The organism is Micromonospora sp. NPDC047670 (assembly GCF_043204915.1).
In the GTDB taxonomy this organism is placed as follows: domain Bacteria; phylum Actinomycetota; class Actinomycetes; order Mycobacteriales; family Micromonosporaceae; genus Micromonospora.
On sequence record NZ_JBIDDA010000026.1, the window covers coordinates 1 to 44,629 of the forward strand.

Annotated in this window: 4 protein-coding genes; all 4 read right to left on the reverse strand. The window is 75.6% G+C overall.

Features of this window, described 5'->3' with window-relative positions:
- On the reverse strand, positions 1–19,898 hold a 19,898-nt coding region (locus tag ACGF7U_RS31220), incomplete at its 3' end, for a type I polyketide synthase (protein WP_393112868.1).
- 26 nt (positions 19,899–19,924) lie between these two features.
- A complete protein-coding gene (locus ACGF7U_RS31225; protein ID WP_393112870.1) occupies positions 19,925–42,523 on the reverse strand; it encodes a type I polyketide synthase in 22,599 nt (7,532 codons plus the stop codon).
- Between the two features lie 322 nt (positions 42,524–42,845).
- Positions 42,846–43,706, reverse strand: coding sequence for a metallophosphoesterase family protein (locus ACGF7U_RS31230; RefSeq protein ID WP_393112872.1), 861 nt, complete (start codon positions 43,704–43,706; stop codon positions 42,846–42,848).
- Positions 43,707–43,969: 263 nt separating this feature from the next.
- On the reverse strand, positions 43,970–44,590 hold the full coding sequence (locus tag ACGF7U_RS31235) for a phosphopantetheine-binding protein (protein WP_393112874.1): 621 nt from the start codon (positions 44,588–44,590) through the stop codon (positions 43,970–43,972).
- Between the last annotated feature and the right edge of the window lie 39 nt (positions 44,591–44,629).

Sequence of the window (44,629 nt, forward strand, 5' to 3'; positions counted from 1 at the left end):
CGCCACACCGCCAACCCGTCCAGGAACGCGTTACCCGCCGCATACGCCGACTGACCCGGCGAACCCAACACCCCCGCCACCGACGAGAACACCACAAACAGGTCCAGATCCAACGACGCCGTCGCCTCGTGCAACCACCAGCCCGCCGACACCTTCGGCGCCAACACAGCCGCCAGACGCTCATCGGTGACCCGCTCGATCACACCGTCGTCCAACACACCCGCCGTGTGCACCACACCCGCCAACCGGCCCTCGGTAGCGACCTCGTCCAGGAGACCGAACACCTGATCCCGGTCCGTCACGTCACACGCCACCACCCGCACGGCGGCACCCAACGCGCTCAACCGCTGCGACAACTCTTCCGCGCCCGCAGCATCCGGGCCCCGCCGCGACACCAACACCAGCGACCGCACCCCGTACGACGACACCAGATGCTCCGCCACCAACGCACCCAGCGCACCGGTACCACCGGTCACCAGCACCGTGCCGTCACCGAGGGTCGGCGTCTCAGCCGCCGACGTGTCACCCGCCCGGACCAGGCGCGGCGAATACACCCCGCCCTCGCGGATGGCCAGCTGGCCGCCGGTCGCGGCCGGTTCCCGCAGGACGCCGCCCAGCAGGGCCACCAGCGCGGAATCCACATCACCGTCGATGTCCGCCAGGACGATGCGGCCCGGATGCTCCGACTGCGCCGACCGCAGCAGACCCCACACCGCCGCACCCGCCAGATCGGTCACCCGATCCTCGACCCCGACCGACACCGCACCCCGGGTCACCACCACCAACCGCGACTCCGCCAGCGCGTCCGCCGCGAGCCAAGCCTGTACCGTCGCCAGCAGGTCCGAGGTCACTGCCCGGACCGACTCCGGCGTCTCGGCCGCCGGCCCGGCCATCGCGAACGCCGGAAGCAGCAGCGCCCAGGGGACGGACTCCTCCCCCGCGACCGCCGCCACGTCGGGGTACGTGACCAGCCCAGCCCCTGCCACGAGTTCGGCCGGCACCTCCCGGCCGCCCGCCAGCAGCGCCCATCCGGACGCCTCGCCTGCGGAACCAACCTCCACGGCCTGCCACCGCACCTCGAACAACGACCGCGACGCCGCGCTCGGCGCGGCCACGCCGGTCAGCTCGCGCAGGACGAGGGACTCGACCGACACCACGGCGGCGCCCGCCTCGTCGCACGCGGCCAGCCGCACGCTGGAACCGCTGCGGGTCAACCGCACGCGCAGCACCCGCGCGCCCGAGGCGTGCACCTGCACACCCTCGAACGCGAACGGCACCCGCGGCCCACCCGACCCCTCCGACCCGGGCAGCAGCCCGATCGGATGCAGGGCCGCATCCAGCAACGCCGGATGCACACCGAACCGGGCCGCCTCCGCCGCCGCGTCGTCCGGCAGGACCACCTCGGCGAACACCTCGCCACCACGGGTCCAGGCCCGCCGCAGCCCCTGGAACACCGGCCCGTACGACAGACCGTGCTCCGCCAGCGTCGGGTACCACCTCGACAGGTCCACCTCGGACGCGCCGGTCGGGGGCCAGGTGCCGACGTCCGACTCGTCGGTGGCGGCGGGCTCCAGCGCACCCTCCGCGTGCCGGGTCCAGCGCGCCTCCGGATCGTCGTCCGGGCGTGAGTAGATGGCGACGACGCGGTGCGTGGAGTCGCCGGCCGCGTCCACCCGTACCTGGATCCGCACGGCTCCCGTGCCGGGGACGACCAGCGGAGCGGCCACGGTCAGCTCCCGCAGCCGGGAGAGGCCGACCTCGTCGCCGGCCCGCACGGCCAGTTCGACCAGCGCGGTACCGGGGACCAGCGTCACGCCGGAGACCACGTGATCCGCCAGCCACGGGTGCGTGGCCAGGGAGAGCCGGCCGGTCAGCACCATCTCGTCGTCGCCGGCCAGGTCGACCGCCGCGCCGAGCAGCGGGTGCTCCGTCCGGCCGAGTCCCGCTCCGGACACGTCACCCAGCCGGGCACTGCTGGCGGCGGGCCAGTAGCGCTGATGCTGGAAGGCGTACGTGGGCAGGTCGACCCGGCGCGCGCCGGTGTCGGCGAACCACTGCCGCCAGGTCACCGGCACGCCGTGCACATGCAGCTCGGCCAGGGCGTGCAGCAGCGCGTGCGCCTCCGGCCGGTCCCTGCGCTGGGCCGCTACGGCCAGCACGGCGTCGTCGTCGGGCAGGATGTCCGCCGCCATCGCGGTCAGCACGCTCTGCGGGCCGACCTCCAGGAACGTGTCCACCCCGGCCGCCCGCAGCGCGGTGATGCCGTCGGCGTACCGCACCGCCTCACGGACGTGCCGCACCCAATACTCCGAGCTGCGGACCTCCTCCGGGTCGGCGAGCGTCCCGGTCACGTTGGACACGATCGGCAACACCGGCGCCGCGAAGGTCAACCCCTCCAGGACCGTACGGAACTCCGCCAGCATCGGCTCCATCAACGGACTGTGGAACGCGTGGCTGACGGTGAGGCGGCGGGTCCGCGCACCCCGCTCCCGCCAGGCCCGCTCGATGTCGTCGAGCACAGCGATGTCGCCGGACACCACGACCGACGTCGGGCCGTTCACCGCAGCGATGCCCACCCGGTCGGACAGGCCGGCGATCGACTCGACCACCGCCGCCTCGCCCACCGCCACCGCGAGCATCCCGCCACCGGCCGGCAGCGCCTGCATCAGCCGACCCCGCGCCGCCACCAACGCGCACGCGTCGGCCAGCGACAGCACCCCCGCCACGTGCGCGGCAGCGATCTCACCGACCGAGTGCCCGCCCACGAAGTCCGGCACCACTCCGAACGACTCGACCAGGCGGAACAGGGCCACCTCGACGGCGAACAGCCCGGCCTGGGTGAACACGGTCTGGTCCAGCAGTTCCGCCTCGGGGGTGCCCGCCTCGGCGAACAGCACCTCCCGCAGCGGCCGCGGCAGCACCCGGTCCAGGTGCCCGCACGCCTCGTCGAGCGCGGCGGTGAAGACCGGGAACGCGCCGTACAGCTCCCGGCCCATGCCCGCACGCTGCGCGCCCTGACCCGAGAACAGCAACGCGAGCTGGCCGCGCTGCTCGGCAACGCCGGCGACGACCGTACCGACGGGGTCGCCGCTGGCGAGCGCGGTCAACGCCGTGACCAGGTCGTCCCGGTCGACGGCGGTCACGACGGCGCGCTGCTCCAGCGCCGGCCGGGTGGTCACCGACGAGAAGGCCACGTCCAGCGGACGCAGGTGCTCGTCCCGGCCCAGCCAGGCCGCCCAGCGCCCGGCCTGCGCCGACAGCGCGGCCGTATCGCGGGCGGACAGCAGCACCGGCACCACCGGCGGCACGCCCCGACCAACGATCTCGCCCTCGACGACGTCCGCCGGCGGCTGCTCGATGATCACGTGCGCGTTCGTGCCGGAAATGCCGAACGACGACACCGCCGCCCGACGTGGCCGGTCCACCTGCGGCCACGGCGTCGGCTCCGTCGCCAACACCACCGCACCCGCCGTCCAGTCGATGTGCGGCGACGGCTCGTCCACGTGCAACGTCGGCGGGACGAGGCCGTGCCGCATCGCCATGACCATCTTGATCACACCGGCCACGCCGGCGGCGGCCTGGGTGTGCCCGATGTTCGACTTGATCGATCCGAGCCACAACGGTCGGTCCTGCGGACGGTCCTGCCCGTAGGTGGCCAGCAGGGCCTGCGCCTCGATCGGGTCACCCAACGTGGTGCCGGTGCCGTGCGCCTCGACGGCGTCCACGTCAGCGGGGCTCAGGCGGGCGTTGGCCAGGGCCTGACGGATCACCCGCTGCTGCGACGGACCGTTCGGCGCCGTCAGGCCGTTCGACGCCCCGTCCTGGTTCACCGCCGTGCCCCGCACGACCGCGTAGATGCGCCGGCCCTCCCGCTGCGCGTCGGAGAGCCGCTGCACCAGCAGCACGCCGACGCCCTCGGACCAACCCGTGCCGTCGGCCGACGCCGCGAACGACTTGCACCGGCCGTCCTGCGACAGACCCCGCTGCCGTGAGAACTCGATGAACGTGCCCGGCGTCGCCATCACCGTCACCCCACCGGCCAACGCCAGATCGCACTCCCCGCTGCGCAGCGCCTGCGCGGCAAGGTGCAGCGCCACCAACGACGACGAGCACGCGGTGTCGACGGTCACCGCCGGGCCTTCGAGGCCGAACGTGTACGCGACCCGACCCGACAACACGCTGCCTGACGTACCGGTGCCGACGAAGCCCTCGGCGTCCGGTGGCAGGTTCATCAGGTGGGAGGCGTAGTCGTGGTACATGACCCCGGCGAACACACCGGTCCGGCTGCCCCGCAGCCGCTGCGGGTCCAGCCCGGCGGACTCGAACGTCTCCCACGAGGCTTCCAGCAGCAGCCGCTGCTGCGGGTCCATCGCCAGGGCCTCCCGGGGCGAGATGCCGAAGAAGGCCGGGTCGAACTCGGCGGCCCCGTAGAGGAAGCCACCGTGCCGGGTGTACGAGGTGCCGGCGTGCTCCGGGTCCGGGTCGAACAGCGACTCCAGGTCCCAACCTCGGTCGGCGGGGAACTCCGAGATGCCGTCGCCACCGCCGGCCAGCAACTCCCACAACTGGTCCGGGCTCTCGACACCCCCCGGGTAGCGGCAGGCCATGCCCACGATCGCGATCGGTTCGTCGGTGCCGACGGTGAGCACCGCCGAACGGCGGGCGGTGATCTGTCCGGAGACCTGCTCGTACAGGTGGTCGGCGAGGGCGGCCGGGGTCGGGAAGTCGAACACCAGCGTCGAGGCCAGCCGCAGCCCCGTGGCCGTGTTCAGCCGATTGCGCAGCTCCACGGCAGTCAGCGAGTCGAAGCCCAACTCCCGGAACGCCCGATCCGCCGGCACCGCCCCCGCGCCCCCGTGCCCCAGCACCTGCGCCACCAGACCCCGAACCAGCACGTCGATCTGGGTCCGCGCCTCGTCGGGCGCCAGGCCCGCCAGTTGGTTGGCCCAGTCACCACCCTGCGCGGCCCGTCGGCGAGCCACCGTCGAACCGATGAGGGTGCGCAGCATGGCCGGCACCGGGCCACTGGACGCGGCCGCCCGCAACGCCGGCACGTCGATCACCATCGGCACCAACGCGGGCCGGCCCGTCTTCAGAGCCGCGTCGAACAGCTCCAACCCGACCCCGGCGCTCATCGGCAACAAACCCGCCCGAGCCGACCGCGCCCGATCCGCCTCCTCAACCGACGCCGCCATACCCGCGGTGTCCCACATCCCCCACGCCAAGCTGACCGCCGGCAACCCGAGCTGCCGCCGCCACACCGCCAACCCGTCCAGGAACGCGTTACCCGCCGCATACGCCGACTGACCCGGCGAACCCAACACCCCCGCCACCGACGAGAACACCACGAACAGATCCAGATCCAACGACGCCGTCGCCTCGTGCAACCACCAACCCGCCGACGCCTTCGGCGCCAACACCCCGGCAAGCCGCTCTTCGGTCAACCCCTCGACCACACCGTCGTCCAACACGCCGGCGGTGTGCACCACACCCGCCAACCGACCCGCCGCAGTCACCTCACCGACCAGACCGAACACCTGATCCCGGTCCGCCACGTCACACGCCACCACCCGCACCGCGGCACCCAACCCGGTCAACCGCCGCGCCAACCCCTCGGCACCCGCAGCCTCCGGCCCCCGCCGCGACACCAACACCAGCGACCGCACCCCGTACGACGACACCAGATGCTCCGCCACCAACGCACCCAACGCACCGGTACCACCGGTCACCAGCACCGTGCCCTCGCCCACCACGGCACCGTCCACCGACGCGGGCGCGACGGACCGCACCAGACGCGGCACGAACACCGCACCCGCCCGGACCGCGACCTGACCACTCGTCGCCGCCGGATCGTCCGCTCCCGCCAACACACCCAGCAGGCCGGCGTCCAGGTCACCGTCCACGTCCGCCAGGACGATGCGGCCCGGATGCTCCGACTGCGCCGACCGCAGCAGACCCCACACCGCCGCACCCGCCAGATCGGTCACCCGATCCTCGACCCCGACCGACACCGCACCCCGGGTCACCACCACCAACCGCGACTCCGCCAGCGCGTCCGCCGCGAGCCAAGCCTGCACCGTCGCCAACACGGCCGAGGCCGTCGCGCGCACCGCGTCCGGGACGGCGGCGTCCGATGCGGCGACCGGCAGCACCAGCCTCCGCGGCGCGGCCAGATGACCGGCGTCGACCGCCGCGGCCAGCCCGTCGATGTCGGGGAACGCCGGCAGCTCGACGGCGGCCGGCGAGCCGAGCAGTGCCCATCCGGAGACGTCCCCGGCCGCCGCGACCTCTCCGGTCTGCCAAGCCACCTCGAACATCGAGCGGGACGCGGCGTTCGCGGCGGTGATCCCGGTCGGCTCCCGCAGCGCCAGGGAGTCCACCGACACCACGGCGGCGCCCGCCTCGTCGCACGCGGCCAGCCGCACGCTGGAACCGCTGCGGGTCAACCGCACGCGCAGCACCCGCGCGCCCGAGGCGTGCACCTGCACACCCTCGAACGCGAACGGCACCCGCGGCCCACCCGACCCCTCCGACCCGGGCAGCAGCCCGATCGGATGCAGGGCCGCATCCAGCAACGCCGGATGCACACCGAACCGGGCCGCCTCCGCCGCCGCGTCGTCCGGCAGGACCACCTCGGCGAACACCTCGCCACCACGGGTCCAGGCCCGCCGCAGCCCCTGGAACACCGGCCCGTACGACAGACCGTGCTCCGCCAGCGTCGGGTACCACCCCGACAGGTCCACCTCGGACGCACCGGCCGGGGGCCACTCCCCCACGCCCGGCTCGTCGGCCGATCCCGGCTCCAGCACGCCCTCCGCGTGCTGGAGCCACTCGGCCTCCGGCTCGCCCTCGGACTGGGAGTGCACGGCGACGACCCGGGTGCCCGCCTCGTCGGCCGCTCCGACGCGCACCTGCACCCGCACCGCGCCGGTCTCCGCAAGCGCCAGCGGCGCGTGGATCGTCAGCTCCCGCACCCGCGACGCGCCCACCTCGTCGCCGGCCCGCACCGCCAGCTCCACGAGGGCCGTGCCGGGCACGACCGTCACGCCGGAGACGGTGTGGTCGGCCAGCCAGGCGTGGGTGGCGAGCGACAGCCGGCCGGTCAGCACCACCATGTCCACGCCGGCGACGGTGACGGCCGCGCCGAGCAGCGGGTGCCCGGCCACGCCCAGTCCGGCGCCGGACACGTCGGCGGTACGGGTCCGGCCCGCGCCGAGCCAGTACCGCTCGTGCTGGAAGGCGTACGTCGGCAGGTCGACCCGGGCGGCGCCGGCGTCGGTGAACCACTGCGGCCAGGTGACCGGGACGCCGTGGACGTGCAGCTCGGCCAGCGCGGTCAGCAGCGCGTGCGGGGCGGGCCGGTCCCGGCGCTGGACGGCGACCGCGAGCGCGTCGTCGGCGAGGAGGTCGGCGTTCATGGCGGTCAGGACGCTCTGCGGGCCGATCTCCAGGAAGGTGTCGACCCCGGCGGCGCGCAGGGCGGTGACACCGTCGGCGTACCGGACGGCCTCGCGGACGTGCCGGACCCAGTAGTCGGCGCGGGTGATCTCCTGCGGGTCGGCGAGCGCCCCGGTCAGGTTCGACACCACCGGCACCAGCGGCGCCCGGAACGTCAGCCCGGCGAGGACCGTGCGGAACTCGTCGAGCATCGGCTCCATCAGCGGGCTGTGGAACGCGTGGCTGACGGTGAGGCGGCGGGTCCGCGCGCCCCGGCCCTGCCAGGTCCGGTCCAGCTCGTCGAGGGCGTGGAGGTCCCCGGAGACCACGACGGCGGCGGGGCCGTTGACGGCCGCGATGCCGACGCGGTCGGTCAGCCCGGCGATCGAATCGGCCACCGCCGCCTCGTCGGCGGCCACGGCGAGCATGCCGCCGCCGGCCGGCAGCTCCTGCATCAACCGGCCCCGCGCCGCCACCAACGCACACGCGTCGGCCAGCGACAGCACACCCGCGACGTACGCGGCGGTCACCTCACCGATCGAGTGCCCCGCGACCGTGTCCGGCACCACACCGAACGACTCCACCAGGCGGAACAGCGCCACCTCGACCGCGAACAGACCAGCCTGCGTGAACACCGTCTGATCCAGCAGCGCCGCCTCGGCGGAACCCTCGGTAGCGAAGAGCACCTCCCGCAGCGGACGGGGCAGCAGCGGGTCGAGCTGTGCGCACACCTCGTCGAGCGCGGCCGCGAAGACCGGGAAGCGGGCGGACAGTTCCCGGCCCATGCCGGCGCGCTGCGCGCCCTGACCGGAGAAGAGCACGGCCAGTTGGGTACGCCCGGTGCCGGTGACGACGGCGCCGGACGGTTCACCGGCGGCGAGGGCGCGCAGCCCGGCCAGCAGCTCGTCGCGGTCCGTCGCGGTGACCACCGCGCGGTGCTCCAGCACCGCCCGGCTGACCGCCGACGACCAGCCGACGTCCACCGGGCGCAGGTCCTCGTCGTCGGCGATCCAGCGGGCCCAGCGGTCCGCCTGCGCCGCCACGGCGGCCTCGGACCGGGCCGACAGCAGCACCGGTACCGGAGCCGGCACCAGCTCGATGACGGGCTCGTCGCCGCGCGGGGGCGCGCCGGCCTCCCGGATCGGCTCCGCCTCGGCGGGCGGCTGTTCGATGATCACGTGCGCGTTGGTGCCGCTGACTCCGAACGACGAGACCGCCGCGCGCCGGGGCCGGTTCGCCGCCGGCCAGTCGCGCGCCTCGGTGAGCAGGGAGACCGCTCCGGCGCTCCAGTCGATGTGCGGGGACGGCTCGTCCACGTGCAGGGTCGACGGCAGCACCCCGTACCGCATCGCCATGATCATCTTGATGATGCCGGCCGCCCCGGCCGCGGCCTGGGTGTGGCCGATGTTCGACTTGATCGACCCGAGCCACAACGGTCGGTCCTGCGGCCGGTCCTGCCCGTAGGTGGCCAGCAGGGCCTGCGCCTCGATCGGGTCACCCAACGTGGTGCCCGTACCGTGCGCCTCCACCGCGTCCACGTCGGCGGGCGACAGGCGGGCGTTGGCCAGGGCCTGACGGATCACCCGCTGCTGCGACGGACCGTTCGGCGCCGTCAACCCGTTCGACGCCCCGTCCTGATTGACGGCGCTGCCGCGGACCACCGCGAGGACCCGGTGACCGTTACGCCGCGCGTCCGACAGCCGCTCCACCAGCAGCACACCGACGCCCTCGGACCAACCCGTGCCGTCCGCCGACGCCGCGAACGACTTGCACCGCCCGTCCTGCGACAGACCCCGCTGCCGTGAGAACTCGATGAACGTGCCCGGCGTCGCCATCACCGTCACCCCACCGGCCAACGCCAGATCGCACTCCCCGCTGCGCAGCGCCTGCACCGCCAGGTGCAACGCGACAAGGCTGGAGGAACAGGCGGTGTCCACGGTCACCGCCGGCCCCTCCAGGCCGAACGTGTACGCCACCCGACCCGACAACACGCTGCCTGACGTACCGGTGCCGAGGTAGCCGCCCACCCCCTCGGGCAGCTCCTGCACGCCGGAGGCGTAGTCGTGGTACATCAGCCCGGCGAACACACCGGTCCGGCTGCCCCGCAGCCGCTGCGGGTCCAGCCCGGCGGACTCGAACGTCTCCCACGACGTCTCCAGCAGCAGCCGCTGCTGCGGGTCCATGGCGAGGGCCTCCCGCGGCGAGATCCCGAAGAAGGCCGGGTCGAACTCGGCGGCCCCGTAGAGGAAGCCACCGTGCCGGGTGTACGACGTCCCGGGGTTGTCCGGGTCGGGGTGGAAGAGCCGGTCGAGGTCCCAGCCCCGGTCGGTGGGGAACTCCCCGATGCCGTCGGCCCCGGCGGCGACGAGGTCCCACAGCTGCTGCGGGTTCGTCACGCCGCCCGGGTAGCGGCAGGCCATGCCCACGATGGCGATCGGCTCGTCGGCGCTCGCGGCCGCCACGACGGACTGCTGGTCGGCGACCTGGCCGGACAGCTGCTCGTACAGGTGGTCGGAGAGGGCGCCGGGGGTCGGGTAGTCGAAGACGAGCGTCGAGGTGAGCCGCAGCCCGGTCGCGCTGTTGATCCGGTTCCGCAGTTCCACCGCGGTCAGCGAGTCGAAGCCCAGCTCCCGGAACGCCCGGTCCGCCGGCACCTGCTCGGTGCCGCTGTGGCCGAGGACCTGCGCGACCAGCCCGCGGACCAGCAGGTCGATCTGGGTCCGCGCCTCCTGCGGGTCGAGGCCGGCCAGCCGGTCGGCCCAGCCTCCGGTGCCGGAGCGGCGGCGCTTCGCGGCCGGTCCCACCAGGGCCCGCAGCATCGGGGGCACCCGGCCCGCGGCGGTCTGCGCCCGCATGGCGGGCAGGTCGACCACCGCCGGGACCAGCGCCGCGCCGCCGTGGGCCAGGGCGGCGTCCCAGAGCCCGAGGCCGATCTGGGCGGTCATCGGAACCAGACCGGCCCGGCTGACCCGGGCGCGGTCGGTGTCGTTGATCGACGCGGCCATCCCGTCGGTGTCCCACATGCCCCAGGCGAGGCTGACCGCTGGCAGCCCTCGCTGCGCCCGCACCTGGGCGAGGGCGTCCAGGAAGGCGTTGCCGGCGGCGTAGGCGGCCTGGCCGGGCGAGCCGAGCACTCCGGCGACGGAGGAGAACAGCGCGAACAGGTCGAGGTCGAGTTCCGCGGTCGCCTCGTGCAGCCACCAGCCGGCCGTGACCTTCGGCGCCAGCACGTCCGCCAGCCGGTCGGCGGTGATCCCGCTGACCACGCCGTCGTCCAGGACGCCGGCGGTGTGGACCACGCCGGCCAGCCGGTCCTCGGCGGTGACCGCACGGACCAGCTCGCCGACCCGCGCGCGGTCGGTCACGTCCGCCGCGACGACGCGGACGGTCGCGCCCAGCCCGGTCAACCGCGCCACCAGTTCGTCGGCGCCGGCGGCCGCCGGGCCCTGACGGGAGACCAGCACCAGCGAGCGGACGCCGTACGAGGTGACGAGGTGTTCGGACACCAGGGCGCCGAGCGATCCGGTGCCACCGGTCACCAGGACGGTTCCCCGGTCGAGGGCCGCCGGGGCCGGCGCGCCGCCGGCGGCGCGGACCAGCCGGGGCAGGTACGCCGTGCCCGCCCGCACCGCGAGCTGCCCGCCCAGACCCGGGTCGTCGGCGGCGCCGGCGAGCAGAGCCAGGAGGTCGGGATCCAGGTCGAGGCCCGGTTCCAGGTCGGCCAGGACGATCCGGCCGGGGTGTTCCGACTGCGCCGAGCGCAGCAGGCCCCACACCGCCGCCCCCGTCACGTCGGTGACCCGGTCGTCCGCGCGGGCGGCTATCGCGCCGCGGGTCACCACGACCAGCCGCGAGTCCGCCAGGAGGTCGGCGGCGAGCCACGCCTGCACCGTGCCGAGGACGTCCGCCGTCACCGACCGTACGGCGTCGGGCACGTCCGTCCCGGGCCGCGCCACGGGCACGGGCAGCAGCAGCGCCGCGGGGGCGGGGGCGGTCCCGCCCGTCACCGCCGTGGTCACCGCCGCCACCTCGGCGTACGCGCGGAGCTGCGGTGCGCCGTCGAGCGGGTGGTCACCGAGCACGATCCAGCCGTCCACGCCGTCGGGCGCGGTGAGCTGCTCGGGCTGCCAGGAGACCTCGAAGAGGGAGCGGTGCGCCTCGTTCGGGGCCGCCGCCACCCCGGTCATCTCGCGGAGCGTCAGCGAGTCCACCGACACCACCGGCGCACCGGTCTCGTCGACGGCGACCAGCCGCACCGAGTTGCCGGACGCGGTCAGGCGCACCCGCAGCGTCCGCGCCCCGACCGCGTGGACCTGCACGCCCTCGAACGCGAACGGCACCCGGGCACCATCGGCCGTCCCGTCGGTCGGCAGCAGCCCGACCGGGTGCAGCGCGGCGTCCAGCAGCGCCGGGTGTACGCCGAAGCCCGCCGGCTCCCCGGTCACCTCGTCGGGCAGGGCGACCTCGGCGAACACCGCGCCCTCGCCGGCCCACGCCCGGCGCAGGCCCTGGAAGACCGGCCCGTAGGAGAGGCCGTGCTCGGCCACCATCCGGTACCACCCGGTCACGTCCACCTCGGACGCTCCCGGCGGCGGCCACGTGCCCACGGTGGGCTCATCGACGGTCGGGGCACCGACGAGGCCGTCGGCGTGCCGGGTCCACCCCGACTCCGGGTCGTCCTCAGGCTGGGAGTGCACGGTCACCGAGCGGGCACCGGTCCCGTCGACGGGACCGACCCGGACCTGGACCCGCACCCCGCCGCCGGTGGCGGGCAGCGCTAGCGGGGCGAGCACGGTCAGCTCCCGGACGCGGGACGCGCCGACCTCGTCGCCCGCCCGGACGACGAGGTCCACCAGGGCGGTGCCCGGCACGACCACGGCGCCGGACACGACGTGGTCGGCGAGCCACGGATGGGTCGCCACCGACAGCCGGCCGGTCAGCAGCACCATGTCCTCGCCGGCGACCGAGACGGTCGCGCCGAGCAGTGGGTGCCGTGCCGCGCCGAGGCCCGCCCCGGAGAGGTCGGCCGACTGGCCGGCCGGCGGCAGCCAGTAGCGCTCGCGGTGGAAGGCGTACGTGGGCAGGTCGACCCGGCGCGCGCCGGTGTCGGCGAACCACTCCCGCCAGGCCACCGGCACGCCATGCACATGCAGCTCGGCCAGGGCGTGCAGCAGCGCGTGCGCCTCCGGCCGGTCCCTGCGCTGGGCCGCTACGGCCAGCACGGCGTCGTCGTCGGGCAGGATGTCCGCCGCCATCGCGGTCAGCACGCTCTGCGGGCCGACCTCCAGGAACGTGTCCACCCCGGCCGCCCGCAGCGCGGTGATGCCGTCGGCGTACCGCACCGCCTCACGGACGTGCCGCACCCAATACTCCGAGCTGCGGACCTCCTCCGGGTCGGCGAGCGTCCCGGTCACGTTGGACACGATCGGCAACACCGGCGCCGCGAAGGTCAACCCCTCCAGGACCGTACGGAACTCCGCCAGCATCGGCTCCATCAACGGACTGTGGAACGCGTGACTCACCGCCAGCCGACGGGTCCGCGCCCCGCGCTCCCGCCAGGCCCGCTCCACCTCATCGAGGACGTCGAGCGCACCGGACACCACAACCGACGTCGGCCCGTTCACCGCAGCGATGCCCACCCGGTCGGACAGACCGGCGATCGACTCGACCACCGCCGCCTCGCCCGCCGCCACCGCCAGCATCCCGCCACCGGCCGGCAACGCCTGCATCAACCGACCCCGCGCCGCCACCAACGCGCACGCGTCGGCCAGCGACAGCACACCCGCCACATGCGCGGCAGCGATCTCACCGACCGAGTGCCCGCCCACGAAGTCCGGCACCACACCGAACGACTCCACCAGACGGAACAACGCCACCTCGACCGCGAACAACCCCGCCTGCGTGAAAACCGTCTGATCCAGCAGACCCGCCTCCGGGGTGCCCGCCTCGGCGAACAGCACCTCCCGCAACGGACGCGGCAACAACGGATCGAGCTGCCCACACACCTCGTCCAACGCGGCCGCAAACACCGGGAACTCGGCCGACAACTCCCGACCCATGCCCGCACGCTGCGCCCCCTGACCCGAGAACAGCAACGCCAGCGAACCCCGACCACCGGCCCGGCCCACGACCACACCGCCCGCCGGCTCACCCGCCGCCAGCGCCGCGAGACCCGCCAACACCTCGTCCCGGCTCGCACCGGACACGACCGCGCGCTGCTCCAGCACCGACCGCGACGCCACCGACGACCACGCCACGTCCAGCGGACGCAGACTCTCGTCCCGGCCCAGCCACGCCGCCCAGCGCCCGGCCTGCGCCGACAGCGCGGCCGCATCGCGGGCGGACAGCAGCACCGGCGCCACCGACGGCGTCCGGGACGGCTCGACGTCGGCATCCGGCTCGCCGTCGGCGGGCGGCTGTTCGAGGATCAGGTGGACGTTCGTACCGCTGATGCCGAACGACGACACGGCGGCCCGGCGCGGCCGGTCCACCGCCGGCCAGGGACGCGCCTCGGTCAGCAGGGACACCGCGCCGGCGGACCAGTCCACGTGGGGTGTCGGCTCGTCGAGGTGCAGCGTGGCCGGGAGCAGGCCGTACCGCATCGCCTGCACCATCTTGATCATGCCGGCGACGCCGGCGGCGGCCTGGCTGTGGCCGATGTTCGACTTGATCGAACCGAGCAGCAGCGGCCGGTCGGCGGGGCGGTCCTGGCCGTAGGTCGCCAGCAGGGCCTGCGCCTCGATGGGGTCGCCCAGCGTCGTTCCCGTGCCGTGCGCCTCGACGGCGTCCACGTCGGCCGTCGTCAGCCGGGCGTTCGCGAGGGCCTGCCGGATCACCCGCTGCTGGGCCGGCCCGTTCGGCGCGGTGAGGCCGTTGGACGCGCCGTCCTGGTTCACGGCGCTGCCGGCGATCACGGCGAGCACCTGGCGGCCCTCACGGCGGGCGTCGGAGAGCCGCTGGACCAGCAGCACGCCGACCCCCTCCGACCAGCCGGTGCCGTCGGCGTCGGCGGCGAAGGACTTGCAGCGGCCGTCCGGGGCGAGGCCGCCCTGCCGGGAGAACTCGACGAAGGCACCCGGGGTCACCATGATGGTGACGCCGCCGGCCAGCGCAAGGTCGCACTCGCCGCCGCGCAGCGCCTGGGCGGCCAGGTGCACCGCCACCAGGGACGACGAGCAGGCGGTGTCGACCGTCACCGCCGGTCCCTCCAGCCCGAAGGTGTACGACACCCGGCCGGAGATGACGCTGTGCGCGCCGCCGGTGAGCTGGTATCCGGCCAACTCGGCCGGGGTGTCGGTGGTGCCGTACCCCGACGGGGAGGCGCCGACGAACACCCCCGTACGGCTGCCGCGCAGCTCGTCCGGGTCGATCCCGGCCTGTTCCATGGCCTCCCAGGACGCCTCCAGCAGCAGCCGCTGCTGCGGGTCCATGGCGACCGCCTCGCGCGGCGAGATGCCGAAGAAGCCGGGGTCGAAGGCGGTGGCGTCGTCGACGAAACCGCCCTCGCGGGTGTGCGACACCGGTCGTCCGTCGGCGTCCACGGCCAGCAGCCGGCCCATGTCCCAGTGCCGGTCGTCGGGGAAACCGCTGATGCCGTCGCGTCCGGCGGCGACCAGGTCCCACAGGTCGTCCGGGCTGGCCACACCGCCCGGGTACCGGCAGCTCATGCCGACGATGACGATCGGGTCGTCGTCCACCGGGCCGGCGGGGCCCCACGTGGCGACGGTGTCCACCTCGTGCAGGCGCAGCGTCGCCGACAGGTGGTCGGCGAGGGCGGCCGGGTTCGGGTAGTCGAAGACCAGGGTGGTGGGCAGGGTGAGCCCGGTGGCGGCGCCGAGCCGGTTACGCAGCTCCACCGCGGTCAGCGAGTCGAAGCCCAGCTCCTTGAACGCCCGGTGCGCCTTGACCAGCTCGGTGCCGGAGTGGCCGAGCACGGCGGCGGTGTGCGTCCGCACGAGGTCCGTGAGGTACCGGTCCTGTTCGGCGCGGGGCAGCGTCAGCAGGTGCTGGCGCAGCCCGCCGCCGGCGGCGTCCTCCGGCGCCCCGTCGACCACGCGCAGGGCGTCGCGGGCCTCGGCGATGTCGTCGAGCAGGGGTCGGGGGCGGGCGGCGGCGAACGCCGGGGTGAACAGCGACCAGTCGACGTCCGCCACGGTCACCGACGGCACGTTGCGTCCCACCGCGCTGCGCAGCGCGTACACGGCCTGGGCCGGGGACATCGGGCTGAGGCCGCGCCGGGCCAGCAGTTCCTGTCCCTCGCCGCTGGCCATGCCGCCGTCGGCCCACGGTCCCCAGGCGACGGCGGTGGCGGCCAGGCCGCGGGCCCGACGCCGCTCGGCGAGCGCGTCGAGGAAGGCGTTGCCCGCCGCGTACGCCGCCTGCCCGCCGCTGCCCCAGATGCCGGCGATGGAGGAGAACAGCACGAACGCGTCCAGCGGCCGGTCGCCGAGCAGGTCGTCCAGGTGCACCGCACCGGCGATCTTGCCGGCGAGCACCTCGGCCAGGCCGGCCAGGTCGGTGTCCGCCAGCATGCTGAGCTGGCCCACCCCGGCGGCGTGCACCACCGCGGTCAGCGGCGCCGGGTCCGCGTCGACGTCGCGCAGCAGCGCCTCGACCCGGGCCCGGTCGGCCATGTCGGCGGCGACGAGGGTCACCCGGGCGCCGAGTGCGGTCAGCTCGTCGTGCAGCTCCGCCGCCCCCGGCGCGCTCTCCCCGCGCCGGCTGGTGAGCACGACGTGTTCGGCGCCGTTGGCCGCCACCCAGCGGGCAACGTGGGCGCCGAGCGCCCCGGTGCCGCCGGTGATCAGGATCGTGCCGGAGGGCTGCCAGCGCTCGACCGTGCCGACGGCGGCGGGCGTGGCGCGGACCAGTCGCCGCACGAACACGCCGGAGGGTCGTACGGCGACCTGGTCCTCGGGGCCGCCGCCGGTCAGGACGCCCACCACGTGGTCCCAGCCGGCCCGGTCGGGCCGGTCCGGCAGGTCGACCAGGCCGCCCCAGAGCTGCGGGTGTTCCAGTCCGGCGACCCGGGCCAGGCCCCACAGGCCGCCCTGGGCGACGCTGCGGACCGGGTCCCCGTCCCCGGTGCCGACGGCGCCCCGGGTGAGCGTCCACAGTGGCACGGCGACGTCCGCGGCGTGCAGGGCCTGCACCAGCGCCATCGTCGCGGCGGTGCCGAGCGGTGCCGCCGGCTGGTCGGGGTGGGGCTGATCGAGCAGGCCGAGCAGGGACACGATCCCGGCGAGCCGGCCGTCCCCGGCGGCGTCGGCGACCCGCGACGTCACGTCGTCGCGGTCCGCGAGCGGGTCCACCGCCAGCCGGGACACCTCGCCGCCCGCGGCGGTCAGCGCGCCCGCCAGCGCCTCGGCCCATTCCGTCGTCGGGGTGTCGCCGGCCGGCTCCACCAGCAGCCAGCCGCCCAGAGGGCTGGCCGGTGCCGGGGCGGTGGTCCGCTTCCACACCACCCGGTACGACCAGCCGTCGACGACCGCGTCCCGCAGCCGCGCCTTGCGCCAGGACGACAGGACCGGCAGGGCGGGGGCCAGGACGTCCAGGGCGGCCGCGTCGCCGAACTGCGCCGCCAGCGCCGCCACGTCGGACCGCTCCACCGCGGACCAGAACTCGACGTCGACCACGTCGGGGCTGACGGGGCCGGTGACGGGCGCCGGCATCTGCTCGGGCCAGAAGCGCTGCCGCTGGAACGCGTACGTGGGCAGGGCGACCGGGGTGGCGCCGGTGTCGGCGTAGACGGCCGGCCAGTCGACGGACGCCCCGTTGACGTGCAGCTCGGCCAGGGCGGCGAGCAGGGCCTTCGCCTCGGGCCGGTCGGCGCGCAGCACGGGCACCGCGACGAGCGGGGTCTCCCCGTCGGCGGCGCCCGCCGGGGACGGGGCGCCCAGCACGTCCCTGGTCATGGCGGTGAGCACGCTCTGCGGGCCGACCTCCAGGAACGTGTCCACCCCGGCGGCCCGCAGCGCGGTGATGCCGTCGGCATACCGCACCGCCTCACGGACGTGCCGCACCCAGTACTCCGGGCTGCGGACCTCGTCGGCGTCGGCGAGCGCGCCGGTCACGTTGGAAACGATCGGCAACACCGGCGCGGCGAAGGTCAACCCCTCCAGGACCGTACGGAACTCCGCCAGCATCGGCTCCATCAAAGGACTGTGGAACGCGTGGCTGACGGTGAGGCGGCGGGTCCGCGCACCCCGCTCCCGCCAGGCCCGCTCCACCTCGTCGAGCGCTTCGACGGCGCCGGACACCACCACGGAGGTCGGCCCGTTCACGGCCGCGATCCCCACCCGGTCGCCCAGGCCGGCGATCGACTCGGCCACCGCCGCCTCGTCCGCCGCCACGGCCAACATCCCGCCACCGGCCGGCAACGCCTGCATCAGCCGACCCCGCGCCGCGACCAGCAGGCAGGCGTCCTCCAGGGACAGCACCCCGGCCACGTGCGCGGCAGCGATCTCACCGATCGAGTGACCGCCCACGAAGTCCGGCACGATCCCGAACGACTCCACCAGGCGGAACAGCGCCACCTCGACCGCGAACAACCCCGCCTGCGTGAACACCGTCTGATCCAGCAGACCCGCCTCCGGGGTGCCCGCCTCGGCGAACAGCACCTCCCGCAACGGACGCGACAACAACGGATCCAGGTGCCCACACACCTCGTCCAACGCGGCCGCGAACACCGGGAACTCGGCCGACAACTCCCGACCCATGCCCGCACGCTGCGCGCCCTGACCCGAGAAGAGCACCGCGAGCGGGCCGCGGTCGGCCGCCTGCCCGGCGACCACCGCGCCGGACGGCTGCCCGGCGGCGAGGGCGCGCAGCCCGGCCAGCAGGTCCTCGCGGTCCGCGACGGTGAGCACCGCGCGGTGCTCCAGCGCGGACCGTGACACCACCGACGACCAGCCGACGTCGACGGGGCGGAGGCTCTCGTCGGCGTCCAGCCACCGGGCCCAGCGCCCCGCCTGGGCGGCCAGCGCGGACTCCGACCGGGCGGACAGGAGGACGGGCGCCGCCGGCAGGGTCACGACGGGCGTCGGCCGGGTGTCGCCGTCGGCGCCGGGGGCGGGCGGCTCCTCCAGGATGGTGTGCGCGTTGGTGCCGGAGATGCCGAACGACGACACGGCGGCGCGGCGCGGCCGGTCCACCGCCGGCCACGGCGTCGCCTCGGTCACCAGCGACACCTCGCCGGCCGACCAGTCCACCTTGGGCGTCGGCTCGTCCACGTGCAGGGTGGACGGGACGAGCCCGTGCCGCATCGCCATCACCATCTTGATCACGCCGGCCACGCCTGCGGCGGACTGACTGTGACCGATGTTCGACTTGATCGAACCGAGCAGCAGCGGCCGGTCCGCCGGCCGGCCCTGGCCGTAGGTGGCCAGCAGCGCCTGCGCCTCGATCGGATCACCGAGGACGGTGCCCGTGCCGTGCGCCTCGACGGCGTCCACGTCTGCCGTGGTCAACCGCGCGTTCGCCAGCGCCTGCCGGATCACCCGCTGCTGGGCCGGCCCGTTCGGCGCGGTGAGGCCGTTGGACGCGCCGTCCTGGTTGACCGCGCTGCCCCGGATCACGGCGAGGACGGGATGCCCCTTGCGCTGCGCGTCCGAGAGCCGCTCCACCAGCAGGATGCCGACGCCCTCGGACCAGCCCGTGCCGTCGGCGGCGGCGGCGAACGACTTGCACCGGCCGTCGGCGGCGAGCCCCCGCTGCCGGGAGAAGCCCACGAACGGGCTGGGGGTGGCCATGACGCACACGCCACCGGCCAGGGCCAGGTCGAAGTCGCCCTGCCGCAGCGCCTGGCACGCCAGGTGCAGCGCGACCAGCGACGACGAGCAGGCGGTGTCGACCGTGACCGCCGGGCCCTCCAGGCCGAGGGCGTACGCGATCCGCCCGGAGACGACGCTGGTGGCCGTGCCGGTCAGCAGGTAGCCCTCGTCGGTGCCCTCGGCCTCGCTCTGCGGGCCCATCCCGTACCCGTTGGCGGCGGTCCCGACGAAGACGCCGACCTTCTGCCCGCGCATGGACGCCGGCGCGATGCCCGCGTGCTCGAACGCCTCCCAGGACGTCTCCAGCAACAGCCGCTGCTGGGGGTCCATGGCCACGGCCTCGCGGGGCGAGATGCCGAAGAACCCGGCGTCGAAGTCGGCCGCGTCGTAGAGGAAGCCGCCCTCGCGGGTGGTGGACCGGCCGGCCCGGTCGGCGTCCGCGTCGTACAGGTTGTCCAGGTCCCAGCCGCGGTCGGTCGGGAAGCCGCCGATCGCGTCGCCGCCGGCAGCCACCAGGTCCCAGAGCTGCTCGGGGCTGGTGACGCCGCCCGGGTAGCGGCAGGACATGGCGACGATCGCGATCGGCTCGCGCGCGGCAGCGGTCAGCTGCTGGTTGAGCTGACGGAGGCGGCCCGTCTCCTTGAGCGAGGCGCGGAGCGCCTCGACGACCTTGTCTGCGGACGTAGACATCATGAGCTCCGTACTGGGGACAACGGTCAGGAATCGGTTCCGTCAAGCGCCAGCCTGACGAGGGTGTCGGCGTCCATCTCGTCGAGGTCGAGGGCCTCGTCGGTGGACTCGTCGCCGCCGCTGTCGGCGTCGGTGAGGGTGAGCAGCAGGTCCAGCAGGCCGGCCTCGCGGATGCGGGCCAGCGGGATGGTCGCGAGCGCCTGCCGCACGGCCGCCTCCGCCGGGTCGCCGTCGTCCGTCCACCGCGCCTCGGGCACCAGCCCGTCGAGCAGGTGCTCGGCGAGGACGGCCGGGTGGGGGTAGTCGAAGACGAGGGTGGCGGGCAGCGACAGGCCGGTCGCCGCGGTCAGCCGGTTGCGCAGCTCGACCGCCGTCAGCGAGTCGAACCCGAGGTCCTTGAACGCGCGTTGCGGCTTGACCCGGTCCGTGCCTTGGTGGCCGAGCACGGCGGCGGCGTGGGTACGCACCAGGTCGACCAGGTGCCGGAGTTGCTCGGGGCGAGGCAGGGTGAGCAGGTGCTCCCGGAGCCCGTCGGCGGCGCCGCCCGGCTGCTCACCGCCGTGGGCGTGGAGCGCCTCCCGCGCCTCGGCGATGTCGTCGAGCAGCGGTCGGGGGCGGGCCGAGGCGTACGCCGGGGCGAAGACCGCCCAGTCGACGTCCGCCACGGTCAGCGCCGCCCGGGACTGCCCGACGGCGTGCCGCATCGCGTACACGGCATCGGCCGGCGCCATCGCCGTCAGGCCGCGCCGGGCCAGCAGCTGCCGGGCCTCGCCGGTGGCCATGCCGCCGTCGGCCCACGGTCCCCAGGCCACGGACGTCGCCGCCAGGCCCCGCCCGCGCCGGTGCTCCGCGAGCGCGTCGAGGAAGGCGTTGCCCGCCGCGTACGCCGCCTGCCCGCCGCTGCCCCACACCCCGGCGATGGAGGAGAACAGCACGAACGCGTCCAGCGGCCGGTCGCCGAGCAGTTCGTCCAGGTGCACCGCGCCGGCGACCTTGCCGGCGAGCACGCCGGCGAAGGCGGCCAGGTCCGTTTCGGCGATCATGCCGACGTCGCCGGCGCCCGCCGCGTGCACCACGGCCGTCAGCGGCGCGGGATCCTCGTCCAGGCTCGCCAGCAGGGCCGCCACCTGGTCGCGGTCGGCCACGTCGCAGGCGACGACCGACACCCGGACGCCCAGCGCGGTCAACTCCTCCCGCAGCTCCGCCGCGCCCGCGGCCCGCTCGCCGCGGCGGCTGGTCAGGACCACGCGCGCGGCACCGCCGGCCGCCACCCAGCGGGCCACGTGGGCGCCGAGCGCGCCGGTGCCACCGGTGATCAGCACCGTGCCGGACGGCTGCCAGCGTTCCGCCGCGTCGGGCGCGGCGGGTGTCGACCGGGCCAGTCGACGGACGAACACCCCGGAGGGGCGTACGGCCACCTGGTCCTCGTCACCGGCGCCGGTCACCACCCGCGCCAGCCGGTCCCAGCCCGTCGCGTCGACCTGGTCGGGCAGGTCCACCAGGCCACCCCAGAGCTGGGGGTGCTCCAGGCTCGCCACGCGTCCCAGCCCCCAGAGGCCGCTCTGGGCGACGTCGCGCACCGGGTCGCCGTCCCCGGCGCCGACCGCGCCCCGGGTCAGGCACCACAGCCGGGCCGTCGCCCCGGCGTCGTGCAACGCCTGGACGAGCAGCAGCGTGGCGGCCGTCCCGACCGGCACGGCCGGGTGGGCCGGGTGCGGCTGGCTGCGGAGTCCGAGCAGGGAGAGCACGCCGGCGACGGGTCCGTCGGCCAGCGCGTCGGCCAGCCGGCGGGTGAGGTCCGCCCGGTCGGTGCCGACGGGGTCGACGGTCAGCCGGACCACGTCGGCGCCGACCGCGGCGAGGGCCTTGGTGGCGGCCTCCGCCAGCGTGCCGTCCGTCAGGTCGTCCACCGCGGTCACGAGCAGCCACACACCGGGCTTCGCGGGAGCGGCGGCGAGGTCGGTCCGCTGCCACCCGACCCGGTACGACCACCCGTCCACGACCGCCCGACGCGCCCGCGCCCGGTGCCAGGTCGACAGGACCGGCAGGGCCGGGGTGAGGGCGTCCAGGGCCGCGCCGTCGTCGCCGAACTGGGCGGCGAGGGCGGTCAGGTCGGCCCGTTCCACCGCGTCCCAGAAGTCGGCGTCGCCGCTGTGGGTCGCCGTCTGCCGCGGTCGGCTCGCCGGCTCGGGCCAGTAGCGCTCGCGGTGGAAGGCGTACGTGGGCAGGTCGACCCGGCGCGCCCCGGTGTCGGCGAACCACTCCCGCCAGGCCACCGGCACGCCATGCACATGCAGCTCGGCCAGGGCGTGCAGCAGCGCATGCGCCTCCGGCCGGTCCCTGCGCTGGGCCGCTACGGCCAGCACGGCGTCGTCGTCGGGCAGGATGTCCGCCGCCATCGCGGTCAACACACTCTGCGGGCCGACCTCCAGGAACGTGTCCACCCCGGCCGCCCGCAGCGCGGTGATGCCGTCGGCGTACCGCACCGCCTCACGGACGTGCCGCACCCAATACTCCGAGCTGCGGACCTCCTCCGGGTCGGCGAGCGTCCCGGTCACGTTGGACACGATCGGCAACACCGGCGCGGCGAAGGTCAACCCCTCCAGGACCGTACGGAACTCCGCCAGCATCGGCTCCATCAACGGACTGTGGAACGCGTGACTCACCGTCAGCCGGCGGGTCCGCGCACCGCGCTCCCGCCACATCCGCTCCACCTCGTCGAGGGCGTCAAGCGCACCGGAGACGACGACCGACGTCGGCCCATTGACCGCCGCGATCCCGACCCGGTCGGACAGACCGGCGATCGACTCGACCACCGCGACCTCGCCCGCCGCCACCGCGAGCATCCCGCCACCGGCCGGCAACGCCTGCATCAACCGACCCCGCGCCGCCACCAACGCGCACGCATCCGCCAGCGACAGCACACCCGCGACGAAGGCGGCGGTCACCTCACCGATCGAGTGCCCCGCGACCATGTCCGGCACGATCCCGAACGACTCCACCAGCCGGAACAGCGCCACCTCGACCGCGAACAGCCCCGCCTGCGTGAACACGGTCTGGTCCAGCAGACCCGCCTCCGGGGTGCCCGCCTCGGCAGCGAACAGCACCTCCCGCAACGGACGCGACAGCAACGGATCCAGGTGCCCACACACCTCGTCCAACGCGGCCGCGAACACCGGGAACGCCCCATACAGCTCCCGGCCCATGCCCGCACGCTGCGCGCCCTGACCCGAGAACAGCAGCGCCAGCGAGCCCCGGCCGCCGGCCTGGCCCGCGACCACACCGCCCGCCGGTGCGCCGGACGCCAGCGCCGCGAGACCCGCCAACACCTCGTCCCGGCTCGCGCCGGACACGACCGCGCGCTGCTCCAGCGCCGGCCGAGTGGTCACCGAGGACCAGGCCACATCCAACGGACGCAGGTGCTCGTCCGTCGACAGCCACCGCGCCCACCGGCCCGCCTGCGCGGCCAGCGCCGCCTCCGACCGCGCGGACAGCAGCACCGGCACCACCGGCGGCACGCCCCGACCAACGATCTCGCCCTCGACGACGTCCGCCGGCGGCTGCTCGATGATCACGTGCGCGTTCGTGCCGGAAATACCGAACGACGACACCGCCGCCCGACGCGGCCGGTCCACCTGCGGCCACGGCGTCGGCTCCGTCGCCAACACCACCGCACCCGCCGTCCAGTCGATGTGCGGCGACGGCTCGTCCACGTGCAACGTCGGCGGCACCATACCGTGCCGCATCGCCAGCACCATCTTGATCACACCGGCGACACCCGCGGCGGCCTGGGCGTGACCGATGTTCGACTTGATCGACCCCAGCAGGAGCGGCTCGTCCCGCCCCTGCCCGTAGGTCGCGAACAACGCCTGCGCCTCGATCGGGTCACCCAACGTGGTGCCCGTGCCGTGCGCCTCGACGGCGTCCACGTCAGCGGGGGTCAGGCGCGCGTTGGACAGCGCCTGGCGGATCACCCGCTGCTGCGACGGACCGTTCGGCGCCGTCAGGCCGTTCGACGCCCCGTCCTGATTGACGGCGCTGCCGCGGACCACCGCCAGGATGCGCCGGCCCTCCCGCTGCGCGTCGGAGAGCCGCTGCACCAGCAGCACGCCGACGCCCTCGGACCAGCTCGTGCCGTCCGCGGACGCCGCGAACGACCTGCACCGGCCGTCCGGGGACAGACCCCGCTGCCGGGAGAACTCGACGAACGTGCTTGGCGTCGCCATCACCGTCACCCCACCGGCCAGCGCCAGGTCACACTCCCCCGACCGCAGCGCCTGCACGGCCAGGTGCAGCGCCACCAGGCTCGACGAGCAGGCGGTGTCCACGGTGACCGCCGGGCCTTCCAGGCCGAACGTGTACGCCACCCGGCCGGAGAGCACGCTGCCCGAGTTGCCCGTGCCCACGTAGCCCTCGACGTCCGGGGTCTCCATGAGCCGCGTCGCGTAGTCGTGGTAGATCACGCCCGCGAACACGCCGGTCCTGCTGCCCCGCAGGCCCGTCGGGTCCAGGCCCGCCGACTCGAAGGTCTCCCACGAGGCTTCCAGCAGCAACCGGTGCTGCGGGTCCATCGCGAGGGCCTCGCGGGGCGAGATGCCGAAGAAGCCGGGGTCGAACTCGGCGGCCCCGTAGAGGAAGCCACCGTGCCGCGTGTACGAGGTGCCGGCGTGCTCCGGGTCCGGGTCGAACAGCGACTCCAGGTCCCAGCCCCGGTCGGCCGGGAACTCGCCGATCCCCTCGCCGCCGGTGCTGACCAGCGTCCACAGCTCGTCGGGAGACTCCACTCCGCCCGGATAGCGGCAGGCCATGCCGACGATGGCGATCGGCTCGTCGGCCTCGCCGGCCGTCGGCTCGGCGGCGGCGGTGCCGCGGCGGGCACCGACCAGTTCCGCGTGCACGTGGGCCGCCAGGGCCTGGGGGGACGGGTAGTCGAACACCAGGGTCGAGGTGAGTCGCAGGCCGGTCGCGCCGTTGACCCGGTTGCGCAGCTCGACGGCGGTCAGCGAGTCGAAGCCCAGGTCCCGGAACGCGCGGTCGGCGGGCACCGCCTCCGCGCCGCCGTGCCCGAGCACCTGCGCGACCAGACCCCGCACCAGCTGGTCCACCTGCGCGAGACCGTCCTCGTCGCTGAGGCCGGCGAGCCGGTCGGCCCAGCCGCCGCCACCCTGCCCGGCGCGGCGGCGGGTCTGCGCCACGTCGACCAGGTTGCGCAGCATCGGTGGCACCACCGCGCCGGCGGCCGCCGCCCGCAGCGCCGGTACGTCGATCACGGCCGGCACCAGCACCGACCGCTCCGCCGCAACCGCGGTGTCGAACAGTTCGAGGCCGGTCCGGGCGTTCATCGGGCGGAGGCCGGCGCGCGCCGTCCGGGCGCGGTCGGTGCCGCCGATCGACGCCGCCATGCCGGCGGTGTCCCACATGCCCCACGCCAGGCTGACCGCCGGCAACCCGAGCTGCCGCCGCCACACCGCCAACCCGTCCAGGAACGCGTTACCCGCCGCATACGCCGACTGGCCCGGCGAACCCAACACCCCCGCCACCGACGAGAACACCACGAACAGATCCAGATCCAGGCTCGCCGTCGCCTCGTGCAGGAACCAGCCCGCCGACACCTTCGGCGCCAACACCCCGGCAAGCCGCTCAGCGGTCAACCCCTCGACCACACCGTCGTCCAACACGCCGGCCGTGTGCACCACACCCGCCAACCGACCCGCCGCAGTCACCTCACCGACCAGACCGAACACCTGATCCCGGTCCGCCACGTCACACGCCACCACCCGCACCGCGGCACCCAACCCGGTCAACCGCCGCGCCAACCCCTCGGCACCCGCAGCCTCCGGCCCCCGCCGCGACACCAACACCAACGACCGCACCCCGTACGACGACACCAGATGCTCCGCCACCAACGCACCCAACGCACCGGTACCACCGGTGACGAGCACCGTGCCCTCGCCCACCACGGCACCGTCCACCGACGCGGGCGCGACGGACCGCACCAGACGCGGCACGAGCACCTCGCCGGAGCGGACGGCCAGCTGGCCGCCGGCCGGGTCGGCCGCGAACCGGGCCAGGATGCCCAGCACGCCGGGGTCCACGCCGGCGTCGACGTCGGCCAGGATGATGCGCCCCGGGTGCTCCGACTGCGCCGACCGCAGCAGACCCCACACCGCCGCACCGGCCAGGTCGGTGACCCGGTCGTCGTTCCCGACGGACACGGCGCCCCGGGTGACCACCACCAGCTTCGAGTCCGCCAGGACGTCGGCCGCCAGCCAGGCCTGCACGAGGTCCAGCACGTCGGCGGTCACCGTGTGGACGGTCCGCGCCGGGTCGGCCCCGTCGGCGTCCGATCCGGCCGGCGTGAACAGCAGCAGGCGCGGCGGCGCGATGCCGGCGTCGATCGCGGCGCGAAGCTGCCTGATCGTCTCGGCGGAGGGACCGCCGGGGACGCCCGGCAGGGCCGGTCCGCCCAGCACCGCCCAGCCCGACGCGTCGTCGACCGGGTCGACCTCGTCGGCCTGCCAGACCACCTCGAACAGCGAGCGGGACGCCGCGCTCGCGGCGGTCACCCCGGTCAGCTCCCGCAGCACGAGGGACTCGACCGACACCACCGGCGCGCCCGCCTCGTCGCACGCCGTCAGCCGCACGCCGGAACCGTTGCGGGCCAACCGCACCCGCAGCACTCCCGCGCCCGAGGCGTGCACCTGCACGCCCTCGAACGCGAACGGCACCCGCGGGCCGCTCGACTCGTCCGACCCGGGCAGCAGCCCGATCGGGTGCAGGGCCGCGTCCAGCAGCGCCGGGTGCACGCCGAACCGGGCCGCCTCCGCCGCCGCGTCGTCGGGCAGGACCACCTCGGCGTACACGTCGGCGGCGGCGGTCCACACGCGGCGCAGGCCCTGGAACGCCGGCCCGTACGCCAGGCCGTGCTCGACCAGCGCCGGATACCAGCCGGCCAGGTCCACCTCGGTCGCGTCGGCCGGGGGCCAGGCGCCCGTCCTCGGCTCGTCGGCCGTCGCCGGCTCCAGCACGCCCTCCGCGTGCCGCGTCCAGCCCGCCTCGGGGTCGTCGTCGGGGCGCGAGTAGATGGCGAGGGGGCGCTGCGGCGTCTCCGCCGCCGACACCCGGACCTGGATCCGCACGCCGCCGGTCTCGGGGAGCACCAGCGGCACGAGCACCGTCAGGTCGCGCAGCCGGGGCAGTTCCACCTCGTCGCCGGCCCGCACGGCCAGCTCCACCAGCGCGGTACCGGGGACCAGCGTCACGCCGGAGACCACGTGATCCGCCAGCCACGGGTGCGTGGCCAGGGAGAGCCGGCCGGTCAGCACCATCTCGTCGTCGCCGGCCAGGTCCACGGCCGCGCCGAGCAGCCCGTGACCGGCCACGCCGAGGCCGGCGCCGGTGACGTCACCGGCCCGCAGCCTGCCGACGGCCGGCCAGAAGCGCTGCCGCTGGAACGGGTACGTCGGCAGGTCGACCGGGCGCGTCACGCCGGCCGGCAGGAGGGTGGTCCAGGTGACCGGCACGCCGTGCGCGTGCAGCTCGGCCAGCGCGGTCACCAGCGACACTGGTTCGGGCCGGCCCGGGCGCAGCGTCGCCACGACGGCCGCCGGCGAGGTGGCCCCGTCGTCCGGCAGGCAGGCGCGCGCCATGCCGGCGAGCACCGCGTCGGGGCCCAGTTCGAGGAAGGTGCGGACGTTGCGCTCGCGGAGGCTGGCGACGCCGTCGGCGAACCGGACGGTCCCGCGGACGTGCCGGACCCAGTAGTCGGGGGTGCCGATCTCGTCGGGGTCCGCGACCTTCCCGGTCAGGTTCGACACGATCGGCAGGACCGGCCAGTGGAACGTCAGTGCGTCGAGCGCCTGCCGGAACTCGGCCAGCATCGGCTCCATGAGCGGGCTGTGGAACGCGTGGCTGACGTTGAGCCGGCGGGTGCGGACGCCCCGCTCCCGCCAGGCCCGCTCCAGCTCGTCGAGCGCGCGGGCGTCCCCGGAGACCACCACGGCGGCCGGCGCGTTGACCGCCGCGACGCCGACTCGGTCGGTGAGCCCGGCCAGCGACGCCACGACGGCCGGCTCGTCGGCGCCGACGGCGAGCATCCCGCCGCCGGCGGGCAGAGCCTGCATGAGCCGGCCGCGCGCCGCGACCAGCGCGCACGCGTCGGCCAGGCTGAACAGGCCGGCGACGTACGCGGCGGCCACCTCGCCGATGGAGTGCCCGGCCACCAGGTCGGGCCGTACGCCGAACGACTCGACCAGCCGGAACAGGGCCACCTCGACGGCGAACAGCCCGGCCTGGGTGAACACCGTCTGGTCCAGCAGCTCCGCCGCCGGGGTGCCCGCCTCGGCGAACAGCACCTCGCGCAGCGGGCGGGGCAGGTGCGGGTCCAGGTGCCCGCACACCTCGTCGAGCGCGGCGGCGAAGGCCGGGAAGGCGTCGTACAGCTCGCGGCCCATGCCGGGGCGCTGCGCGCCCTGACCGGAGAAGAGGACGGCGGTCCGCCCGCCCCGGGCCACGCCGTGGACGACGGCGGCCGAGGGCTGGTCGTCGGCCAGCGCGTCGAGGGCGGCGAGCAGGTCGTCGCGGTCGCGGGGCAGCAGCACCGCGCGGTGTTCGAAGGCGCTCCGGCCGGTGGCGAGCGCCCGGGCGATGTCGGCGACGGTCAGGTCGGGCTCGTCGCGCACCAGGGCGCGCAGCCCGCGCGCCTGCTCGCGCAGGGCGGTGTCGTCGCGGGCCGAGAGGACGCAGGCGACGGGGCCGTCGGGGGCCGGCGCGGCGGGCGGGCCGGCCGGCGGGGCGGGCTCGTCGGGCGCCTGTTCGATGATGGTGTGCGCGTTGGTGCCGCTGATGCCGAACGACGACACCGCCGCGCGGCGGGGCCGGTCCACGGCCGGCCACGGCCGCGCCTCGGTGAGCAGCGCGACCGCGCCCGCCGACCAGTCGACGTGCGGCGAGGGCTTCTCGGCGTGCAGGGTGGGCGGCAGCACGCCGTGCCGCATCGCCAGCACCATCTTGATCACGCCGGCGACGCCGGCCGCCGCCTGGGCGTGGCCGATGTTCGACTTGACCGACCCCAACCACAGCGGCCGGTCCTGCGGCCGGCCCTGCCCGTACGTGGCGAGCAGCGCCTGCGCCTCGATCGGGTCGCCCAGCGCGGTGCCGGTGCCGTGCGCCTCGACGGCGTCCACGTCGGTCGTGGCGAGCCGGGCGTTGGCCAGGGCCTGCCGGATCACCCGCTGCTGGGCGGGCCCGTTCGGCGCGGTCAGGCCGCTGCTGGCGCCGTCCTGGTTCACCGCGCTGCCGCGGACGACGGCGAGGACGCGGTGGCCGTTGCGCTGCGCGTCGGAGAGTCGCTCCAGCAGGAGCATGCCGACGCCCTCGGCGAAGCCGGTGCCGTCGGCGCCCGCGCCGAACGCCTTGCACCGCCCGTCGGGCGACAGCCCGCGCTGCCGGGAGAACTCGGTGAGCATGCCCGGGGTGGACATGACGCTCACCCCGCCGGCGAGGGCGAGCCGGCACTCGTCCTGCCGCAGCGCCTGGGCGGCGAGGTGCAGCGCCACCAGGGACGACGAGCAGGCGGTGTCGACGGTGACCGCGGGGCCCTCCAGCCCGAACAGGTAGGAGATCCGGCCCGAGGCGACGCTGCCCGCGCTGCCGTTGCCGACGTGGCCGTCCAGCTCGTCGGTGGTCCCGGCGGCCTGGGAGGCGTAGTCGTGGTAGATGAGCCCGACGTAGACGCCGGTGCTGCTGCCGCGCGCCGAGTGGGGGTCGATTCCGGCCCGTTCGAAGGCCTCCCAGGACGTCTCCAGCAGCAGCCGCTGCTGCGGGTCCATCGCGAGGGCCTCCCGGGGCGAGATCCCGAAGAAGGCGGCGTCGAACTGGGCGGCGTCGTGGAGGAAGCCGCCCTGGCGGGGTACGGACGTGGTGTCCCCGCCGCTGGCGCGCAGGTCGTCCAGGTCCCAGCCCCGGTCGGTCGGGAAGGGCGAGATGACGTCGGCGCCGGCGGTGACCAGTTCCCAGAGCTGCTCGGGGGTCTGCACGTCGCCGGGGAACCGGCAGGCCATGCCGATGATGGCGATGGGCTCGTCGGGCACGGCGGCCGGGCCGGCCGTCGTCGGCCGGGTGGCCGCCACGCCGCCCAGTTCCTGGTCGAGGAACTCGGCGAGCACGACGGGGGCCGGGTAGTCGAACGCCACGGTCGCGGGCAGCCGCAGCCCGGTCGCGGCGGACAGCCGGTTGCGCAGTTCCACCGAGGTGAGCGAGTCGAAGCCCAGTTCCTTGAAGGGGCGGTGGGCGTCGACGCTCTCGGCCGAGCGGTGTCCGAGCACGGCGGCCACGCTGGCGGCCACCAGGTCGAGCAGGTGACCGCGCCGCTCGGCGGGGCTGAGCGTGGCCAGCCGGTCCCGCACCGACGCGGTGTCGGCCGGGCCGCGGCCGACCGCGCGCCGGGCCGGCCCGGTGGTGCGGATCAGGTCCCGCAGCAGGCTGGGCACGGTCTGACCGGTCGGTCGTGACGCCGCCGGCGGCAGGTTCATGAGTACGAGGTGGGCGGCGTCGCGCTGCCGCGCCAGCTCGAAGAGCGCCACGCCCTGCTGGTCGGTCAGGGGGGCGCTGGTGGCGCGGATGGCCCTGCGGTGCTCGTTGCCGCCGAGGTGGGCGGTCATGGCACTGCTGGCGGCCCAGAGTCCCCAGGCGAGGCTGGTGGCGGGCAGGCCCTCCTGCCGGCGGTGCCGGGCCAGCGCGTCGAGGAACGCGTTGGCCGCCGCGTAGTTGCCCTGCCCCGGCGAGCCCAGCGTGGCCGCCACCGAGGAGAACACCACGAACGCCGCCAGGTCCAGGTGCCGGGTCGCCTCGTGCAACGCCCAACCCGCGTCCACCTTCGGCGCCAGCACCGTACGCAGCGCCTGCTCGTCCAGCGAGGCGACGGTCGCGTCCGCGATCACCCCGGCGGTGTGCACCACCGCCGTCAGCGGGTGCGCCGGGTCGACCAGTTCCAGCAGGCGCGTCACCTGCGCGGGGTCGGTCACGTCGGCGGTGCCGGCGGTGACCCGGGCGCCCGCGCGGGTCAGTCCCTCGACCAGGTCCCGGTAGTGCTCGGGGTCGCGGCGGGAGGCCAGCAGCAGGTGCTTGGCCTGGCCGGTGGCGACGAGGTGGCGGGCGAACACGCCGGCGAGGGCGCCGCCGGCGCCGGTGATCAGCACGGTGCCGTCCGGGTCGGCCGGCGCGGGTACCCGCAGGACGACCTTGCCGATGTGCCGGGCCTGGCTGATGTGCCGCAGCGCCTGTCGGGCCTGGCGCACGTCCCAGGCGCGCACCGGCAGCGGCCGCAGCGCGCCCTGCTCGAACAGCGCGAGCACCTCGGTGAGCATCTCGCCGATGCGCCGGTGTCCGGCCTCGTTGAGGTCGAACGCGCGGTAGGTGACGCCCGGGTGCCGGGCGGCGACCACGTCGGGGTCGCGCAGGTCGGCCTTGCCCATCTCCACGAACCGGCCGCCGCGCGGCAGCAGCCGCAGCGACGCGTCGACGAACTCACCGGCCAGCGCGTCCAGCACCACGTCCACGCCGGCGCCACCGGTGACCGAGCCGAAGGTCTGCTCGAACTCCGTCGTCCGCGACGACGCGATCCGCTCCTCGGTGACCCCCAGCCCGCGCAGCACGCCCCACTTGCCAGGGCTGGCCGTGGCGAACACCGTCGCGCCCCAGTGCCGGGCGAGCTGGATGGCGGCCATGCCGACCCCACCCGCGCCGTTGTGGACGAGCACCGACTCGCCGGCCCGCAGGCCGGCCAGGTCGCGCAGCGCGTAGTAGGCGGTCAGGAAGACGACCGGCACGGAGGCGGCCTGCGCGAAGGACCAGCCGGCGGGGATCTTCGCGACGAGTTCGCGGGTGGCGATCACCTCGGGGGCGAAGGCGGGCTCGAACATGCCCAGCACGCGGTCGCCGGGCGCCAGGTCGGTCACGCCGGGGCCGACCTCGAGCACCACGCCCGCGCCCTCGCTGCCCATCACCGCCGACGGATCCGGGTACATCCCCAGCCCGATCAGCACGTCACGGAAGTTCACCCCCGCCGCGCGCACGGCGATGCGCACCTGGCCCGCGTCCAGCGCGACGGCCGCGGCGGGCACCATGCCGACCCCGTCCAGCGTGCCGGGGCTCACCGCGCCGACCCGCCACAGCCCGGCGGGCGGCACCAGTTCCTCGGCGACGGGGCCGGTGGGCCGGCCCAGGCGCGGGGTGCGCACCTCGTCGCCGCGCACCGCCACCTGGCCGCCCGTGGCGGACGGGTCGTCGGCCACCCCGGCGAGCACCGCCAGGGTCGCCGGGGTCAGCTCACCGTCGACGTCGGCGAGGACGATCCGCCCCGGGTGCTCGGACTGCGCGGAGCGCAACAGGCCCCAGACCGCCGCGCCGGCCAGGTCCCGCACCGCGTCGGCGGGCGCGGCGACCACGGCGCCGCGGGTAAGCACCACCAGCGTCGTGTCGGCCAGGGCCTCGATGGCCAGCCAGGAGCGCACCACGTGCAGCACCCGGGCGGTGGCCGCGCACACCAGGTCGGGCAGTGCGGCGTCCGGCGCGTCCGGGGCGACCGGGAGCACGAGCGCGCGGGGCGCCTCGACGGATCCGGCCGCGACCGCGGCGCTCAGGTCGTCGACGGTGGGGAACACCGGCGTGGACAGGCCCGCCGGCGCGTCCCCGTCGCCGAGGAGGACCCAGCCGGAGACGTCCCGGGCCCCGGTGACCTGCTCGGGCTGCCAGGTCACCTCGAACAGCGACCGCTCCGCGGTCTCCGTGCCGGCGGCGTCGGTCATCTCCCGCAGCGCGAGCGACTCCACGGACACCACCGGCGCGCCCGACTCGTCGCCGGCCACCAGCCGCACCCGCGAGCCTGTCCGGGTCAGCCGCACGCGCAGCGTCCGGGCGCCGGAGGCGTGCACCTGCACGCCCTCGAACGCGAAGGGCACCCGCGGTCCGCCGGACCGCTCGGTCAGCAGCAGCCCGACGGGGTGCAGCGCGGCGTCCAGCAGCGCCGGGTGCACGGCGAAGCCGGCGGCGTCGACGGCCGCGTCGTCCGGCAGGGCGACCTCGGCGTACGCCTCGTCGCCGCCGCTCCACAGCCGGCGCAGGCCCCGGAACGCCGGGCCGTAGGCCAGGCCCCGCTCCGCCAGCGCCGGGTACCAGCCGGCGAGGTCGACCTCGGCCACCCCGACGGGCGGCCAGGGGCCCACCGCCGGCTCGTCGGCGGCGTGCTCCAGCACGCCGTCGGCGTGCCGCACCCACTCGGCCTCCGGATCGCCGTCGGGCTGCGAGTGCACCGCCACCGGCCGGGCGCCGGAGCCGTCGGCCGCGCCGACGCGCACCTGCACGCGTACCGCGCCGGACTCCGGCAGCACCAGCGGCGCGGCCACCGTCAGCTCGCCGACCCGCGACGCACCCACCTCGTCACCGGCGCGCACCGCCAGCTCCACCAGCGCGGTCCCCGGCACCACCACGGCACCGCCGACCACGTGGTCCGCCAGCCACGGGTGCGTCGACACCGACAGCCGGCCGGTCAACACCACCTCGTCGTCGCCGGCCAGGCGCACGGCCGCGCCGAGCAGCCCGTGCCCGGCGGCGCCGAGGCCCGCGCCGGACACGTCACCGGCCGCCGACCGGTCGACCGCCGGCCAGAACCGCTCTCGCTGGAAGGCGTACGTGGGCAGGTCGACCGGGCCGGCGCCGCAGCCGGCGAAGACCGTCGCCCAGTCCACGGGCACCCCGGCGACGTGCAGCTCACCGAGGTTGGCCAGGAGCTGGTGCGGACCGCTCTCGTCGCGACGCAGCGAGCCCACCACCACGCCCGCCTCGATGCCGCCGGTGGCCCGCTCCAGCGCCTCCTGGACGGCCACCTTCAGCACGGGATGCGGGCTGACCTCGACGAAGACCCGGAAGCCCTGGTCGATCAGCCGGTCCACGACCGGCGCCAGCCGGACGGGCTCCCGCACGTTGCGGTACCAGTAGTCCGCGTCGAGTTCGGCGGTGTCGACGGGCTCCCCGGTGACCGTCGAGTGGAAGGCCACCGTGGTGGACCGGGGCTCGACGGTGCCGAGGGCGGTCACCAGGTCCTCGCGTACGGCGTCGACGTGGCCGCTGTGCGCGGCGTAGTCGACGGCGATCTGGCGGGCCCGGACGTCCCGCTCGGCGCAGTGCGCGAGCAGTTCGGCGACCGACGCCGAGTCGCCGGCGACCACGGTCACGGCGGCGCCGTTGAGGGCGGCGACGGAGAGCTTCCCCTGCCACGGCGAGATGAGCTGCTCGGTGTCGGCGGCGGGGAGCGGGACGGAGGCCATGCCGCCCCGACCGGCGAGCGCCAGCAGCCCGCGGCTGCGCGCCACGACGAGCCGCACCGCGTCCGCGAGGGTCAGCGCGCCGGCGGCGCAGGCCGCGGCGATCTCCCCCTGCGAGTGCCCGACGACGGCGGCCGGTACGACGCCGCACGCGCGCCAGAGCTGCGCGAGGGACACCATGACGGAGAAGAGCACGGGCTGGACCACGTCCACCCGGTCCAGCGACGGCGCGCCGGGCGCCTCCCGGAGCACGTCCTCCAGGGACCAGTCGACGTGCCGGGACAGCTCGTCCGCGCACTCCCGCATCCGCCGCCGGAAGACCGGCGAGGTCTCCATCAGGTCCAGCGCCATGCCCGCCCACTGCGAGCCCTGGCCGGGGAAGACGAAGACGACCTTCGGCGTCGCGTCCGCGCTGCTCGGCGTGCCGTCGCCCGCGGCGAGCGCGGCCAGCCGGGCGACGGCCTCGTTCCGGTCGCCGGCCACGGCGACCGCGCGGTACGCATGGTGGGCGCGCCGGGTGGCCAGGGAGTACCCGAGGTCGCGCAGGTCCAGGTCGGCGTCGTCGGCGAGTCGCTCGCCGAGGCGGGCGGCCTGCTCCCGCAGGGCGCGGGGGCTGCGGCCGGAGACCAGCAGCGGCACGGCGGCGGCTCCGACCAGGCCGGGCAGGTCCTCCGCCGGCGGGGGCGTCGGCACCGGGGCGGGCTCGTCGGGCGCCTGTTCGATGATGGTGTGCGCGTTGGTGCCGCTGATGCCGAACGACGACACCGCCGCGCGGCGGGGCCGGTCCACGGCCGGCCACGGCCGCGCCTCGGTGAGCAGCGCGACCGCACCCGCCGACCAGTCGACGTGCGGCGACGGCTCGTCCACGTGCAGCGTGGGCGGCAGCACGCCGTGCCGCATCGCCAGCACCATCTTGATCACGCCGGCGACGCCGGCCGCCGCTTGGGCGTGGCCGATGTTCGACTTGACCGACCCGAGCCAGAGCGGCTCCCCGCCGTCGCGGTCCCGGCCGTAGGTGGCCAGCAGCGCCTGCGCCTCGATCGGGTCGCCGAGGGTGGTGCCGGTGCCGTGCGCCTCGACGGCGTCCACGTCGGTCGCGGCGAGCCGGGCGTTGGCCAGGGCCTGCCGGATCACCCGCTGCTGTGACGGACCGTTCGGGGCGGTCAGTCCGTTGGACGCGCCGTCCTGGTTGACGGCGCTGCCCCGGACCACGGCGAGCACGCGGTGCCCGTTGCGCCGGGCGTCGGAGAGGCGCTCCACCAGCAGCATCCCCACGCCCTCGGACCAGCCGGTGCCGTCCGCCGCGGCGGCGAACGCCTTGCACCGCCCGTCCGGGGCCAGCCCGCCCTGCCGGGAGAACTCGGAGAACATGCCGGGCTGCGCCATCAGTGCCACCCCGCCGGCGAGCGCCAGGTCGCACTCGCCGCCGCGCAGCGCCTGCGCCGCGAGGTGCAGCGCCACCAGGGAGGAGGAGCAGGCGGTGTCGACGGTGACGGCCGGGCCTTCGAGGCCGAAGGTGTAGGCGACCCGCCCGGAGGCGACGCTGCCCGCCGTACCGGTCAGCAGGTGCCCCTCGAGGCCGTCCAGGTCGTCGCGTCCGCTGCTCGCGTAGCCGGAGGAGGCGGCGCCGACGAAGACCCCGGTGGCGGTGCCGGTCACCCCGGTGGGGTCGATGCCGGCGTACTCGAAGCTCTCCCAGGCGGTCTCCAGCAGCAGCCGCTGCTGCGGGTCCATCGCGAGGGCCTCGCGGGGACTGATGTTGAAGAAGCCCGCGTCGAAGTCGGCCGCGTCGTAGAGGAACCCGCCCTGGTCGGTGACGGTGCCGCCGGCCTGGTCGCCGTCCGTGCCGTACAGCCGGTCGAGGTCCCAGCCGCGGTCGGTGGGGAACCCGCCGATCGCGTCGGCCCCGGAAGTGACGAGCTGCCACAGCTGCTCGGGGGTGGCGACGCCGCCGGGGTAGCGGCAGGCCATGCCGATGATGGCGATCGGCTCGTCGGCGTCGCCGGCGGCGGCGGTACGGGTCGTCGGGCCGGCGCCGGTGGCCCGGCCGAGCTGCTGGAACAGGTGGTCGGCCAGCCGCGCGGGGGTGGGGTGGTCGAAGGCCAGCGTGGCGGAGAGCCGCAGCCCGGTGGCGGCGCCCAGCCGGTTGCGCAGCTCGACGGAGGTCAGCGAGTCGAAGCCGAGGTCCCTGAAGGCCCGGGCGGCGGAGACCGCCTGCGTCGAGGCGTGGCCCAGCACGGTCGCGGCCTGTCCGCAGACCAGGTCGACCAGCGCCTGCCGGGCGTCCGCCTCGGGCAGGCCGCCCAGCCGGTCCCGCCAGAACGCCCCGGCGGTCGGCTGGTCGGTGGCCGTCCGCCGCCGGCCGGCGCCGCGCAGCAGCTGCCGCAGCAGCGGCGGCACCGCGCTGGTGTCGCCGGTGACCTGGAGCCGGGCCGCGACGACGACCGGCGAGGCCGACGGGAGGGCCGCATCGAAGAGTTCGGTGCCTTCGGCCGGGGAGAGGGCGCTCATCCCGACCCGCCGCAGCCGCTGCCGGTCGTCCCCGTCGAGGTGCGCGGTCATCGCGCTGGCGGCGGCCCACATGCCCCAGGCGATGCTCGTGGCGGGCAGGCCCTCCTGCCGGCGGTGCCGGGCCAGCGCGTCGAGGAACGCGTTGGCCGCCGCGTAGTTGCCCTGCCCCGGCGAGCCCAGCGTGGCCGCCACCGAGGAGAACACCACGAACGCCGCCAGGTCCAGGTGCCGGGTCGCCTCGTGCAACGCCCAACCCGCGTCCACCTTCGGCGCCAGCACCGTACGCAGCGCCTGCTCGTCCAGCGAGGCGACGGTCGCGTCCGCGATCACCCCGGCGGTGTGCACCACCGCCGTCAGCGGGTGCGCCGGATCGATCCCGGCGATCAGCTCGGTGACCTGCGCGGGGTCGCTGACGTCGACCGCCACGGCGGTGACGTCGGCGCCGGCGTCGGTGAGGTCGCGGACCAGGGTGGCGTAGTCGCCGCCGGCCTGGTCGGGGTGGCGGCGAGAGGCCAGCAGCAGGTGCTTGGCCTGGCCGGTGGCGACGAGGTGGCGGGCGACCACGCCGGCCAGCGTCCCGGCGGCGCCGGTGACCAGTACGGTGCCCTCGGGGTCGACCGGGGCGGGGATGCGCAGCACCACCTTGCCGACGTGCCGGGCCTGGCTGACGTACCGCAGCGCCTGTCGGGCCTGGCGCACGTCCCACACCCGCACCGGCAGCGGCCGCAGCGCGCCCTGCTCGAACAGCGCGAGCACCTCGGTGAGCATCTCCCCGATCCGGGCACTGCCCGCCTCGTTCAGGTCGAACGCGCGGTACGTCACCCCGGGGTGCCGGGCGGCGACCACGTCCGGGTCGCGGACGTCGGCCTTGCCCATCTCCACGAACCGGCCGCCGCGCGGCAGCAGCCGCAGCGACGCGTCGACGAACTCACCGGCCAACGCGTCCAGCACCACGTCCACGCCGGCGCCACCGGTGACCGAGCCGAAGGTCTGCTCGAACTCCGTCGTCCGCGACGACGCGATCCGCTCCTCGGCCACGCCCAGCCCGCGCAGCACGCCCCACTTGCCCGGGCTGGCCGTGGCGAACACCGTCGCGCCCCAGTGCCGGGCGAGCTGGATGGCGGCCATGCCGACCCCACCCGCGCCGTTGTGGACGAGCACCGACTCGCCGGCCCGCAGGCCGGCCAGGTCGCGCAGCGCGTAGTAGGCGGTCAGGAAGACCAGGGGCACCGACGCCGCCTGGGTGAAGGACCAGCCGGCGGGCATCTTCGCGACCCGCTGCCGGTGGGCGACCGCCTGTGGGCCGAACCCGAGCTCGAACATGCCCATCACCCGGTCGCCGGGCGCCAGGTCGGTCACGCCGGGGCCGACCTCGACCACCACGCCCGCGCCCTCGCTGCCCATCACCGCCGACGGATCCGGGTACATCCCCAGCCCGATCAGCACGTCACGGAAGTTCACCCCCGCCGCGCGCACGGCGATGCGCACCTGACCCGCCTCCAGCGCGACGGCCGTGGCGGGCACCATGCCGATCCCGTCCAGCGTGCCGGGCGCGACGGCGGCCAGGTGCCACGGTCCGGACGACGGCGGCGTCAGCTCGTCGCCCGCCGGCCGCACCAGCCTCGGCACGAGGGTCCGGTCGCCCCGCACGGCGAGTTGGCCGCCGGAGACCGACGGGTCGACCGCGGCCCCGGCCAGCACGGCGAGGGTCTCCCGGTCCAGCTCGCCGCCGACGTCGGCGAGGACGATCCGCCCCGGGTGCTCGGACTGCGCGGAGCGCAGCAGGCCCCAGACCGCCGCGCCGGCCAGGTCGGTGACCCGGTCGTCGTCGCCGGCGGTCACCGCGCCCCGGGTCACCACCACCAGCTTCGCGTCCGCCAGCTCGTCGGCGGCGAGCCAGGACCGCAGCACGTCCAGGACGTCGTTGGTGACCGCCCGCACGGCGTCCGGAACGGCGACGCCGGGGTCGCCGACCGGCACCGCCAGCAGCACCTGCCGGGCCGAGGCCCCGCTCGCCACCAGCGCCGCGACGTCGGCGTGGACCGGCAGCTCCGCCAGCGCGGCCGGCGCGGAGCGGCCCAGCACCGCCCACCCGGCGAGGTCGTCGACCCCGGCGATCCGCTCGGCCTGCCACGCCACGTCGAACAGCGACCGGGCGGCGGCGCCCCGGGCTGCCACCCCCGTCATCTCCCGCAGCACCAGGGAGTCCACCGACACGACCGGCGCGCCGGAGCCGTCGCAGGCGACCAGCCGCACCCCGGACCCGTTGCGGGTCAGCCGCACCCGCAGCGTCCTGGCACCCGAGGCGTGCACCTGCACACCCTCGAACGCGAACGGCACCCGCGGCCCGCCCGTCGGCTCGGCGGCGAGCAGCAGCGCCACCGGGTGCAGCGCGGCGTCCAGCAGCGCCGGGTGCACCCCGAACGCCGTCGCGTCCCCGGCCGCCTCGTCGGGAAGCGTCACCTCGGCGTACACCTCGCCGTCGGCCGACCAGACGCGCCGCACGCCCTGGAACACCGGTCCGTACGACAGGCCGTGCTCCGCCAGCTTCGGATACCAGTCGGCCAGGTCCACCTCGGCCACGTCCGCGGGCGGCCACGGCCCGACGGCCGGCTCGTCGGCCGACATCGGTTCCAGCGTCCCGTCGGCGTGCCGCACCCACTCGGCGTCGCCGTCCTCCTCGGGCTGCGAGTGGACGGCCACCGACCGGACGCCGGCCCCGTCGGCCGCGCCGACGCGCACCTGCACGCGTACCGCGCCGGACTCGGGCAACACCAGCGGCGCGGCCACCGTCAGCTCGCCCACCCGCGACGCACCCACCTCGTCACCGGCGCGCACCGCCAGCTCCACCAGCGCGGTCCCCGGCACCACCACGGCACCGCCGACCACGTGATCGGCCAGCCACGGGTGCGTCGACACCGACAGCCGGCCGGTCAACACCACCTCGTCGTCACCGGCCAGGCGCACGGCCGCGCCGAGCAGCGGGTGTCCCGCCACGCCCAGGCCGGCGCCCGACACGTCGCCGGCCCGCCACGGCACCACCTCGGGCCAGAACCGCTCCCGCTGGAACGCGTACGTGGGCAGGTCGACCCGCCGCGCTCCGGTGTCGGCGAACCACTGCCGCCAGGTCACCGGCACGCCGTCGACGTGCAGCTCGGCCAGGGCGTGCAGCAGCGCGTGCGCCTCGGGGCGGTCCCTGCGCTGGGCCGCTACGGCCAGCACGGCGTCGTCGTCGGGCAGGATGTCCGCCGCCATCGCGGTCAGCACGCTCTGCGGGCCGACCTCCAGGAACGTGTCCACCCCGGCGGCCCGCAGCGCGGTGATGCCGTCGGCATACCGCACCGCCTCACGGACGTGCCGCACCCAGTACTCCGGGCTGCGGATTTCGTCGGCGTCGGCGAGCGTCCCGGTCACGTTCGACACCAGCGGCAGCACGGGCGCGGCGAAGGTCAGCCGCGCCACGAGGCCGCGGAACCGCTCCAGCATCGGCTCCATCAGCGGGCTGTGGAACGCGTGGCTCACCGTCAGCCGGCGGGTCCGCACACCGCGCTCCCGCCAGGCCCGCTCGACCTCGTCGAGGGCTTCGACGGCGCCGGACACCACAACGGAGGTCGGGCCGTTCACGGCCGCGATCCCCAGCCGGTCGGTCAGGCCGGCGAGCGACTCGGCCACCGCGGCCTCGTCCGCCGCCACGGCCAACATCCCGCCGCCAGCCGGCAGCGCCTGCATCAGCCGACCCCGCGCCGCGACCAGCAGGCAGGCGTCCTCCAGGGACAGCACCCCGGCCACGTGCGCGGCAGCGATCTCACCGACCGAGTGCCCGCCCACGAAGTCCGGCACCACTCCGAACGACTCGACCAGGCGGAACAGGGCCACCTCGACGGCGAACAGCCCGGCCTGGGTGAACACGGTCTGGTCCAGCAGTTCCGCCTCGGGGGTGCCCGCCTCGGCGAACAGCACCTCCCGCAGCGGCCGCGGCAGCACCCGGTCCAGGTGCCCGCACGCCTCGTCGAGCGCGGCGGCGAAGACCGGGAACGCGCCGTACAGCTCCCGGCCCATGCCGGCGCGCTGCGCGCCCTGACCGGAGAAGAGCACCGCCAGCGGGCCCCGGTCCCCGGCCCGGCCGGTGACCACCGCGCCCGACGGCTCCCCCGCCGCCAGGGCGGCCAGGCCGGCCAGCAGGCCCGCGCGGTCCTCCGCGAGCACCACGGCGCGCTGGTCGAGCGTCGACCGGGACACCGCCGACGACCAGGCCACGTCGACCGGGTCCAGCCTCTCGTCGTCGCCCAGCCAGCGGGCCCACCGGTCCGCCTGGCCGGACAACGCGGCCGGCTGCGCGGCGGAGAGCAGCACCGGCGCGACGGCGGGCCGGCGGGACGGGGCGGCCTCGTCGGCGGCGGGTTCCGGGCTCGGGGCCTGCTCCAGGATCAGGTGGGCGTTCGTGCCGCTCATGCCGAAGGACGAGACGGCGGCCCGCCGGACGTGGTCGCCGCCCGCCCACGGGCGCGCCTCGTCGAGCAGGGCCACCGCCCCCGTCGACCAGTCGACGTGCGGGGACGGCCGGTCCACGTGCAGGGTGGGCGGCAGCACGCCGTGCCGCATCGCCAGCACCATCTTGATGACGCCGCCGGCGCCGGCCGCGGCCTGCGGGTGGCCGATGTTCGACTTCAGCGACCCCAGCCACAGCGGCCGGTCGGCGGGCCGCCCCTGGCCGTACGTGGCCAGCAGCGCCTGCGCCTCGATCGGGTCGCCGAGCCGGGTGCCCGTGCCGTGCGCCTCCACGACGTCCACGTCGGACGGCGCGAGCCGGGCGTTCTCCAGCGCCTGCCGGATGACCCGCTGCTGGGCGGGGCCGTTGGGGGCGGTCAGGCCGCTGCTGGCGCCGTCCTGGTTGACCGCGCTGCCCCGGATCACCGCCAGGACGGGGTGACCGTTGCGCCGGGCGTCGGAGAGCTTCTCGACCAGCAGCATGGCGACGCCCTCGGACCAGCCGGTCCCGTCGGCGTCGGCGGAGAACGCCTTGCACCGGCCGTCGGAGGCGAGCCCGCGCTGCCGGGAGAACTCGACGAAGGCGCCGGGCGTGGCCAGCACGGTGACGCCGCCGGCCACGGCGAGGGAGCACTCCCCGTCCCGCAGGGCCTGGCCGGCGAGGTGCAGCGCGACCAGCGAGGACGAGCAGGCGGTGTCGATCGTGACGGCGGGCCCCTCCAGCCCGAAGGAGTACGCCAGCCGACCCGACATGACGCTCGCCGCGGTGCCGGTCAGGACGTAGCCCTCCGCGCCCTCCGGCAGCTGCCGCAGCACGGACGTGTAGTCCTGCCCCGCCGTGCCGACGAACACGCCGGTGCGGCTGCCCCGCACCGACGTGGCGTCGATGCCGGCCCGCTCGAATAGCTCCCAGGTGACCTCCAGCAGCAGCCGCTGCTGCGGGTCCATGGCCAGCGCCTCGCGCGGCGAGATCCCGAACAGGGTCGGGTCGAACAGGCCGGCGTCGCGCAGGAAGCCGCCCCGGTTGCTGTAGGTGGTGCCGGGGTGGTCGGGGTCCGGGTCGTAGAGCCCGTCGAGGTCCCAGCCCCGGTCGTCGGGGAACGTGCCGGTGGCGTCGATCCCGCCCGCGACCAGGTCCCAGAGGTCCTCCGGCGAGGCGACCTCGCCGGGGAAGCGGCAGGCCATGCCGACGATCGCGATCGGCTCCGCGTCCTCGTTCTCCAGCTCGCTCAGCCGCCGGCGCGCCAGGCGGAGCTCGGAGGTCACCCACTTCAGGTGTTCGAGGAGCTTGTCTTCGTCCGCCATGACCCACCCGCCCAGAGCTTGCTATCGATCGGAATCTGCCGATTCGCTGACCACACCACCGCCGACGGCCCGGCTTCGTGCCCAGACGGACGGGGACGCGGCCGTCCGGCGCACGCACCCGATCCCCTGTGCCGAATTCCGTTCCCGTGCCTGCTCAGGCGCCGTCACGCCGGAGCCCCTGCCGGCACATGCCCGCCACCGTGAGTGGACGCTACTGAGCGCCAATGGCGTCCCCAACCCCTAGAGAACCCCTGATCGCCGGGTCCGGAAGGGCCGCCGCGGCGCGCCGGAAAGTGGACGTCGGACCGCACCCGGCGGCCGGTCAGGCGGGGTGGCCGACGGGCGCCGGCAGGATGCGGCGCAGCCGGCCCGGGGGCGTCGAGCGGCGCCGCCACTCCCGCGGGTAACCCACCGAGACCTCTTCGAACCGGACGCCGTCGTACCAGGTGGTGCGCGGGATGTGCAGGTGACCGTAGACGGCGACGCGGGCGTCGAAGCGGACGTGCCAGTCCGCGGTGGCCTCGGTGCCGCACCACTGCGCGAACTCCGGGTAGCGCAGGATGCGGGTGGGTTCGCGTACGAGCGGGAAGTGGTTGACCAGGACGGTCGGGAGGCCGCCCCGTTCCGCGACGAGCCGGCGCTCGGTCAGGGCCAGCCGCGCCCGGCACCAGGCGTCCCGCGTCGGGTACGGGTCCGGGTGCAGCAGGATCTCGTCGGTGCAGACCACACCCACCTCGTGGGCGCGCGCCAGGGCCTGCTCCTTGGTGTACGTCCCGGGGGGCCGGAAGGTGTAGTCGTAGAGCAGGAACAGCGGGGCGATCAGCACGGGGTCGTCGCCCCGCGGGTCCCAGACCGGGTACGGGTCCTCCGGGGTGACCACCCCGAGACCGCGGCACAGTTCCACCAGGTGCCGGTAGCGCTCGTCGCCGCGCAGCTGGACCGGGTCCTCCCGGGGGGTCCAGAGCTCGTGGTTGCCGGGGGCCCAGACCACCTTGGCGAAGCGTCGGCTGAGCAGCCCGAGGGCCCACTCGATGTCGCTGACGAACTCCCCGACGTCACCGGCGACGATCAGCCAGTCGCCGTCGCCCTCCGGCCGCAGCCGCTCGACGATGGCCCGGTTCTCCGCGTAGACCACGTGCAGGTCGCTGACGGCGAGCAACTGAGGCAGGCCCGATCCGGCCACCCGGACCTCCCGTCCATCCGGGGTACCGCGCGCACCCACACATCCGCACCGTCCGGGCTGCCGCTGGGCAGCACGGGACGACCTGACGGGCTCCGACCCTACGGAGCCGGACCCGCGCGGGCACACCCCTAGACAGCCGCCGCGCACCCCTAGGCGGCGGTGACCTGCCCATGCCGGCATCGGCAGGTCACCGCTCCCGGCGTGCCGCCGCCCGTGCCCGTCGCGGCGCCGGCCGCGCTCCGCCCGCCTCGGGCGACACCTGCTCAGGACTTGCCGAACTCCCGCTGGATGATGTCGAACAGCTCCTCCCGGCTCGCCGACTGCAGCTCCTCCCCGGCGGCCGGCGCGGGCGCGGGCGCGGACCGCCCCCGCCAGCGGGCCACCAGATCCTCCAGCCGGCCGATGACCGCGTCGTCGACCTGGCCGCCGGGCAGCCCGCCGAGGAGCTGGTCGAGGCGCTCGATCTCCGCCACGATCGGCAGTTCCGGCTGGTCGGGCGTCAACTCGGCCCGCAGGTGGTTGGCGAGCGCGGTCGGCGTGGGGTGGTCGAAGACGAGCGTGGCAGGCAGCGCGATCCCCGTCTCGGCGGTCAGCCGGTTGCGCAGCTCGACCGCGGTGAGCGAGTCGAAGCCCAGTTCGAGGAAGCCGCGGCCGGGTCTGATCGCGCGGGGCGTGGCGTGGCCGAGCACCGCCGCGGCGGTGCCGCGGACGAGGTCGAGCAGGATGCGGTCGCGCTCCGGTTCGGAGGCGGCGGCCAGCCGCTCCCGCAGCGCCGACGCCGCGCCGCCGTCGTCGCCCTTCGGCGTCCTGTCGTCCTGCTCCGGCCGGGCCTCGGGGATCTCGGTGAAGAGACGACTCGGCCGCATCGCCGTGAACGACGACACAAACCGATCCCACCGCACATCCGCCACCACCACCTGCGC

Excerpts from the sequence above, each read along its gene's own strand:
- ACGF7U_RS31225 (WP_393112870.1), bottom strand. The coding sequence starts at position 42,523 with ATGGCGGACGAAGACAAGCTCCTCGAACACCTGAAGTGGGTGACCTCC.